Raw genomic sequence first — 57,671 nt, forward strand, 5'->3', positions numbered from 1 at the left:
GAAGGACCTGAACATATAGTAGATCCAAGAAATCCAATAGATTACACAGATGGCTTATTTGTAGAAAAGTATTGGAAAGAAATGTATCAAGAATATGCACATGATACTGTTAAAAGGTATTGGAAAAAGGAAGATTTTCCTAAATATAAATTTATCTTAGAAAAAGGAACAGGTTTAACATTAAAAGAGTCTTTTTTAAGAAAGTACATGAACAGTAGAATAGATGATGTTATAATTATGTCAGAACCAATGTATTACATGGATAAAAAGTATATTATGTTTTATTTTAATATTTCTTATTTTTCAGGAGGTTTAAATCCAGAAGTTGTTATCATGAAAAAAGAAAACGGAAAATGGGTAGTTGTTCGAGAAATTGGAGATTATATTTATTATTAAGTTTTAGAAGAACCTGCTCAATAAAACAAGCAGGTTTTTATTTATATTAAGATAGGGTCTCAATATGTGCTAAATACCCCCATTGGAGCATCTTATAAAAAATAAATATTATGAAAAACTTAAAAAAAATAATCTTAATAATTCCATTTTTCATTTTATCATGTGCAAGTGCTCAATATCTTGAAAGCTATGAGCCAATAAATGCTTTTTTTGAAACTCAGAAAATTGATAAAAATAAAAAGTATATTCTGCAAGCTGATAAAGCAGAAAATATAAATGCTTTACAAATTTTTAATGGAGGAGAAGGTGAAAAATATATTATAGATTCAACAAGACCATCAGATAATACAGATGGCTTGTTTGCAGAGAATATTGGAAAAAAATATATAGCGAATACGCACATGATACCATTAAGAGGTATTGGAAAAAAAAGGATTTTCCTGCTTATAATTTCGTTTTAGAAGATAAAAAAGGGCTATTTAAATTTGATTTTCATAAAAAGTATAACGATAGCAGAATGGATATTGTTATATCGATTTCAGAACCAATGTATTATATGGACAAAAAATATATTATGTTTTATTTTAATATTGATTATTTTTTTGGGGGAGGAAAATCATAACTTGTAGTCATGAAAAAAGAAAATGGTAAATGGATAGTTGTTCGAGAAATTGGAGATTACATCTATAATTAACGATTTAAATTTAGAAGCCTGTGAAGAAAAATTACGGGCTTTTTTTTAATAATCATATTTGTATTATGAAGTGGTTAAAAAAAATACTTATAATAATTACTCTTTTTGCTCTGTCTTGTGCCAGTGCACAATATGTAGAAAGTTATGAGCCTATAAATGTGTTCCTTGAGACACAAAAATTAGAGAAAGGTAGAGAATATATTTTGCAGCGTGATAAAGCAGACAATATTCAGGCTCTAAGAATCTTTAATGGAGGATTGGGTGAAGAACATATAATTGATTCAAAAGATCCTATAGATCCTACAGATGGCTTATTTGTAGAAAAACATTGGAAAAAAATGTACAAACAATATGCTCAGGATACCATATCTAAATATTGGAAAAAAGAGGATTTTCCTGCTTATAATTTCATTCTCGAAAATGGAACAGGTTTAACTTTAAAAGAATCTTTTTTAAGAAAATATATAAACAGTAGGATAAATGAAATGATAATTCTATCTGAACCCATGTATTACATGAATAAAAGATATATTATGTTTTATTATGCAAAAGTATATTTTGATAGTAGCGGATCTTCACAAGTTATTATTATGAAAAAAGAAAATGGAAAATGGGTAGTTGTTCGAGAAATTGGAGATTACATCTATAATTAACGATTTAAATTTAAAAGCCTGTGAAGAAAAATTACGGGCTTTTTTAATATTCATATATTTCTTAAAATTAGTTTCGTAATTTGCTTTCCATAAAACCACCAATTTCCATAATTATGCCCCAAAATCCTTCCCCAGAAGATGTAAAAAAGATTTTTGATTCCTATTATGCTTCAGATACAAATATCTGGGATGCTTTTTCAGAAAAAATTGAAATAAGAACGTTCAAAAAGTCTGAAATTATAAAGGAATATGAGCATATAGAAAAATACCTTAATATTATCATTAAAGGTTCGGCGGGATTATTTGTGTGGGACGGGAGCCGGGATATTTGTATTAATCTGCTTTACGAAAGGTCTTTTATAAGCGATTATTTGTCTTTTCTAAATCAAAAACCTTCTGTTATTAAGGTTGAAGCTTTAGAGGACATTACTTTATGGTCGATTCATCATCTTGACCTTACGGAGCTTTACAGCCGGTCTGAAGCGGGGTTAAGAGTAGGAAAAGCAGTTTCGGAAATGCTGTATATACAAAAACAGCAGCAGCAGATTGATCTTTTAACCCTTACGCCTCAGGATCGTTATTTAAAACTTATAGAATTCAGACCCGAAATATTTCAACGCACTCCTTTAAAAGTAATTGCATCATATCTTGGACTAACTGCAGAAAGTTTGAGCCGTATTCGAAAAAGAATTACCGAAAAATGATTTCTTACCCAAAGTCAATTTTATTCTTATTTGCTATTTATAAGTTTGTCTCAACCTAATCAAATAGATAACTTATGAAAATTAAAATTAATTACGGGGCTATTGCAGTTTTTTATATCATTGCCATTGCCTGCAGATTTATAGCAGTTAAAACAAATTTATTTACCGGAATTGTACATGATTATGTATTTATTTTAATTCGTGGTGTTGGTCCGGCTTTGGGCGCATTTGCAGCGATAAAATTATTTTCTTTAAACAATCCGCTTTCCTTAAAAGGAATATATTCGAATATAATTTTGCCTTTTGTTGTTTTCTGGCTGCTTCCGGCACTTTCTATTACAACATTATACTATTTTATATATGGTAAGTTTCCAATCGTGTTTGCCTTTACAGTTTTAGTGTACGGACTTTTGGAGGAAATTGGCTGGAGAGGTTTTCTGCAGGAACAGTTAAAAGGACTCCCAACATTATATGCAACAGCAATTATTGCGGTTCTTTGGTTTTTATGGCATTTAAATATTGATTTAACCACTTCAAACATGATTTTCCTGGGGATTATTTTCTTCGGAAGCTGGGGAATCGGCAAGATATATTCTAAAACCAGTTCGCTTATTGCGGTTGCCGGCGTGCATTCGCTAAACAATTTCTTTGTAAAAGGCGTTCACGAAAAAGAATTGATGCTAATTTTGGCTCTTTTGGTAATATGGATAGGTTTTGTAATTATTTACGACCGAAAACATAAGGCTGAGCTGGCGTTAGAAAACTAAATATGCTGCCCATTATTATAGAAAAAGCCAATGAAACTAATCATTGGCTTTTTATTTTATTGACCTTTTACTTAGTCTATCTTGTACCCATCATCAGAAAAACTATCAATTTCGCGGTCATTTTCGTCGTAATCTTCTACTAAATCATCATCTAGATCGTCTTCCTCTAAATCGTCATCTTCGTCCCAATCTTCTTCGTTATAATTGGTGTCAAGATTTTCATCCTCATCTCTTTCAAGTGCATTCGTAAACTCGTTATCCAGATAATTCTGATCCTGATTTAGTAATTGTTCCTCTTCAAAGTTTTCGTCGCCCACCTTTTCCTGCTCATATTGATCGACATAACTCTGATTATCATTGTTGAAATTATAATCGTCCTGATTATAATATCTATTAGTATCTGTTGTCATAAAAATCTGTTTTAATTGATTTATCGTAAATAAGTTTCAATTCAAAAGTAATAATATACGGGACTAACAATTTTATAGCATTTTTGCGAATGTTTATTTAATTATAAGAACACTTTTCATGCAGAAGGTTCTAAGTTAAATTACAATTTTATGCAATTTATAAAATATGTTCATAAGGTGTTGATAAATAATGGGTTGTGAGGTGTGTTAAAATATTTTTTTGAATTGGTAATTATTATAAATTTATAATTGAATGACGGTTAATTATTTAAAAATATTTGAATATGGAAAGAGCTATAAAATTACAGGTTCGCAAAGAGCTTGACGGGCAGCAGCAGTTGAATATAATTAAATTAAAAGGCAGCTTAATTTCTAAAGGTTATACTGAAATTATCCATATCAGCGATCAGGATGATGAATTTCATATCAATTCATTTGAGACCGAAGCCGGCCGCGAAGTTAAAGAGTTCATCCAGGATTTTATAAACAGAGAAAATCTCAGTAATACAATAAGCGTATTGGTTAAATAATACTTTCTTATCTACACTAAAAAGGAATTACTTCGATAGAAATGGGGGGTCTGTAATTGTACACAGAACTGCATTTCTGTCGAAGTTTTGCGTTTATAATTTCCTGATTTTATAATACTGGCTTGTCTTAAAATTAAATAAGTGTCTATAAAATAAGCAAAAAAAGGAAACTTTACTAAGTAAAAATACTCGTTTTAGCAGATGTGCTGCAGATGCTTTTCTTTGAACCGGTTTCGAATGTCATTGACGTGTTTTTGAGTGTAACTTCAATGATTTTATTTTGAAGAAAAAAGAGGATAGAAAAATTACAGCCGTTAATTCTTAAATCTTTTTTGGATATTTCAGCTTTTTTCAGGGACTAAATTTTACGGTTGAGTCCTAAAAAATGATTATTGGGTAAGTTTAAAATCAATCGAAAGTATTAATTAGGGATTTTTACAAGAAAAATGTTTAATTGATATATTTATGACTTCTCCACTTACTATAATCGCCGCGACCAATTTTTCTTCAATAGCAAATAATGCAGTTACTTATGCGGCCGGCCTTGCAAAAGCCACAGGTGCTAAACTTGTTTTGTTTAATTCCTTTTCTTTGAGTGTTCACAGTGCCAATTCTCTCATTACTGCCGAAGGAATGCAGAAACAAATTGAAAAAGCAACTTCCAGACTTCATACTTTAGGAGTAGAAATTGCTGATTTGTTTAAAATCGAAGTGAGTTCTATCTGCAGTTATTCTTTTTTAGAAGATGAACTTCCTTTAATCATAAGCAGTACAAATGCAAATCTTGTGGTCATGGGAATGGCAGAACGTTCTCTAGAGCAGGATCTTATGGGGAACTCCACTACTACAATTATCAAAAACTTAAATATTCCGGTTTTAGCTGTTCCGGAGAATGCCCGTTTTTTAAATGCAAAAAAAATCCTTTATGCCTGCGATACTCTGAGTTTATCATCAATAAGAAGGTTTACCTGGATTAGACGTGTAATAGGAAATTTGGGATCTGAAATTGAATTTTTTAGTGTAGACAAAAAACTGGATGAAATTAAAGAGGAGCAAGGTAAAATTTTACTGAATTCTTCGATCGAGAAAGAATTTGAAGACGTGAAATACATTTATAAAAACGTAAGATCAAATGCAGTAATCGACGAAATAAGAAAAGAAATCAAGAGTTTTGATGCTGATATTTTAGTAATGGTACCTCAAAAATATGGTTTTTGGGATTCACTGGTGCATAAAAGTAAAACCAGAATTATGGCAGCAGGATTAGATATTCCGTTATTATCTATTCCGAAGAATTAGACAAACGGCATTTAGAAAACTTTAAGACTAAGTAGTAAGATTTTTTGGAAATTTATGCTTTTTTATATTAATTCTTTGTTAATTATTTAAAATCGAACCTATCAATACGGTGGAAAATGCTAATTTTCTATTGTGTTACAAGAAAAATAAAATAACAAAAAAAACAAAAACAATGAAGGCAGTAATTACAGCTGTAGGCGGTTTTGTACCCACTTCAATCCTTAATAACAAAACAATTTCGGAAACTGTTGAAACTACAGAAGAATGGATTGAAAAAAGAACCGGAATAAAAGAAAGGCGAATCGCTGTAGGCAAAAGCACTTCTGACCTTGCCTGCGGTGCAATAGAAAATTTAATGAGCAATTTTGAAGTTGAACCTTCAGAAATTGAAGCGCTGATACTTGCAACAGCGACACCAGACCATATTTTGGCACCAACTGCCAGTAAAATCTGTGAACTAAGCGGACTAACAAATGCTTTTGGTTTTGATATGAACGGGGCTTGCAGCGGTTTTTTGTATGCGCTTGAAATGGGCGCCACAATGATCGAAAGTGGACGTTATAAAAAGATCATTATTGCCGGTGCCGATAAAATGAGCTCGATTGTAGATTATGAAGACCGCAACACTTGTATACTTTTTGGAGACGGAGCAGGAGCGGTGCTTTTAGAAAGAACAGAAACCGAATACGGATTAATGAAAAGCATACTGAGAACTGACGGAAGCGGAACTGCCTCTTTGGTTGTACCGGCGGGAGGTTCTAAATTCCCGGCCAGCATGCAGAGTATCATACATAAAAAACATTTCATAAAGCAAGACGGGTCGTTTGTATTTAAAAGAGCTGTTGAGGCCATGTCAAGCGTTTCAAGAGATGTTTTAATAAGTAATGGTCTTGATTCTGATGAAATTGACTGGGTAGTTCCACATCAGGCTAATCTTAGAATTATAAAAGCAGTAAGTGAAAATCTTAATATTGATAATGAAAAAGTAAAAGTCAATATTGAAAGATACGGCAATACGACATCAGCCACGATTCCGTTATGTTTATGGGATTATGCCGCTGATTTTGAAGAAGGACAAAATCTTCTGATTACCACTTTTGGAGCTGGATTTTCATGGGGCGCAACCTGTTTAAAATGGGGCGTTATGAGAGAACGAAAATCTCAAAAAACAACCAAAACTGCAAATAAAAGGAGAGTTTTGGTTCCGCAGTTATCGTAAACCTTATACTATCTTTGTTAAGTTGTACGATAGTTGCAGCTAGTTAAAAAGATTTAGCATAGATATATTTGCTGATTTATAAAGTAATCTGCGCATTTTTGTCATTTCGACCGAAAGAAGAAATCGTAATAGAAATTCCGTATAGTAGGTCGGCAATCGTTGCCGGTCAACTTGTGCGATTTCTCCTTTCGGTCGAAATGACAATAATTGTGGCTATTTTAGGTAAAACTATATTTCTATGTGTTTAAAAATCTATCAGAAAAATATATAATTTTATTAATTCACCAATTGTTATAAAAGTAAATGGGTTCAAGTATTCAAAATAAAATCACCGGGAAGAATTTTTTCTACAAATACTATAGAATTATAGTTATTCCGGTAGTTTTTTTGGTTTATTTGTCTTCCTATTATTTACTAAATCCATATCAGGAAGATTCGCTCATATCCCTGGACTGGACATTTGACATTTTTATTATTCTGGTATACTGCGGTGTATTGACAGAATTAAGTCTTTTCGTTGGAAGAAGTTTAAATCGTTTAATACGTTGGGAACACAATCCCATTTTCAGGGCCATTGCACAGTTTATCTGTCTTATAGCGGGGAATATTCTTTTAAATTATCTTTTTTCGCATTTATGGAACTATTTGTATCCCGAAGCCTGTTTAGAAGAAAATGAATTGCTCATTATTTGGCAGTCTAATATTATGGCGGCGATATTATCTCTTTTTATCAGTTCTGTGCATACCGGAATATTTTTGCTTAACCGCTGGCGCGTAACGTCAAATGAAGCCGCAGAATTAAAAATTAAAGCTTCAGAACTTCAGGAAGCCGTAACACGTTCGCAGTTAGAATCGTTAAAACTGCAATTAGATCCGCATTTTATTTTCAATAATTTCAGCACCCTGACTGAGCTGATTCATGAAGATCAGCAGGCTGCAGCTTCATTCCTGGAGAATATTACCCGCGTTTACCGCTACATGATATCCAATTTAGATAAAGACACCATAACGGTAAGAGAAGAAATTGAATTTTTGAATGCCTATTTTTATCTGCTGAAAAAGCGCTTAGGCGAAAAAATCGATTTGCAGTTAGAAGTCGACAGCGATTGTCTGGATCTTCATTTACCGCCTTTAACCTTGCAATTACTGGTTGAAAATGCCGTAAAACACAATATGGCAACATTATCAAGTCCGCTTATTATTTCTATTTATTCTGAAGAGAAAAATATAATCGTTAAAAACAATTTACAGCCTACTTCGGGCAAAAGTTTAGTTTCTACAGGCGTAGGACGTAAAAATATAGAGTTTCGTTATAAAATTTTATTCAACAAGAAACCTGTTTTTTCACAGTCGTTAGAAAGTTTTTCAGTGCGTTTACCATTAATATAGAGAGTATGAGAATTTTGATTATTGAAGATGAGAGTATTAATGCCAGTCGTCTTAAAAGACTGTTAGAAGAATTAGAGCCCAATTGCGATATTCTGGATATTATTGATACGGTCGAAGGTGCCGTAAAATGGCTTAAATCAAATAATAAACCCGATTTGATTACGATGGATATTCGTCTGGCCGACGGTATTAGTTTTTCTATTTTCGAAGAAATAAAAATTACAAGTCCGGTTATTTTTACCACGGCTTATGATGAATACGCTGTAAGAGCTTTTAAGGTCAACAGCATCGATTATTTAATGAAACCTATTGATAAAAGCGAACTGGAATTTGCTTTGCAGAAATTTAAAAGCCTTTCTAAATCCGACAGCTACAGTGATATTGCCGGAATTTTAAAAGGTTTTATAAATAAACCAAGTTTTCGTCTTCGTTTTCTGGTAAACTATCGTGACGGCTATAAAAGCGTTAATGTTACTGATATTGATTTTATTTACTCCGAATTTAAAACCTCAAATTTAGTTCTAAAATCAGGTATGGTAATTCCAATTCCGCAGACGATGGAAGAATTGGAACAAGAACTCGATCCCGATATTTTTTTTCGTGCCAACAGGCAGTTTTTCATCCGTGCCGAAAGCATAAAAGCGATTGGGAATTATTTTAATGCAAAACTTAAAATCCAGCTGAAAGCAGATCCTGAACGCGAAGTGATTATCAGCCGCGAAAAAGCACCGCATTTCAAACAATGGATGGATCGGTGATTTAATCTTTTCCTCTAATCTTTTCCTCCAAAAAAAATAAAAAACAAAGAGCCTTTCTATAGCTTGCAATCCTATAGTGTAAGGCTTTTTTTATATGCCCTTATTTGGGTTGACTCACGTCTTCGTTTCAGTATCGAAAAATTACGTTTGGGTAAATTTATCCTGTTTTAAAGGTGTTTTGAGCTGTTATTTTGCCGTCAAATTAGACGAATTCATTAAAGTGAACTAAAATGACAAAACAATTTTTTCAAAATTATAAAACACTCAGTAAAGCAGCCGTTTTATTGGTTATAATCAGTTTTTCATCCTGTGGTAAAAGTGGTTCTGATGCAGGAGCTCTTGCACCGCCAAAACCGGAAGTTGATTTTCTCGAAACAAAATCAATTACAGGTGAAGTGGAAAAAAAATATCCCGGAACTGTTGAAGGTACTGTTAATGTTGACATCAAAGCACAGGTTTCCGGTTATCTGGAAGCTATTTATGTTAAAGAAGGGGATTATGTAAACAAAGGACAATCTCTTTTTAAAATTAAAGGAGATGTATATGCAGAACAGGTAAATAACAGCCGGGCAGCGTACAAAAGTGCTTTGGCAAATTTAGCCAATGCAAAATTAGAAGTCGAAAAAATCAAACCGCTTGTTGATGGAAAAGTTTTTTCAGACATGCAGTTAAAAACGGCTCAGGCTAATTACGAAGCAGCTGTAGCACAAGTAGCACAGGCAAAAGCAGCTTTGGGATCTTCGCAGTTAAATGCTGATTTTTCTTTGATTAAAGCACCTGTAAGCGGCTATATCAGCCGTATTCCAAATCGTATTGGTAATTTGGTTACACCTGCAGATGCTGTTCCACTAACGGTGCTTTCAGATATTAATACCGTATTTGTTTATTTCTCATTGACAGAAGCCGATTATCTTGCTTTTTCAAAAGAAGCTAAATCGAACCAAACCGTAAGCTTAATTATGGCCGATGACAGCGAATACGATCAAAAAGGAAAACTGGAAGTAGCGAGCGGTAATATCGATCGTACTACAGGAACTATTTCGCTGAAAGCTATTTTTCCAAACCCTAAAAAACTGCTTCGATCAGGAGGTTCTGCAAGAGTAGTTTTAAACAACAATTTATCATCAGTAATTACAGTTCCGATGGCGAGTGTTAAGGATATTCAGGATAAATTCTTCGTTTTTGTTTTAAAACCGGGAAATAAAGTAGCCATGGTTCCAATTGAAATCGCCGGAAACTCAGGAACGAATTACTTCGTAAAATCTGGTTTAAAATCGGGAGATAAAGTCGCTTTAAACTCAATCGACGTTTTGTACGACAGCGGCGAAGTAATTCCTAAATCAACTGCGAAAACTATAAGCAGTAAATAATTTTTGATTTTAATATAAATAACATTTTCCATGTTAAAGAAAATAATAGACAGGCCGGTATTGGCCACAGTTATCTCCATTGTTTTGGTGATACTGGGTATCATTGGTCTTACAAGATTATCGGTTACAAGATTTCCTGATATTTCGCCTCCTACTGTAATGGTTAGTGGTACGTATCCGGGAGGTAACAGTGAAACTGTAATTCGTTCAGTAGTAACGCCGCTCGAAGAACAAATTAATGGTGTTGAAAATATGCAGTACATCAAGTCGACTGCAAGTAACGACGGATCGTTTTCGATCAGCGTAATTTTTAAGCAGGGAATCGACCCGGATCAGGCTGCGGTAAACGTACAGAACAGAGTGCAGCAGGCAACTCCAAAACTGCCTCAGGAAGTTGTTAGAATGGGACTTACAACTTCTAAACCGCAAAATAGTATGATTGTTATTTTCAATCTTTATACAGATGATAACAAAAAATACGACGAGTTGTTTTTGCAGAATTATGCTAATATCAATCTGGTTCCTCAAATAAAACGTGTTCCGGGAGTGGGGCAGGTTCAGATTTTTGGGCAGAAGGATTATTCGATGCGTGTATGGCTTGATCCTAGAAAAATGGCCAATGCAGGTTTAGTCCCTTCAGATGTTACGCAGGCCATTGCAGATCAAAGTTTAGAATCGGCTCCGGGAAAATTGGGTGAAGAATCCAAAGCAGCTTTAGAATATGTAATTCGGTATAAAGGAAAGAAAAACAAACCAGAGCAGTATGAAAATATTGTAGTTAAAAACAACGGCGGCAATATTTTAAGACTTAAAGATGTTGCCAGAGTAGAGTTTGGTTCTATTTCATACAGCGGAGACAATAAATCGAACTCTTTAAATGCCGTAACAATGGCGATTTTACAGACTTCGGGCTCCAATGCAAATGATATAGAAATTGGCGTAAACAAAGAGGTAGAAAGATTATCTAAATCTTTTCCTCCGGGAATTAAATACGTCAATGTAATGAGTACCAAAGAAAGACTTGACGAAGCAACCGGACAGGTAAAATCTACTTTGATCGAAGCTTTTATTTTGGTTTTCATTGTTGTATTTATATTCCTGCAGGACATTCGTTCGACTATTATTCCAGCCATTGCAGTTCCGGTAGCTATTGTAGGTACATTTTTCTTCCTGCTTGTATTTGGTTTTACCATTAATATTCTAACGCTTTTTGCTTTGGTATTAGCCATTGGTATTGTGGTCGATGATGCAATTGTCGTCGTCGAGGCCGTGCATAGTAAAATGGAAGAAGACAGCAATTTAACAGCCAAAGAAGCTACTCATGGTGCGATGGCAGAGATTACAGGAGCTGTTATTTCGATCACCTTAGTAATGTCGGCTGTATTTATTCCAATTGGTTTCATGACAGGATCGTCGGGGATTTTCTATAAGCAGTTTGCTTATACACTGGCTATTGCAATTATTATTTCGGCAGTCAATGCACTTACGTTAACTCCCGCATTGTGTGCGCTTCTTTTAAAGAATGTTCACAGCGGCGAACACGGAGAAAATAAGCATGAAACTACTTTCAAAGAAACGTTCTTTATTGGTTTTAATACCAGTTTTAACAACCTTACAGGAAGCTATATTAAAGCAGTTCGTTTTCTTATTGAAAGAAAATGGCTTGCAGCAGGATTAGTTACGGGAATAACAGCAATTGCAATGTGGATGATGATGTCGACTCCTAAGAGTTTCGTTCCGCTGGAAGATGACGGATTCATGGTGTACAGTTTATCAATGCCTCCGGGAACAGCTCTTGATCGTACGACTGAAGTAGTTCAGAGAATGGAAAAAATATTAGAAACAGAAAAAGCTATCGATGTAAATACAAGTATTACCGGATTTAATATTTTGAGCAACAGTGCCAGTACAGCTTACGGATTAGGGTTTATTAAACTAAAACCGAAAAAAGAAAGAGGTGCTGTTAAAGATATTGACGAAATTTTGAATAGCGTTACAGCTAAATTGTCGACAATTAAAGAAGGTTCGATTATGGTATTCAGAATGCCTCCGGTTGAAGGATTTGGAGTAACAAGTGGTGCCGAAATTGTTTTGCAGGACAGAATGGCAAGAAATCCGGAAACTTTAAAAGCAATGTCTGATAAAGTAATTGGACAGATTATGCAGCAGCCTGGAGTTCAATATGCTTATACAACTTTTAGAGCCGATTATCCGCAGTTAGAATTAGAAGTTGATGAAGATAAAGCGCGTCAAATGGGCGTTAATGTGCGTGAACTTTTAGGAAATATACAGACTTATTTTGCCGGAGATCAATCATCAGATTTTACCAGATTTGGTAAGTTTTACAGAGTGAATGTAAAAGCTGACGGAATTTTTAGAATGGATCAGGATGCGTTTAATGAAATTTTCGTAAGAAATGCTGATATGCAGATGGTTCCGGTAAAATCGATAGTAAAATTCCAGAAAGTGTATGGACCGGAATCTGTAAATCGTTACAACCTTTATAATTCGGTAAATATTACAGCAATGGCTTTGCCAGGGTATAGTAACGGCCAGATTATGGGGAATTTGGAAAAAGTTTTAGATAAACTTCCATCTGATTACAGTTACGAATGGACAGGTTTAAGTTTGGAAGAAAAAGCAGGAGGAAATCAAACGATTGCCATTTTCGGATTATGTCTGCTTTTTGTATTCTTTCTATTGGCGGCTCAATACGAGAGTTATTTATTGCCATTGGCAGTATTGCTTTCTATCCCAACCGGAATTTTAGGAGCATTTGCAGGAGTTAAAGCAGTAGGATTGGATAATAACATTTACGTTCAGGTAGGTTTAATCATGCTGGTCGGACTTTTGGCCAAAAACGCGATTTTAATTGTAGAGTTTGCGCTGCAGAGACGAAAAGCCGGTTTGTCTATTACCAATGCGGCGCTTGAAGGAGCAAAATCGAGATTACGACCTATTATCATGACGTCATTGGCTTTTATTGTAGGTATGATTCCGTTGATGTTTGCCTCGGGAGGAACCGCAGTAGGAAACAGATCTATTAGTGTGAGTGCTTCGATTGGAATGTTAAGCGGTGTTGTTTTGGGAGTTTTTGTAATTCCGCTGCTTTTCATCGTATTCCAATACCTGCAGGAAAAAGTATCTGGTAAGAAGAATGTAGTTCAAACCATAAAAGAATAATAATGAAAATACTATATAAAATCGGAATGACGGTGTTTTCGGCCATGATTTTAACATCATGTGTTGTGGGGAAAAAATATTCCCGAACCGAATTGAATGCGCCTGAAAAATACCGGGAAGAATTAACCGTAACAGGAGATACCATTTTACATTCCTGGAAAAAATATTACAAAGACCCGCTTTTAGTTGATTTGATTGAAAAAGCCCTCGTTAAAAACAACGAGGTGCTTATTGCGGTAAAAAGTATGGAACAGCTTGATTTAAACTATAAACAAGCCAAGTTATCCTTACTGCCAACACTTGATTTTGATGCTGCGGCGAGTCGTTCGTATTTGTCTAAGAATTCCTTAAACGGATCTTTGAGTGCACAATTTACAAGTAAGGATTATATGGACGATTACAGCGCTAATCTACGTATGTCGTGGGAAGTTGATATTTGGGGAAAAGCTGCGATGCAGAAAAGAGACGCTAAAGCGGCTTATTTTGCCCAAAAAGAGAATCTCTCAGCCCTAAAGACCCGAATTATTGTTCAGGTAGCGCAATCCTATTACAATCTCTTAGGTTTGGATGAACAGCTTAAAATAGCACAAAAAAACATAGAATTAAGTGACAGCACACTGCAGATGATGAAGCTTCAGTACAATTCGGGATCTATCAGTTCTTTGGCAGTAAACCAGACCGAAGCGCAGAAAAAAACAGCCGAATTACTGGTTCCTTTGGCAAAAGCCAATATAGCGGTTCAGGAAAATGCGTTACAGATTTTGTGCGGGGAGTATCCCAATACAATAACGCGATCAGGAAATCTGAATGTGGAGGAGTTTGCGTTTGAAATGCCGGCTGGAATTCCAGCTTCGCTTTTAAGTCGAAGACCCGATGTAAAAGCAAGTGAATATGCTGTTATGTCGGCGACAGCCAAAACAGGATTAGCCAAAGCGACTATGTATCCGGCGCTGAGTTTAAGTCCGTCGATTGGAATCAATTCATTTGAATTTGACACCTGGTTTAATTTTCCGGGATCGGTTACCAAAAATATAGCAGCAAATCTGGCACAGCCTATTTTTCAGAAAAAAGCGTTAAGAACGGCTTATGAAGTAGCTGTTTTAGAACAGGAAAAAGCAGTGATACAGTTTAAACAATCTTTTATTACGGCTGTTGGAGAAGTTTCAGATGCCATGTCGCAGTTAAAATACGCCGATGAACGCATAAAACTGGCAGAAGAAAAAGCTTCTTCTCTGGAAAAAGCAACTGCCGATGCTTCGCTTTTATACAAAAGCGGGATGGCCAATTATCTGGAAATTATTGCCGCTCAAAACAGTGCTTTGCAAAATGAACTTGACGTTGTGGCTATAAAATTAGAAAAACTCAATGCTTCAATAAATCTGTACCGGGCTTTAGGAGGCGGTGTAGAGTAGCATCCCACTTTATTTCTCCATCATCTTTATTCTTTTATAAAGGTGATGGATTTTACTTTTTTAAAACTCTTTTGATGGTTAATTGTCTAATTGAATATGGACAGAATAATATTTACACGTCTGGAACTTTATAATTTGGTTTGGAAATTTCCAATCATTCAAATCGCAAAGCATTATGAAATTTCAAGTATGGGAATAAAAAATGCATGCGAAAAAATGGAAATTCCATTGCCGGGAAGCAAGCATTGGGTAAAATTGAATTACAAGCGGCAGATTGCTCCAAAACTTGCAGAGGGTTATACAGGAAATAATTACATTATCATTATGCGAAAAGCTTATGAATCCCAGCTTCGCAAAATAGTAAAAGCAACGCCTTTAAATGAAATGATTAAAACTATAGAATCCGATTCGAAGGCGCCATTACTGGTTTCAGATACTTGGGTAAAACCTAATGTCTTTATTAAGGAAACTCAAATATTTTGGGAGAATAAAAAATCGAAAAAGAAAACAAAAAACGATTTAGAAAAAGTCCTTCATTTGAATGTGGCCGGGAAGAATTTAAATAGAGCCTTATTATTTCTAGATGCCTTGATTAAACTTTTGGAATATAGAGGACATCAGCTTGAACGAATGCCAGAGGGCAGAGGTATTCTATTTACGACAGAGCACATTAAGATTTCAATTCATTTAAGAGAAGCTTTAAAAAGAATTCCGCCAAAATTCGATCAGGAAAATGCCGAATATATTTTTACAGGTGATTTTATCCTGCAGATTAAAACGGGGTCGTACATGAAAGAATGGCGCGAAGGACGAATTTCTTTAGAGAAAATCCTTGTTCCGATTGTTGCGAAGTTAGAGCTTATCGCAGCTGAAGAACAACAATGGAAAGAAACAGCTTGTGAGACTTCTTTAGATGAAAAAGTGAAAACGGAATAGGGGAAAGGAGATAGTAAAAATCGAAGAAGTTTATTGAACAAGCCCCTTTTCAACTGAAATTGAAAAGGGGCTTGTTTTAATTAAATCGTTTTTAAAACACCTCCATCAGCTCTTAACGATGCCCCGTTTGTAGCAATCGAAAGCGGACTTGACAAATAAACAGCCAGAGAAGCAATTTCGGATGGATCAATAAAACGCTGCAATAAAGAATGCGGATTGGTCTGCTGTATAATAGCAGTTTTCATTTGTTCGACTTCTATGTTTTGTAAAGAAGCAATATGTTCAATTGTTGAAGCAACGCCGTCAGAATAAGTTGGGCCGCCTAAAATCGTATTTACCGTTACTTCCGTACCTGCAGTCAGTTTAGACAATCCATTGCTTACCGCCATCATGGCAGCTTTTGTCATTCCATAATGAATCATGTTTCCGGGAATGTTTACGCCCGATTCACTGCTGATAAAAACAATTCTTCCTGATTTCTTCTCCAACATTTGCGGTAAAAGTTTTTTAGAAAGCCTGATACTGCTCATTACATTAACTTCAAAAATTCGATACCAATCTTCGTCTTCCAGATTTTCAAAATCTTTCAATTCGAAAATACCAACGTTATTAATCAAAATATCAATAGCGTTTAGTTGATGTAGTAAAGCGGTAACTTCTTCCTTTTTTTCAAAGTCGCATACAATTCCTGAAACTACGGCATCTGGAAATTCATCCTTTAGTTTTTGTACGGCTGTTTTTGTTTTTTCTTCGTGTCTTCCGTTTATGATGACTTCGGCTTTTTCATTTAGTAGTTGTTTGGCAATTACAAAACCAATTCCTTGTGTCGAACCGCTTATGAAAGCTCTTTTTCCTTCTAATTTTAAATTCATTTTTGTTGTTTTTATTTTTGTAATGATCGATACATAAATAGTCAAAAAAATTAGCTGATAACAGCTAATTGCATTTCGATTTGGTTTTTTAAAACATTTTTGTCCGGGTACATTCGTCTGAGTGTATTGAGTCCGCACCAAAATGTTATTAGATATCTGCCCAGAGTTTCGGGATCTGTTTGTGTTTTTAGGTTTCCTTTTAATTTTTCATCTTTAATTGCCTGAGTAAACATTTGTTCGACCTCTTTTAAAATCTGAACTGCATTGGCTTCCAGATTTTCATCAATAAAAGTCATTTCTACAACCGTATTGGCGATAATACAGCCTTTAAGATGCTCATTTTCTTCCGCGAAAGCGATACTTCTAAAAAAGTCCTTAATTAATTCTAAGGGAGATTCACTTTTGCTTAATTCAGTTTTAAAAGCATCAAAAGCCAATCGTCGTTCTTCAATCGCTTTTTGAAAAACCTCTTTTTTGCCGCCTTTAAAAGTATTGTAAAAACTGCCGGCTCCGGCTCCCGTTGCTTTTTGCAAATCGGTCAATGAGGTCGCACTGTATCCTTTCTGCCAAAAAACTTCCTGGGCTTTTTTTACAATATTAGCGTCTTCGTAGACGGTAGGTCTTCCTCTCATTGTATTTTTATTTTTGTAATGATCGATACAAAATTAAATAAAAATAGGTTTACTCCAAATTTTTAAAGCAATTTTTCTTTTTTAATTAAAAGATTGTCTGAATTGCAGGGGAGTTAAATTGGTTTTCTTTTTGAAGAGTTTGCTAAAGGACTGCGCATACTCGAATCCTAATGAATAAGCGATTTCATTTACGCTTAAACTTGATCCGGCAAGTAATTGTTTTGATTTTTCAATAAGATGATTCTGAATGTATTGCTGAGCACTCATGCCTGTAATACTTCGGAGTAAATCACTCAGATAATTGGAGGAAATGTTGAGTTCCTGCGCTAAGTACTGAACCGTTGGAACGCCTTTTAGAACTCCGTTTTCATGATCAAAATAATCCATTAAAGTTTGATCTATTCTGCTCAATAAATCATGGTTTGACGTTTTTCGGGTAATAAATTGGCGGCCGTAGAATCTATTAATATAATTGAGCAGTAAATCGAGATGCGAAACAATTAAATCCTGGCTGTAATGATCGATATTGTTTTTCAGTTCATCCTGCATTTGTTTTAAAAGACCGGAAATAATTAAATCTTCCTTATCAGAAAGATGTAATGCTTCGGCAGTCGAATAAGAAAAAAATCCGTAATTGTGTATTGTTTTCCCTAACGGATAATTTCGGATTAAATCTGGTTTAAAAACCAGCATAAAACCGGTTACCGGATTATCATTGGTCTGCGTAACCGAAAATACCTGATCGGGTTTGGTCAAGGTCATCATTCCTTCATCAAAATCGTAATCACGCTGGCCGTATTTAAACTTTCCGTTGATGCCTTTTTTTAAGGTAATACAGTAAAAATCATTTGTAAAATGTTTCCAGATATCGCTGTGTTTGTAGCTCAGTAAAGCAAAATCAATTACACTCACCAAGGGATGATCTGGTTTGGGAAGCGCAAATAACTGATGCAGTTCTGAAATGCTTTTGATTTTATGTGGAACCGATTTTTTCATTGCAGCAAATTTACGAATTAATCGAAATTAGTCGAGAACGAAAGTTGTTTCCACGTTTCCATTTCCTGAGCTTCATTTTTTCGGTGTTCTACAATCGAATTATAACTGTCGTTTCCTAACGGAAGGTGTACGGGCGGATTTGGCAATTCAGTAACAGCAAGCAGGACTTTGGCAAGTTTCTTTGGATCTCCGGGCTGGTTTCCGTCAAAACTTTTGAGCATATTTACATGTTGTTCTACATTATAAACGGCTATTTTATTTTTGGCTTCCGCCAAAGTGCTGTCGCTCATAAAGCTGGTACGGAACATTCCCGGAGCGATTACAGTAACTTTGATATGAAAAGGTTTTACTTCCTGAGCCAATGCCTCCGAAAGTCCAATGACAGCAAATTTTGCAGCGTTGTAACTTCCGGTATTGGCGTAACCAATATAGCCCATATTGGATGCGATATTTAAAATATGTCCTGATTTTTGCTGACGCAGAAAAGGCATTGCGTTGCGAATTACGTTTACGGTTCCCAATAAATTGACGTCTATTGTTTTGCGGAATTCTTCATTGCTGATTTCTTCAATACTTCCTACCAGATAATATCCGGCATTGTTTAATACCACATCAATTTTTCCGAAAGTATCAATCGCGGTCTGAATCGCATTTTTTACTTCATCATCATTTGTAATATCAACCTGAAGCGGAAGGAAATTTTCAGTTGGATTCCCAATATTATCAATTAATTCTTTGAGATTTCTGGAAGTGGCAGCAACTTTACCGCCGTTTTTTAAAACTGCATTTACGGTTTCAAGCCCCATTCCTTTTGATGCGCCGGTAATAAACCATACTTTTTGAGTGCTCATAATTTTGTATTTTAATTATAAAAGCAAAATTCAGGAAGTTATGGCTCTAAAAAGTGTTCGAATTCAGGATTTATGTGTTCAGATTTGGGATGTTTTTATAATCCAAATTTGAATAAAAAAGCCTTCAGCTGTATGAGCTAAAGGCTTTTAAGAAACAATTTTTTTTAACTGCTAAATACTATTATTTAACGGTTACGGTATAGGCAGTAAGTGTATTAGCAGTTCCTCTAATAAATCTCACTCTGTTATATGTTCCGGCTGGTGTTCCTGCAGGAACTTTTAATACAATTCTATAAGCAGTTGCACTTACTACTTCTAAAGGATAAATTACAGTTGCGGCAGTACTGTTGTACATTTGAACAGCGGTAACAGTATTCATCATACCGCCTCGTACTTCAAAAGTTTCGCCTTGCTGTTTTTGAACCGGAGATCCCACTAATTCGGCTTTGAATGTATCGGGTTCGATAACATTAACTTTGAATCTGTTTTCTACACTTTGGTTTTGCAGGATGTAAGCTCCATTTTTTATACGCAGGTCATACAGTCCTGCCGGAGTATTTTCTGCTAAGAAATAATAGATACCGTAATCGATGAAAGGGGTGCCGATTGCGCCGCTTCCCAAATAGGCTATTTCTGCTGTATATTCGGTTTTTTGATCCTCAGCAGAAACAAGATATACTCTTGTATTTTCAACACTCATCCATAAATTATTTATAGTAACTGTATTCCCGGAAGTACCAATGTTAATCAATTTCTGCATTGTGCCTTTTCTAAAAGTTTCTCCTGAAGCTACAGTCCATGCTCTTGGTTCTTTTTGTCTGAAATCTATTTTCAGCGTATATTTTTTTGTGGTTCCGGCTTTTGAGGTAACCGTGTATACAGCACCGTCTTTAAAAGGGATTTCTGCACCTGATGCTGGAGAAATAACGGCTTCTGTACCTAAAACAATTTCGGGTTTAACGGTTTGAGGAAGTACGGTATTAACACTCCATGTAATGATGATATTTTCTTCGGTAATAGCAGCACTTACTGCATTGTTTTCGGTATCTTTTACAGTAAAAGACTCAATTTGAGTATATCCCGGAACTTTTATTACATCACCCGGAATGGTATTTACTTTATCAATATATTCCGTATCGCACGAAAAAAATAATACTGATAAAAAAAGTATTCCAATTAAAAATACATTGGTATTGTTTTTTTTATTCATGATTGTATTGGTTATCTAATTCTTAAATGATTTTAATTTATTATTTTTGCCACTTATTGATAAAGCGGGCTTTATATTTTTTAAAATGCCTGTATTTTCAATGCTTACGGTAATTTAAAAAGCCGTTTGATAGTCATGGGGGAATGATATGATAGCAGTATTATGCAGAGATCGCCGGTCAAGCTTTACTGCAGTTACTATTAATTATGTCGTGATCCCATGGTTTTTTATACATTGTTATTACTTATTTTACCTGTGTCCAAGTATAGCTGATAGTACTGCTTGAAGCTCCCGGAGCAATACCAGTTACTTTTACTAAATAAGCTTCTGTAGCTGTTGCAGGGTCTGTAGCCGATTGTGAATTAAGACCAGTACCTGTTACTTTCCAGATAACGATAGCTCTTGTTGGAGTCATAACGTGCGTAGTGATGTTGTAAGAGTAGTATCCAATTCCATAGCTTGAACCAGAAATACTTCCGTTATATCCTACTACATTATATGGGTCAGATGCCGGAGCAGTTCCAACATTTCCGGAAGCATTTTTTACAACAATGCTTCCGCTCCAAAGATCATAGTCTGCACAAGTTTGATTTAAGTCTACAGTACCTACATACCAGTGGTCAGTATTACCTGCAGGACGAACAGATCCTCCATAGATACCTTCCCATTGTACATTAACTCCTCCAATTGCAGCAGCAACCGGAGTCCAGTTAGCATCAACAGATGATGGCGCCTGCCATCTGTTTACCAATACAGATGTTGAAGTTGATGAACATAAAGCAAGAGCATTTTTTTTAGTTTTATTAGAAACTTGTTGCTCTTTGGCTAATGATTGTGAGTCAGCAGTTTGGTCGTCAGAACTACATGATGTAATTGAAATAGCAGCCAATGCTATTAGTGATAAGATTATTTTTTTCATAATGATTTATATTAATAGATTAATTTGGCTTTCTTCATTACCCCGGCAGAAAAGACAGGCATTTTTTATTTTGTGTGTTTTACTTTGTAATTCTAATAGGATACTTCATCGTAACCGATAGATTGTAGCTTTCCATTAAAACCCAATAATCTGTATTAGGTTCCAGTGTTACATTTGTACTAAGACTTTCTATAAACCCATAAGTAATGGTGAAGCTTTGAATATCAAGGCCTTCATTCCATTGTTTCATCTGCCATTTTTTATTTCCCTGTGCATCTACAATAAATACTTTTGTTACTTCATAAGACGGTACGAAGTTTTCTCCTTTTAAAATCAAAGGACTGGTAACCGCTACAGAATAAGTACTTGCCTCAGTAGATAATTCATTTAAAATAAGTTTAGGCTGTTGGATTACTATTTTTAATGTATAAACAGAAGTTGTACCGTCAGCCGCTTTTGTTGTATAGGTGATCGGTGTTTTGCTGAATACCGGAATCAGCTCTGTTGCTGCGGGAGAAATAGTTGTTTTTTCCGGAAGCGTGATGGCTGTTTCAAGATATTGGTATTCATAATAAGACGGCAGGTAAACAGTTATTGTTTTTTCCAGATTATTTACCGCACTGTATATCGCCTGGTTTTCTCCCGGATTTGTTACTTTAAAAGATATAATTCTTCTGGCATCCAGATTAGTAACGATTTCTGTAACAGGATCTTCTTTTACATCTGTCCATCTGTCTTCTTCGTTATCACACGAAGTTAAGAGTCCGATTAATGCAAAAGCGGTAAATAATAAAGGTGTTTTTAATTTGATGATTCTAGTATTCATTATTGTTTGGATTGGTTATTTCGTTTCAAATTTGGTACTTCCTTTTGGAACCATTACATAATCAAAAGTGTAGTACATGTGCGGCGTATCTTTGAACCATTCTGATGAAGTGTAAACATCCTTGTAAACAGAAATCATTTTAATCTTGGCATAATTTCCATTGGCGGTTTTAAGGATAATGGTTCTTGCCGGAATAATAGATCCGTTGGCAATTTTTAAAGGTTCTCCAAGTGCATAGGCTACGTGAGCTTTCTGCGGATTAGTTCCATCTGTTACCACTTCGCCTCCAAAATCATATAAATACCAGCCCGTTCCATTACCAAAAGAACCCGCATCATCTGTTCCAATTAGGTCTGCGCCGGTTTTGAATTCGCTGTCAGCCGGAATGTCGACCACATCATTAAAAGGTTTGGCCACGATTGTAATACCACCCACACCGCCTGCAAGAGAACCATTGTTTTGAGCATTGCTGCCGTTGTTTCCGGATAAAAAACTGGCATAAAGTCCGCCAAAAGCCAAATCCCATTTTTTAGTTTTTTTATAGGATCCGTCTACCGCTTTGTTTTCTTCAAGGCTGTAATACAAAGTGGCCGCCGGAGCAGTAGGGTTGGCATCAGAGGTGCTTCCCTGATAATTTTTTACATGTATTACTTTGTAAAACAAACCATTATCCGGTGTTACAACTTCTGGTTCTTCGCCATTTGCATTTTCAGTATTATCATCAGAAGAGCAGGCTGTTATCGTTACAGCAATCAGAAAAACGGTTAGTATTCCCTGTGGTATTTCTTTTATAAAGGATTTGATTTTTTTCATAGGATTATAATTAGTTGGTATTTAAATTTTTACTGCCGTCATTTTGCACATAATATTTAAAAGTAAAATATGGTGCCGGCCAGTTTAGATCTGTAACAGCGGGCGGATTTCCTTTGTAAGCATTTATGAGCTGTAATTTTGCATATTTCTTGTTTGGAAGTCTTATCACATACGTACGATCCGGAATAGACTGCATGATATGGCTGCTTAAACTGTAATAGAACCATCCGGCAGAACTTTCAGAAGAAGCCCAGCCAATTTTTGTGATTTCACTTTTATCAAAATCAGCATCAGACGGGGCCTGGTTTACATTTTTATAGGCGTCTTTAATTACAATTACCGCCGTATTTGCTGCAGGCCCTTCAAAACCGGGATTGTATTGGTATTTGGCATTATTCACAAAAACTTCGCTGTTGTATGGTCCTGTAAAAGCAAGATCCCAGTCGGTTGTTTTCATATACTGCAGTGAATCAGCTTTTGTCTTAAGCCATATTTGTTTTTGATCGCTGAAGCGGAAAAGAAAAGTATGAAAACTTCTTTGTTCCTTTCCATTTGTACTGCCTCCCATAGAAGCACCGGTATCTCCGGCAAGATCTGATATTACAATACTTTTTCCATCTGCTAAGGAAGCAGTTGTATCCTCTTCATTACTGCTGCAGGCGATAAAAAACATCGATGTACAAAGCAGCATCAGTATGTGGTATTTTTTAATCTTTTTGGTTGTTGTCATAGGAAATTATTAATATTTATTGTTTTTACTTGTCTTTAAAGAAGCGATAGCTTAAACCGCCAAGAAGTATTCTTCCGGGTTGCCCGGGCATCAGCGGATCAGTATAATTGAAAATATTATCTGCAGTGAATCGGATACTTAAATGATCTTTCAGCAGTCGTTTTTCGAGGCTGGCATTTGTCAGCCAGTACTCTTTTACGAAAATGTCGTATTTATCAATAAACTGGTTTCCATTACGGTCTCCAAAGGGATATTTTCCTCTAAAGTTTATTCTTAAACTGGCATTAATTTTCCAGGGTTCATTGCGGTAAAAAAGAGCTGCATTTGCCATGTGCCGGGAGCGGTTTTCAATTCCCCAGTAATCTTTTGGTCTTGGTTTATAAGAGTTTCCGGTTGCGGGGTCATGGATGTTTTGGTTATAAGGCCATTTTCCAGCTCTGATACTGTCTTTTACACTGAGATCCTGCGCGATTAAATATTGATACCCAATACTTAATTCCATGTTTTTTAGAGGACTTACTTTTAGACCCAGTTCGAATCCTTTGTTTACCGCTTCCGGCAGGTTTTGATAGGTATAAATAATTCGGTTATTTGTACCTGTTGCTACTTGTATGCTGTTAATCTGATTGCTTATTTTATGATAAAATACATTTCCTTCAACTTTAAAGTTTTTAGAAGGCTCTACAACTGCACCAGCATTGTAAGATGTGCTTTTTTCGGCCTGCAGATTTCCGGCTGCCTGATTTAGAACATACTGTCTTATTTCGCTTATCTGGCCGTCTTGCTGTAATTGCTGGAGTGTAGGGGAGAGAACGGCGTTTCCAATTACCAGATAGTTACTGCCGGAATTATAAAAAACAAGGTAATTGGTTTTAAAATCCGGAGCTTTGAATCCGGAGCCAATACCTGCTTTAAATGTTATTTTTGAAGTGATAAAATATTGCAGACCAAAGCTTGGATTGAGTCTTCCGCCAAAATTATTGGTATAATCGTATCGCAATCCGCCAACGGCTTTTAGTTTTTGAAAAGGAGTCCATTCACCCTGCACATAAGAGAATAAAGTATTTAATGAATTAACATCATTTAATGCATTGTCGTTCATGTTTTCAATACTTCCTCCAATACCGCCTACGAGCTGATACGAATTAGTATTGCTGTATGAAAACTGCTGTTCAACACGATTTAGAGTTTGCCTAAAAACATCCTGGCTTATGGCATTATCGGTTTGCTGCCATGCTACGCTCATATCAGCCGTATAATTGGTGAGATAATATCTGGTGATGCTTCTTAGATTAGCATTAAAACGATGATCAAAAGAGATAGAAAGATTTAAATCCTGTTCATCCTGATTGTCGCCAGATATATGACCAAGGCCAAAATCTTTCTGCATAAAAGAACGGCGAAGTCCGTAGCGGCCGCTTAACGTCAAATAACTATTTTCGTTTACCTGATAACGGGTTCGTCCCTGAAGGCTGTAATTATCATAAGGCGGAGAAGTGGTGCCTTGTATGTATTTTGAATTGGTATTATAACCGTCTGTTCTGTAATAATTAGCTGCAATATTGGCAGTCGCTTTGTTTTTTAAATAGGGAGTTTCGCCTTCTAAAGTAGCATCAACAATATTCAGGGAACCGTAGTTTACAGAAGCCTGCATCTGCGGATCGACAACACCATGTCTGGTAATAATATTAATAGTTCCTCCAAGAGCTTCGCTGCCGTAAAGACTGGAAGAGGCACCTTTTATGATTTCAATACGCTCAATGTTTGATACGCTTATTCTCGAAAGATCGAAGTTGCCGTTGTTTCTGCCTACCATTGGCTGGCCGTCTATCAGTACCATGATGTATTCACTTCCAAAACCCTGCATTTGAACGCCAACAGATCTTGCACCGCCGCTAATGTTATTGACCACGGCTATTCCGGTTTGTTCTTTCAAAATTTCATCCAGTCTTCGGCTTCCCATCAATTCTATCGTTTTGCGGTCTATAACTGTCACAGGCATGGCACTGTATTGTGCATTGACAAGGGTTTCGGGGTTGTTTTTTACACTTGGGCCTGTTACATTCACTTCCTCTAAGTCAATACCAGCTTCCATGTTAATATGAAGTCGTTCAGAGGCTTGTCCGTTTAAGGAAATCTGTTGTATGTAATCTTTAAAACCCATATTTGAGATTTTGAGAGTGTAACTTCCACTAGATAATCCTGAAAATGAAAAAAAACCATTCTGATCTGATGCAGTAGTTTTACCCGAAGGATGTAATTCAATCAAAGCCTGCGGTACCGCATTGCCCGAATGATGAATTGAACCCTTTATTGAACTGTTGTTTTGTCCTTGTGTTATCGTGTAACACAGTATTGCAAAGCAGGTAAGAACTATTTGTTGTGTGATTCTTGGAATGTTTTTGTTTTTCATTTTTGTAATGCATGTCTGTCAATGAAGGAATAGTAATAAAAACTATTCTTATTTAGACTTGGTAAAAATAATAATTAATAATAAAGTAATAGTACTTTTTTTACAGATTAGGCTAAAAGTATAAAAGTAGGAGAATATTTACTTCACTTAATTAGTGAGGTGTTTTATTTTTATCTGTTTATTACTAGATAGTTATGTGTAATTTTGTATTTTTTAAGGTTGTTAAAATTTAAGATAAATTTAACATAAAATAAAGTTTTTGAAGTGGCAGAATAGAACTCATAATCACCGTAAAAGCAAAATTTTTATTCTGGTTTGAATATAAGAAATAATAAAATTTCAAATTAACATTCACATCTGAACATAAAATATCCAAGAGAATTGGGGTCATTTTTTATAAAATATTTCAACACAAAAAAGGAAAAATAATCTCAGAATAATTTGGGCTATTTTATAAAATAAAGGCACAATTATGTAAATAATTAGTCTGATTATCCTCTTAAATTTGAAAATTATATAAGCGAAAAAAATCATAATTATGAAAACCCTATCGATAATAGCAGCGGTACTTTTACTCTCAGCCCTTTTATTTTCATGCAAAGACAATAAGGATGGTTATAGTGATGAGATACAAACCAGTCAGCTTCCGGCCGATTCTGCAAAAAAAACAATAGACAGTACCAGTATAAATAATGCAGGAGCAAACAGTGCAACTACGCCTCATACAGGACCAGAAAGCAGCACTAGTACAAGTACTACAAGTCCAGATAATACAGATAAAAACAGTTCGACTCCGGCTAATAAAGAGGCAGATGGCACGGTTTCAGGAAACACAGGTTCTGGAAGCGGTCCCGGAGAAAGTGCAAATGATGGATCTACCTATTCAAATTCTTCATCAAAGCAAAAAGAGGCCGATAAATCTCGAAATACAAAGTGAGAGATTTGTAAAATTTGCGATCTGGAAAAATATATCTTACATACGGAATTATAAAGACAAAAAAGAAGCCTGTAATTTTACAGGCTTCTTTTTTGTTATCGGTAAATTTATTTATACTTTATTGGATTTGCTCACATATTTGTTTTCTTTAATAAAAAAACGCCAGGGCAGGAGTGCGTCTTCTTGTGCATACGCAACCCCTATACGGGGCGATGCGACAATTTGATCTTCAGTATATTTAATTCCATGGTCTTCAATCCAGATTTCATCACCTCCCAGATCTTTTTTATTAAAGGTGCGGTCTATTCCTAAAGCTTTTGCGGCAGAGCCGGGGCCTGATGAAATTGTGGCTTTTCCAGCTGACATATTTCGTCTGGTTTCCATAATGTCTTTTCCTGTCAAAGGTTCAACTGCTCTTATCAAAACAGCATGAGGCTCGCCTTCAACAGAGCTTACGATATTAAATAAATGGTGAATGCCGTAGCATAAATAAACATACGAAATACCGCCTTTGCTGTATAAAGTTTCGGTTCTATCTGTTCTGCGGCCTCCGTAAGCGTGAGAAGCTTTGTCTTGTACGCCAAAGTAGGCTTCTGTTTCGACAATGATACCGCTCGTTATTTTGCCATCAATTTGAGTGTAAAGCACTTTTCCTAATAAATCTTTGGCCAAATAAAGAACATCCTGATTTAAGTAATAGGAAAACGGTAATTTATTAGATTGTTTGATAGAAGATGCCATTTGGTTTTTACCTATTTGAAATTAAAATGAAGTCTGTCAATAACAAAAATAGCATTTCCTTTCGGTTTTTTTATTCTATAATTTAAAGAAGATGACGAAGAGAATCTGCAGATTAAAAGTTGAAGAATTCGAGAAAAAAAACACAGAGCGTAATTGTTTTAATTCGTTGTTGGATGTAAGTAAAAGATCTCAAAAAGTTTCTATATTTGAGTGATTGTATTTTTAAAAGCACATTCAGACATTCATTTCTAATTTACCCAATTTATGAAGCTATTTTTTTTAAAAGCGCTCTTGTTTTTAATGTTCCTGACTTTTTTTTCCTGCGATACTAAAAAAACAAAACCAGAATCAAAGCCCTATAAAGCAGGAGTAATTTTGTCTTTTGATGATGCTTATGTAGATGAATGGGCCGAAGCTGATGCCGCGCTGAAAAAATATGGATGGAAAGCTACTTTTAATGTCTGCAGAATAGATTCTATTGGAGCGCCTGAAATAAAAACACTGCTTAAAATGCAGAAGGAGGGACACGAAATTGCAGGACACGGATATCATCATTATAATGCGGTGAAGTTTGTAAAACAATACGGAATTGACGCTTATATGCAACAGGAAATAAATCCTATGATTGTTTCCATGAAAAAGAAATCTTTTAAGGTTACTTCGTTTGCTTATCCTTACGGCGAAAGATCGGATGAATTGGATAAGGCTTTATCTTCTAAATTTAAAATTATCAGAGGAAGAGCTTTTGGAGGTGAAATTCCCGAAAAACAGGACAGCTATTTTAATAACTCCAAAATTGTATTTGCGTTTGATATCGATAACAGCCACATTCACTTTAGTATTCCGTATGTATTAGAATTGCTGGATTATGCTAAAAAAAACAATAAGATATTACTTTTGTGCGGCCATAAACCCGTGAAAAATGTTACCGAAAATTATCAGACCAAAATAGAAACGTTAGAATTTATCTGTAAATACATGAAAGCAAACGATCTTAAATTTTATACTTTATCAGATTTAGATGAACTGCTTCCGCAGAAATAATTCTAAATATATTTTATTTAAAGAGAATAGTTATTAGTTGTAAATATACCCCCCCGCTGGGGGCTATAAATATATCGCCCCGCTGGGGCTTTTTTTTGTTGCGTAGGGTTAATTATGCTATAAATATTTTACTCCTCTGGAGTATTTATCTAAAACTGCACAGCTGTAAAAAAGAAAATCATTTCTTTTAGCTCTGTTTTTTCTTAAACTTTATTTTATCATTATTAACGGATTATTGTTAAAAATGCTCCCGAAGAGCAAAATATCTATAGCAAAAAATGCCGAAAAAGATTTAAAGCTCCATCAAAGCGAAATATTTATTTGCTGTAAATAGGTCGTGCAAGATTAATTATATTCTGTATATTTTATTTGTAATGAGAGTTTTATGTTCTGTTTGAGAATTTAATTACTAATCTATTAGTTAAAAAACTAACGAATTAGTTTGTCTACTAATTAATTAGTAGTATCTTGCATCAAAATATTTCAACTATGATAAAATTAGCCAAACGAGAAGAACAGATCATGCAGGTATTTTGGGACTTAGAAAAAGCCTTTATAAGAGACATAATCCCGTTGCTGCCAGATCCGAAACCGCATTACAATAGTGTGGCCACAATAGTGAAAATACTTGCAGAGAAAGGTTTTTTAAATTATGAAACTGCCGGAAATATGCATTGCTTTTTCCCGATTATAAGCAGGGAAGAGTATCAGCAATTTGCACTGAAGGATATTGTAAGCCAATATTTTGACAACTCATATCCAAGGATGTTAGCCTTTTTTGCAAAAGAACAAAAACTTTCAGAAAAGGAATTGGATGAAATCGTGAGCATCATCAAAAAAGAAAAGATATGATACCTTATATTTTATATACAGCCCTTATTCTTTCAGCATGTTTTATATTTTATAAACTGCTTTTGCAAAAAGAAACTTTTTTCTCTTTAAATCGATATGTACTGTTGTTTTGTATGGTATTGGCCTTTACACTGCCTTTAGTTCCGGTTCCTCAGCAATTATCGTTTAGAAAGAATACTGTAACAGAGCCTGTTGAAATTGCTAAGGTTCCAACTGTAAACGCAGCATCTGAGGCAGTAAAAGAAAAATCAATTCAGCCAGCGGCTGTACAGGAGACAACACAAGTAATCAATGTTGATGTCTTACTGCAGATTGCAATTTATCTGTATTGGTTTGGCGTAGTAATTTTTGGTCTTAATTTTTTAATGCAGGCTGTTATATTACTGTTTAGAGCCTATTCCGGATCTGTAATTCAGGATGGGAAGTTTCGTATTGTTGAAATAACAGGCGATAAGGCTCCGTGTTCTTTTGGCAATAGTATTTTTATCAATCCTGAAAAATACGAATGGGAAACGTATAATCAAATTCTGCTTCATGAAAAAATCCATATTAAGCAGAAACATACCATAGATCTGCTTCTTGCAGAGATAGTTCTGGTATTTCAATGGTTTAATCCTTTTGCATGGCAGTGGCGAAAAGCACTGGAAACGAATCTTGAATTTTTAACCGATGACCAAATGCTTCAGCAAGATGCAGTTGAGAGAGAAAGTTATCAGTTCAGCCTTCTTAAAGTAGCAGCGCCGCAATTTCCTTTGAGTCTTACAACCAATTATAATCAATCATTATTAAAAAAACGAATCATCATGATGAACTCAAAAAAATCAAATGTGCACACCACTTGGAAATATTTTTTCCTTGTGCCTTTAATGGTGCTTTTTGCCTGCCTTTTTAATCAACCGGCAGCGCAAAGTCAAACCCTAAATACTATTGGGGAATCTAAACAGGAAAAAGTCGTTGAAAACGAAATGAAAACAGACGGAAACTGGTTTGCCGTAATCAAAGGCAATACTGTAGAAATTAGTTTTAAAAGTAATGAAGATAACAATTCTTCGCATACTTTTCAATTGAGTGAAATAAGCAGTCTTCCCAGAGATAAACAAGGAGAATTTACATTAACCCGCGATGCCGGAACGATGCAATTTACCGGAAAATTTGAAGGAGACAGAGGAATGGGGACTTATAAATTTATTGGAAACAAAGATTACAGCACCGCAATGAGCAAAGAAGGCCTGGATGTTACAAAAGACAATGATCTTATGGTTTTCTTTATTATTGATATCAAAGTATCGTATGTACAAATGCTAAAGAAAAATGGTTTTAATAATTTAGACAAAGATCAGGTTATTCCGCTTGCGGCTTTAGATGTAAATGAAGCTTATATTACTTCGATTAAAAAAGCCATTCCGGATATTGATTTGGACAACCTTGTTCCTTTTAAATCATTAGATATAAATAGTGCATTTATTGAAGAAATAAGAAATGCAGGTTACAAAGACGTTAGTCCCAGTAAAATTATTGCACTAAAATCTCAGGGAATTGATGCGAAATATATTAGTGATTTCCGCACTTCTGATAAAAACAAAAACAATGCTGAAAATAACGGGAACAACAAAGAGGAAGACAGCGATGACGATATTATTGCTTTTAAAGCATTAAATATTGATAAGGCGTTTGTTGATTCTTTTAAAGGATTAGGATACAACCTTTCTAATAGTGATCTTATTGCATTTAAATCGCTAAATGTAACAGCTGACTATATAAAGAGTTTTCAAAATGCAGGTTATAAAAACATTCAGATTGAGAATTTTATTGCTTTGAAATCTCAAAATATTACTCCGGATTTAGTGAAGGAATATAAAAGTCTGGGTTTTGATGATATTGATCTGGATGAAATTGTGGGAGCAAAAGCAACCGGAACGACACCGTCTTATATTAAATCGATGAGAGCAAAAGGGCATAATTTTAAAAATCTCGATAAATACATAGCTTTAAAATCTCTTGCCAATAATTAAAATAACGAGCTGATTCTTTGAATCAGCTTAAAAAATAAAGTGAGTTGTAAGACTAAAAAGCCCAAACCTGAAAAGGAATGGGCTTTTTTAATTTAATATCTTTTAAACAATTTTACGCTATTGGCTATTCGTCTTTTTCTTTAAGCATCTTCCTCGAGGTTCATCACCTTCGTAAAGTACAATTTCAGAATGTAAAAACTGTGCGGCATCTGCAGAACCTTTTACCTTTACGGCGCTTCGTTCTATCATTTCGGCTTCAAATTCGGTTAAGACACTTTTTCTGATTCCGTTTTTTCTCCATTCAGATGAAGGCCGGCATCCTTTTAAAATACCGCGGGCCAATGTAAGAGCGTCCAATAATGCCTGATTGGCGCCTTGTCCTTTAAACGGGCTCATTGGGTGAGCAGCATCTCCAATTAACGTGATTGGGCCTGCGTTTTCTAACCATTCAGCTTTTAAAAATTCCCGATCGTAAACGGGATAACCCGAGATCTGGGTTTCTTGTGTTGCGGCCATAATTTGCGGAATAGGATCGTGCCATTGTGTTCTGCGGCAGGCTTCTTCTTTAAGCGCTTTTGTTCCCTTAGCACTTAATGTTTTTGCTTCGTTTTCAGACATAGGAAAACTAAGCTGCCACATAATTGAGTCTGCAGTATAAGGCATGATATAAATGCGTTCATTGCCGTTGGCAGTTTGAAATACCGTGGCCGAATCCAGTAAAGGACTGCTAACACCTTCGAGTGCACTTAAAGGGCATATTCCTAATATTACAATACAATCAAGGTAACGCAGGGGGGTAACATCTTCGCCAATAATCAGCTTTCGTACCGAACTGCGGATACCATCGGCTCCCACTATTAAATCGGCTTTAGCGCTTTTCATTTCTCCGTTAACCTGAAAGTTTAGCTTTATGCTTTTATCATCATTTTGTTTAAAATCAATTAATTGGTGTCCCCATTGTACTGCTTCATCTCCGCCAAGCTGTTTTAAAAGTGCCAGACGCAGAGATTGACGTGCAATATGCATATTGGTGCGTCGGGCAGTTATTTTCGATTCAGACTGAAGCCATTTTCTAATTCCCCATTCGCCAATTACTTTTCCTTCTGTAGTATGAACCAAATGTCTTGTTGAAATGACTTTTTCTTCCAGCGAAAAAATACCCAACCCTTCGATTGCTTTGCTCGCTTGCTGTAAAGTAAGTCCATAGCCCTGGGATCTTGCAGCGAAGTTGGTATCACGTTCGTATAAAGTAAAAGGAATTCCGCGGTGTAAACAAGCTGCTGCCAATGCCGCTCCGCCAATACCGGCACCAATAATAGCAACGTGCGGATAGTTTTCTTTATCTGCAGCAGGAGGAATGACTGAAGGAACTAATCCGGATCCGTTACATTTCAAACAAGTATGTAAGTGTGCTTTCGGACGAACAGGTGCTGTGCCCTGACCATTTGTTTTTTCAAATTGATCGAGTGCTGTTTGGTAATCCCGTCTTGCTTTATTAGTTAGACCCCGGCTTTTTTTACCGCGTCCCTGACACTCTTTACAAATAGACCAGCTTGTTTGTTCATTTTCTACTTTTACCACTTCCTCTTTATTTAGCTTTATGCCGGACGCTTTAACTTGAAATTTTTTCAGCGTTTTGCAGGTCTGCAAATTTAAGACAAAAGAAGGGCAGTACAAAACACCATATAAATTTACCATCGTAGAGAATTTGAATTGCATAATCTCAATAGCGGTTGAGAGCTGAAAAAAGATTTTTATTTAATAATTCGAGAACCTGCAACTGAAATTATTCTCAATATTTAGAGACTTTACGGTTGTAAAAATCCAAAAAAGAACCATGAAATCAGGTATTGTTTTCCGAAGTATCTGTGAGTAGTTTTGTTAGGAATCAAAATTATTTATAATGAAAAATAAAAATATTACCCATTCTTTAGTAGTAAAATCAACAAAAGTAGTAAAACAGCTTTTTTTTGCATCAGCTTTTATACTGCTGTTTTCTGCGTGTTCAAGTGATGATGGAGGAGGATCAGATAATAAATCTGATTATTATTTTAGGGCAAGTGTTGATGGTCGTAAAATAGATTTCCGTACTGCAAAATTTCAAGGCGGCGGTAATGACAACCGTTTGGAAATGATAATACTTGGAGGATTTGACGGACCGCATCCAACTAAAGCTGGAGAGGTAATGCCGCCCTCATTAGATTTTGAAATATGGAGGCTTGGCGGCAATATTACGGCAGGGACTTATTCGACACCTGCAGAGCAGGAAATGATTGCCCGATATGCCATTCAGACAGACAATGGAACCATACTTTATAACACTGCTATAGGCGACGATCTTTTTACTGTAAAAATTGAATCTATAAGTGAAGCAGGTATTAAAGGTACGTTTTCGGGAACAGTTCGTAATGTATCTACAGGACATACAATAAGTATCACGGAAGGTGCTTTTAATCTTCCGCATGATGAAATAGTTAATCCTTAAATTACATTTTGTTTCAGGTATAATTTGCTATACCTGAAAGCATTCGTTGTTCATAGTAACGGCTATTCTGGCACTTTTTATAAATTCGATTAATTCAAAATCTTTTAATTCAACAACCAGATTATGGATTTCATTTTCTTGCCCTGTCGCTTCAAGTATTGTGAAATCTTTTTCGATTGTTAAATACTTAACATTGTATTTTCTCAGAAGATGATCTGTCCTTTCATTATTGATTACAGCAGAAGTTCTAACTTTAAATAGGGCTATTTGCTTCCATATGATTTCTTCGTTTGTACTGCAGTAACAGGTAAAGACCTCGATAATTTTTTCAATTTGAAGCACTATGTTCCTAACCACTTCAAAAGTCTCATTTATAACGAGCGTGCAGCGGTACATTTTATCTATTTCGCAAGCAGAGACATTAAGGCTTTCTAAGCTTATTTTGCGGCGGGATAATATAATGGTTATTTTATTGAGTAATCCCATTTGGTCTTCGGTGTAAGCGGTTAACGTGTATTCTTTTTTCATTTGAAAGTTGTAGTGAATTATTTGAATGAATTAGTTTAAGATTTTAGTTTCGGTGTGTTTTAGAAATAAAAAAACCTTTCTCGTTTTGACTGAGAAAGGTTTTTTTGGTATTACACAATAGAATCCTGCCTCGTCAAAATAGTCGAATAATGATAATTGTGCTAATAATATTTTGTACTGAATTTTTCATGTATCTTTTAAATAAAAAAACCTCCCAAAGAGGGAGGTTTTAAATGGTATCTGTGTACTTATTTATATAACATCCCTGATCATTATCGAATGATAATAATGCTGATAATAGAAATGTTAATTAAGTTTTTCATTTTCTGTTCTGAATGAGCGACAAATGTATTGATTTTTATAAGACTACAAAAAGTTTTTTCTCCAGCGAAGCTGTTTATTTTAAAAATGGAACGGATCTTTTTTTATTATGAATTGGAAATGGGGTTTCATTTAGAATAAATGCGGCTGAATTAAGGTGTTATTTCAATAGTTTTTTTACCATTTCAATTTGATCTGTCGTGACATTATTTTTGTTATAGGCCAGATAAATTGTATTTTGAGCAGGATGATGGCCTTTCCAGATTTCTTTAATATGGTTTTGGGCTATATCGTCCTGTACCAAATAATCTGAGGCAATTGTAATACCTGAACCAAAACGAATTCCTTTTAGAATAGAATTATAATCCGGAATAACAAAACGTGGTTTTATAGTAGGACGCTTTTTAAAATTCTCCAGCCAAAATCGTCTAATAATAGCCAAATCACTGCTATACGCATACCAATCCTGATCGCAAAGCCATTTTTCGGTCTTATCCAATTCATTATTTTTTATAAACTGATCAAATTCAGCTGTATCAAATTCAGTATTGCCCACAAGAAGAAGATTGGCAGTACGGACTGGTTCATAAACAATGTCTTTCTCATCATTACGATTTGAAGTGATGACAAAATACAGTTTTCCTGCATTTAATTTTTGCATTAATTCTTTGGTAGGGCAAAATTCAAAAACAAGATTTGCCGGTGCTTTACTGATTTTAGAAGCTAATACAGTATAGAAAAATTCTTTGGAAGTCCCAATACAAGTCAGCGGTATATTCGAAGAACGTGTATATCTAAATTCAGCTTCGATATATTCCAATTTCTCAATAGCATCAATTACCTGAGTATAAAATAATTTGCCATAATCTGTCGGCACCATTCGGCGTGGTTTACGTTCAAATAACTGTTTGCCCACATGCGCTTCGAGAGCCGATAAATGCTGACTCACATTGGGCTGCGAAATAAGCAGTTCCTGTGCAGCACCAGTCAGCGTACCCACCTGATATATAGTCTTAAACGTTCTGTACCATTCCATGTCTACCATACTGCAAAGTTATTTATTTTTTACCTTTTAGATTATATTATCTATAATTTGATTTATGGATAACTATAAATTATGCTATTTCCTTTATAAGTAATTCCGACACACCTTTGCATGCAGTTTTAGAAACTTCAATTCAAAATACCAGCATTGAAAATTCTTTCCAATTCATTATTAATCCATTAAAAATTATTTATTGTCATGCAGCAACATTTAAAAGCATTGCTTAGTACTATATTCCGAACGTCCATGGTCGGTTATTGCTTATTGGTTTTACAGGGATGTTCCTCCAAAGAAGAAAAAGAAAAAACAGTTACGCCTTTAGTTTCAACCATTACGGTAGATACGACTTCGGTCACTACCGAATTAGAATTCTCGGGTATGCTCGAAGGAATCAGCAATATTGAAATAAGGTCTCAGGCAGAAGGTTACCTTGAAAAAATATTTGTAGACGAAGGTGCTTATGTAAAAAAAGGACAGCCATTATTTCTTATTAATGATACTCCTTATAGCGAACGTTTGAATCAATCCTCGGCATCATTGCAAACCGCATTAGCGAACAGAGAAAAAGCCCGAATTGAAACCACAAGAATTCAAAAACTGGTAGAAGGAAAAGTAGTTTCAGATGTACAGCTCAAAAATGCACAGGCGGAATTGAGTGCGGCAAATTCTGCTGTTCGACAAGCAGAAGCAACAAAGAAAAGCGCGGTTATAAGCAAAGGATTTACGCTGATAAAAGCTCCTGTAAACGGTTATGTAGGCAAACTGCCTTACAGGGTAGGGAGCCTTGTGGGGCATAACGAACCGGAACCTTTATCTGTGGTTTCAGACATTAACACCATGTATGCCTATTTTTCGATGAGTGAAGAAGCTTTTCTGCAATTCAAACAGCACTATGCAGGAAAGACAATAGAGCAGAAGATAAAAAATATCCCTTCTGTTCGCTTAATGCTTCCTGATAATACTTTTTACGATCAGGAAGGAAAGGTTGACCTTGTTCAGGGACAGTTTGAGAAATCTACAGCTTCTATTATGTTCAGGGCTTCTTTTCCTAATAACGGAGGACTTTTGCGCTCAGGAAATACCGGAAAAATCATCATGGCGCAGTACAACAAAAATATAATTCAGATTCCGCAGTCAGCTACTTATGAATTGCAGAACAAAGTCATGGCGTATGTTGTCGAAAAAAACAATAAGCTGAAAAGCGTATCCGTAAAAGTTGCACAAAAAACAGCTTTGAATTATATCATTTCCGAAGGTTTAAAACCCGGAGACATATTGGTATCAAAAGGACTTGAGCGCTTGCATGAAGGCATACAGGTAAAAGTATCCAATAAATAATCTATCCTTTTTAAATTATGTTAAAGAAAATAATCGACAGGCCGGTTACGGCAACTGTCATCTCATTGATATTGGTAATACTCGGTTTTCTGGCCTTGGAAAAATTACCTATGGAAACTTTCCCCGAAATAGCACCGCCTTCGGTTGTGGTGACAGCACGTTATCCCGGAGCCAGTGCAGAAGCGGTTGCCCGTTCTGTAGCCACGCCATTAGAACAGGTCATCAATGGTGTAGAAAATATGATCTATATGACATCATCGTCTTCAAACGATGGTACATTAACGATTACCGTTTATTTTAAACTCGGGACCAATCCTGATCAGGCAGCAATCAATGTCCAGAACAGGGTTTCGCAAGCCACGAATCAATTGCCTCAGGAAGTAGTTAAAACGGGAATTAATACCTCGAAACAAAACAATAGTATGATTATGATTATTGATTTAGAAAGTACGAATCCCAATTACGATTCGGCTTTTTTAAATAATTATGACCTGATCAATATTGTTCCGGGAATTCAGCGTATTCAGGGCGTTGGAAAAGCGCAGGTATTTGGAAGTAAAGATTATGCCATGCGTGTCTGGCTGAATCCGGGAAAACTCGCCAGTTATCAAATGACAGCGCAGGAAGTGATGAAAGCAATCGATCATCAGAATATTGAAGCGGCTCCCGGTAAATTTGGAGAAGGAAGCCCAACGGCTTTTGAATACACAATCAAATACAAAGGGAAACTGAACAAGGAACCCGATTATGAAGATATTGTAATCAGGGCAAATCCGGACGGTTCTGTATTGCGATTAAAGGATGTTGCCAAAATAGAATTGGGATCGTTGGATCATGTTTATGCTTCGGCCCAAACACTGGCGGGGCATCCGGGAATTGGTGTTGCAATTTTCCAGACGCCGGGTTCTAATGCCAATGATATTCAGATTGAAATACTGAAGTTTATGGAAGAGGCTAAAAAAAGTTTTCCAAAAGGAATCAGTTACAGAGCAACTTATAGTACAAAACGCTTTCTGGACGCTTCTATCAGTCAGGTAGAGCATACTTTGGTCGAAGCATTTATATTGGTTTTTCTTGTTGTTTTTATTTTTCTGCAGGATTTCCGTTCTACACTTATTCCGGCGATATCCGTTCCGGTAGCGATTATTGGAACCTTTTTTTTTATGGGCGTTTTTGGCATCACCATCAATTTGCTGACGCTTTTTGCCTTAGTGCTCGCGATTGGAGTTGTGGTCGATGATGCTATTGTCGTCGTCGAGGCCGTTCATCATAAATTAGAACACCATTCTACCGATGCTAAAAAAGCGACAATCAGCGCAATGGGAGAAATTACAGGTGCTATTTTATCTATTACTTTGGTAATGTCGGCGGTATTTTTACCTATTGGTTTAATCGAAGGTCCGGTTGGTGTATTCTACAGACAATTTGCTTTTACCCTGGCAATTGCTATTGTTATTTCGGCGGTAAACGCTTTAACCCTAAGCCCGGCTTTATGTGCTGTTTTACTTAAAAACAAGCATGCGGAATTGTATCAGGACAAACACAAAAAAGGACTTCAACGATTTTATGAACTTTTTAATACTGGTTTTCATGCCGCAACAAAAAGATATACCAATGCCGTTCTTTTTCTAATTAAAAGAAAATGGCTTGCTTTAGGCGGATTAGCAGTAGTTTCTATTGTAACCGTATTACTGGCACGCAGTACACCGCAGGCATTTATTCCAACAGAAGATCAGAGTTTTGTCATGACTGCTTTAAGTATGCCTCCGGGAACTTCTCTGGAACGTACTAAAGCCGTAACAACAGAAGCAAGTAAAAAGTTAAGCAAATTTGAAGGTGTATATTTTAATGCTATGGTAAACGGAAGTAATCTATTGGCTAATACGGTTTCTCCATCTTATGCGGCTTCTTACACCATTTTAAAACAGCCCGAAGAACGAGGAAAAGTAAAGGATATCAATAAAATTATGGATTCTATCAAAACCGTATTTGATGGTTTACCTGAAGGATCTTCGTTTACCTATTCGATGCCAACTGTTCCGGGATTTGGAAATGTAGATGCTTTAGACGTTGTACTAAAAGATAATGCAGGAGGCACTATTGATAAATTAGCTCAGGTGAACGACCAATTTATAAAATCACTAAAGGATAGAAAAGAAATTGCGGCGGCTTTTACCTCTTTTAATGCAAAATTCCCTCAATATATGCTTGATGTCGATGCGGTTAAAGCAAAACAATTAGGACTTGATGTGAGTACAATTTTAGAAACCATGCAGGCGTATTTTGGAAGTATTTATTCTTCTGATTTTAATCGATTTGGGAAATATTATCGTGTAGTGGTTCAGGCCGAAGCGCCTTTCAGGATAGATGAAAATTCACTTAACGAAGTATATTCTAAAAACGATCAGGGAAAAATGGTACCGCTTAAATCAGTGGTACAATTAAAACGTGTTTTTGGTCCCGAAGTCGTTACGCACTTAAATCAGTCGACTTCTATTAATTTGAATGTTCAGGCTAAAAAAGGCTATTCAACAGGAGACGCCATGAAAGCTATAAATGAAGTTGCTGAGACGCTTCCGTTAGGATATTCTCACGAATATACAGGAATGGCGAGAGAAGAACAGCAGGCAGGAAATCAAACTATATTTATCTTCGGAATCTGTATACTATTTGTGTATTTTCTATTATCAGCCCAATATGAAAGTTATCTTTTGCCATTGGCTGTAATCTTGTCTTTGCCAACCGGAATTTTTGGAGTATTTGTGTTTATCAATTTAATTGGAGTTACAAACAATATTTATGTGCAGATTGGTATGATTATGCTTATCGGACTTTTGGCTAAAAATGCTATTTTGATCGTAGAGTTTGCAGTACAAATGAGACACAAAGGAAAATCGTTGGTTGAATCGGCACTGCAGGCTTCGGCTTTGAGATTGCGTCCCATATTAATGACTTCTTTCGCCTTTATTGCGGGATTACTGCCGCTGCTTTTTGCAGGTGGTGCCACAGAACAGGGAAACCGTTCTATTGCATCGGGAACAATAGGAGGAATGTTCTTTGGTGTAATACTGGGAATTTTTATAATACCGGTTTTATTTATTGTATTCCAATCTTTACACGAACGTTTTTTCGGTTTAAAGAAAATTCCCGTTGAAATTGATCCTGTACTTATCACCAATCACTAACAAAAATGAAAAAAATAATATACTACATACTGATTTTGATAGTGTTTTCGGCCTGTCAAATCGGTAAAGAATATACCCGTCCGGAGATAGTGATGCCCAAAGAATATCGGGGAACCGGAACTATTATGCAGCAAAATAATGACAGTACGTTACTGCCCTGGAGAAGTTTTTTTACAGATCCTGCTTTGCAGAATATTATTGACAATATTTTGCAACGTAACTATGATATGGTCATTGCACTAAAGAACATTGAGATTAATGATGAATACCTGAAAGAATCAAAAGTTTCGTGGCTGCCATCGGTTTCTGCCGGAATTGGTACTTCAAGAAATTATTATTCAGATAATAGCCTTAACGGCGCTAATGGTTTTAATTTAGGAAATACGCTGGGAACAAATAATAGGATAGAAGATTATACTTTGAATACAGGTATTAGTTGGGAAATTGATATTTGGGGAAAAGTGAAAAATCAAAAAAAAGCAGCACTAAATGAATGGCTGCAAAGTCTTGAAGCCAGAAAAGCATTGCAGACCAGATTAATTGCCTCTGCGGCAACATCCTATTACACTTTATTGATGTTAGATGAGCAATTGGCGATAACTCGTAAAAATTTAGCTTTGAGTGCTAATACAGTTAAACTAATCAAAGTGCAGTTTGAAAACGGAGCAGCAACTGCATTAGCGTTACAACAAGCCGAAGTTCAGTACAAATCGACACAAGCTATTATTCCGGATTTAGAACAGGAACAATTTATTCAGGAAAATGCTTTGAATGTTTTAATGGGAAATGAGCCGGATAAAATTGCATTACCAGAAAGTAAAGCCAATTTTACAGCTCCACAGCAATTGAATTCAAGTGTTCCGGCTTCGTTAATGTCGAATCGTCCGGATGTGCGTCAGAAGGAATTTGAACTACGTGCCGCTTCAGCCCGAATAGGTGTGGCTCAGGCAGGTTTATATCCGGCTTTGAATATAACAGCGGCCGGAGGTCTTAATTCTTTTCAATCATCAAATTGGTTAAACATTCCGGGTTCGTTATTTGGCATTTTAGCAGGCGGACTTACAGAACCTGTTTTCAATAAGCGAAAGTTAAGAACTGCTTTTAATGTGAGTAAAATAACCTACGAGCAAAAGGCCGAGGAATTTAGAAAAACAGTTTTGCAAGCCACAAAAGAAGTTTCAGACGCAATGTTTAAAACCGAAAAGCTAAAAGAGAAAATTGCCATTGAAACATCCAAAAATGAATTGTTGCAAACCGCTGTAAATAATGCAGATCTTTTATTTACGAATGGTCAGGCCAATTATTTAGAAGTTATACTGATCGAACAAAATCTTATAGAAAATGAATTAAAATTATCTGATTTAAAAAGACAGCAGGCTTTAGCTTACATAGAGTTTTACAGAGCGCTGGGAGGAGGACAATAATTGGTTTTTCAAAACTCACACTAATGAGGTGTGAGTTTTGTTTTATCATCGGTAAAAGTTTTTTGTTACTTTCGTAAGGGATTAGATCAGGTAGTTCTAAAAAGAATTTGCATTTTATGGAAAATCATTATTTATTATTAAGAAAACATATCGAAGAAATAAGCCCGTTAACTGATGAGGAATGGAATATTGTTGCCGATTGTTTTACTTATAAGAAATTGAGAAAACACCAGTTTTTAGTGCAGAAAGATGAGCTTGTTCCTTCTGAATACTGGATCATAAGCGGCTTATTGAAAACATACGCTATTGACAACGAAGGTAAAGAACATATCCTGCAGTTTGCAATGGAACAATACTGGACAAGTGATTTTCATGCTTTTCAGAATCAGGTTCCGGCTACTTTATTTATTGATTGTATTGAAGATTCTGAGTTTTTTTGTCTTCGGTTAGAAAACAGGGAAAAATTGTGCAGTGAAATTCCAAAAATGACCAATTTTTTCAGAATTAAATCACATTACGGCTATATCGCTTTGCAGCAACGCATAATGTCTTTATTAACGCAGACAGCAGAAGAACGTTACAATAATCTAATCAAAAAACTTCCTTTACTAATTCAGCGTGTTCCTAAAAAGCTTCTGGCTTCTTATTTAGGAGTTACGCGTGAAACCCTCAGCCGATTTAAGGGATAAAAGTGTGATCTATATCACTTCAAAAGTGTGATGTTCATCCTCGCATATCTTGTGTCATCGTTAGAACTTTGTACTGTTAATTTTAAACAATATAATGATGAAAACGATCCACTATTTTATGCAGGCTGTAACTGCTTTTTTAGGCACTGGCAATTATGCACAAAATAAATTAGAAAGAATACCAATAGTTCTTGAAGTAATTCCGGGCAACATTCCCTATCTATAGCTGGCATTGAAATTCATAATCTAACCTTATTAAATAATAACATGGTCTTTGGCAGTATTTCTTACCAGATCACAGACATTAAGAGTAATTAAATTGGTTGTTGGATAGGAGGATGTTCTTCGGAGCATTCTCTTATTTCTCTTCACTGGTTTTTAAAGCTTTTATCCACAACCTAAAATTTTACAGCGATTTATTTCTCCCAAAAAAGTACGGGAATAATCTCCCTTTTGATTAATAATTTTATTTGAAACAACAATATGAAAACAAATGAAACAACAGTTATTGGCAAAACAGCCAGTACACGAAAAAGACTGCCTGCAGCGTTGTGGGCATTAACTATCAGCGCATTCGGAATTGGTACCACAGAATTTGTTATTGTAGGTTTACTGCCCACGGTTGCCACAGATTTAAACATTAGTATCCCATCAGCAGGATTACTGGTGAGTTTATATGCAATTGGTGTTGCTATTGGTGCACCAATATTAACTGCCTTAACAGGAAGTATTCCAAGAAAGAAATTGTTAATCTGGCTTATGATTGTATTTATTGTAGGAAATGGCCTTGCTTCGATTGCACCTGGTTTTGCCACATTGGTGATGGCAAGAATTATTACCGGACTGGCTCATGGTGTTTTCTTTTCGATAGGTTCTACTATTGCGGCTTCATTAGTACCGCCTGACAAAAGAGCCTCGGCAATTTCTATTATGTTTACTGGTTTAACTGTTGCGATTGTTACCGGAGTACCTTTTGGAACTTTTATAGGTCAGGAATTTGGATGGCGTGCTACTTTTATAGGAGTGGCTGTTTTGGGATTAATCGGCTTAATTTCAGGTTGGATTTTATTACCTAATAACATCGAAAATGAAAAAACAATAGCCATAAAGGATCAGTTTAAAGTAGTAGCAAACGGCAGATTACTTTTAGCTTTTTTAATGACTACTTTGGGCTACGGTGGAACTTTTGTTGCCTTTACTTATTTGTCTCCCATTCTTCAAAAAATCATGGGGCTTTCTGAATCAATGGTGAATGTAGTTCTTGTATTGTACGGAATAGCGATCGCTTTCGGGAATCTTATTGGAGGAAAAGCGGCAAATAAAAATCCACTGAAAGCATTATTATGGATGTTTGTTTTACAAGCAATTGCTTTATTGGTTTTTACGTTTACTGCCAGTGATTCTGTTTTTGGAATCATCACTTTATTTATTATGGGAGCCTTATCATTCTCTAATGTTCCGGGCTTACAATTGTACGTAGTTCAATTAGCAGAACGTTACCTGCCGGGAACCGAAGATGTGGCATCTGCTTTTAACATTGCTGCTTTTAATGTTGGAATTGCCATTGGGGCTTATGCAGGCGGATTAGTGGTAGAATCTACTTTAGGACTTGAATCTACTCCTTGGGTTGGTGCCTTGTTTGTGGTACTTGCAATAGGTGCGACTTTATTAAGCTCCAAAATATCAAGTAAAAAGAACAGCAAATAATTAAATAACTAGTAATCTGTTAACCGTTAATTTAATTTTTAAAATGAAAACAATTTGCAAAATACATATACCCGGCCGAATGACTCTTGGACTCGAATTTCCATTAGACAACGACTGGTCTCTTGAAGGAGAGAAGAAAAGAAAAAAACAAGGACGTCCTTTTGGAATTCCTGATATAAGCAGACATACGGAACTTATTCAATTAGCTGATAAACTTGGATTTGCTGCTTTATGGATGCGGGAAGTTCCGGTGTACGATCCAAATTTTGGCGATGGAGCCCAGGTTTTTGATACTTTATCATACTTGGGTTATGTTGCCGCAATTACCAAGTCGATAGCTATTGGAACGGCCGCCGTTGTACTGCCTCTGCATGATCCGCTGCAGCTGGCCAAAGCAATTGCCACGATCGAAAACTTATCCGAAAGCCGATATCTTTTTGGTGTTGGTTTGGGAGATCGTCCTGTAGAATTTCCGCTATTTGGATTTGATTTTGAAAACAGAGCAGATCGATTTGTATTGAATCATGAAATTATTAAGGAAGCCTGGAAAGATGAGAGTGAACTGCATCACTTTTTTGGAAAGACTTCTAATGGGATAGAAATTTATCCAAAACCTAAAAATGAAATTCCATGGATTTTAGCCGGAAGAGCCAAACAAAGTATGGATTGGATTGCTCAAAATATGCAGGGCTGGTTCAATTATCCTAGGGATGTAAAAGATACGGAAATTTTGGTAAGAGAATGGAAAAATGCGCTTTACGACAACAATCAGGCCTCAAAACCTTATATCTCAGCTTTTCATTTAAATCTTTTAAAAGATCCTGATGCACCTTTTACGCCGCATCGTTTTGGTGGTGCTGTCGGAATCAATGGATTGGCAAGTTTGATGAGGTTGTATGAACTGGCAGGAGTAAACCACATGGCGCTTCATTTAAGAAAATCTGAAATTCCTGTCGATGAGGCTTTAAAATTGATTGCAGAGAAAGTACTGCCTCATTTTGATGCAGCTGACTTTAAAAATCAATCCACTTACCAAGAGGAATAAAATTTTAAACAGTTTGTGTTCAATAAAATCATCCGGGATTGAACACAAACTGTAAAAAAAAGTTTAGGAACTAGTTTAAGGGTTCACTGCTTTTTATTCTTAAACAATGTTCTGTGCCGAGATAAAGCGGGTTGCCATGTTTTTCGGACCAAAAACCTTCTAAGACATCTTTGGTTAGGCAGCGGTAAACAGCTACTCCTTTATAGGTTTTATGGTCTTCTCCTTTATATCTAAAATTGATTACCAGAATATTATCTTTAAAGAAACCATTTCCCTTTTGCTCCTGAGCATTATTAATAAGCCAGTTGGCAGCAATTCGATTGTTTTTATCTAAGGTTAAACTCAAAACACCTTTATAACTTACTTCTGGGTTCTCATCTTGATTACTTCCCGAAATGGCGTAATTACCAACTAAATCTTTTATTGTCATTTTTTTCAATACGGAAATTTACAGCTTCTTGTTTTTATTGGATTTTTAGAGATGTTGAGGTGTAAATAGGAGGCAAAGCTAAGCAAATTAAAAAAAGAGTTTATACTATTCGCATAAACTCTTACTATATTAAAATTTTAAAAAGATCTTAATTTGTACTGGCGGCACTTTTATCTACAAGAAATAATAAATCTCCGGAAACAGGTTTAATTAACTGCATTGGGTAAACTGCAGGATTGTAAACTCCGCTGGTTACTTCTTTTAATGCGGGTGCTTTCTTCTCTCCAAAAGCTACTACGATAATCTTTTCGGCTTTGTTTATCAGCGGTGCCGTAAGTGTAATGCGGTACATTTTTTGAGGTTCAAGGTAATAGGCATCTACCCATTTGTTTTGTTCTTCTAAGACAGCTTGTCCCGGAAAAAGAGAAGCCGTGTGGCCGTCGTCTCCCATACCTAATAAGATAAGATCAAATTTTCCTTCATCGCCCAGAACTTTTCTAATAGATTGTTCGTAGATAACGGCATATTCCTCTGGCGTAACACCATCCTTATACATTTCAAAAATATTTTCTGACGGAATAGGAACGTGGCTTAATAGGGTATTATAGGACATTTTTGCATTACTAAGGTCATCATTAAGAGGCACCCAGCGTTCGTCGCCCCAGTATATAAACACTTTACTCCAGTCTACCTGATTTTTATATTCTTCAGACGCTAATAGTTTATAAATTCCGGCAGGAGATGAACCGCCGGTCAGTACAGCTGTAAATCGGTTTTTTTTAGCAATTGCTTTTTGTGCCGATTCTATAAAGATAGTCGCGGCCGCAATGTTAATTTCTTCGGTATTATTATATATCTGTATCATCGGCTAATTCTTCTTTAGTTTGTGTATTTGGAATCCAGGCGTGTCCTTGTCTTGCTAATAATTCGTCAGCTTCTTCAGGTCCCCAGCTTCCTGCTTTGTAATTTGGGAAATTTGTTGGCGCTGTAGTTTTCCAAACCTGCTGAATGGTATCAATAGCATCCCAGGCTTGTTCTACCTGATCCCAGCGCATGAATAGGGTAGGATCTCCTGCCAGCGCATCGGCAATTAGTGTTTCATAAGCTTCCGGCGACATAGTAGAACAGGCAAAATAATCAAAGATCATTTCTGCAGGTCTTAACGAAAGTGACAGACCCGGTTTTTTGGTCATAAACTGAAGTTTAATATCCATTGCAGGCTGAATATTGATAATCAATCTGTTTGGTGTCATGCCTTCTTTTCCATAAGAGAAAGAGGAATGCGGCACAGGTTTAAATTGTATAATAATAGAAGATTGTTTTTCTTCCATGCGTTTTCCTGTACGCAGATAAAACGGAATTCCCTGCCATCTCCAGTTATCCAGATATATTTTCATTGCCACATAGGTTTCTGTATTAGAATCCGGAGCAATTCCTTTGTCCTGACGATATCCCGGAACCGGTTTTCCTTTTATAGTTCCGGCATCGTATTGACCTCTTACAATATAATGATCCACTTCGTCCGGTTTAATGCGTCGAATAGATTTTAAAACATCTGCTTTACGGTTTCGGATGTCGTCTGCAGCTAACGAAGCCGGAGCTTCCATGGCAGTCATACATAAAATTTGAAGAAGATGATTCTGAATCATATCTTTTAAAGCGCCGACACCTTCATAAAATCCGCCTCGTTCTTCAACGCCCACTTCTTCGGCTACTGTAATTTGGACAAAATCAATAAAATTTCGGCTCCATAAAGGTTCGAACATCGAATTTCCAAAACGGAACGCAAGGATGTTTTGAACGGTTTCTTTACCCAGATAATGATCGATTCTATAAATCTGTTCTTCTTTAAAAGTCTGCGAAAGCATAACATTAAGTTCGATCGCAGAAGTTTTATCGTAACCAAAAGGTTTTTCAATAATAATGCGATCCTGCGTTGGATTAGCAGCAAGGCCTATTTTCTTAATATTATTAGAAATTGTCGTAATAAAAGAAGGCGTAATCGATAGATAAAAAAGACGATTGGCACGTTCTCCAAAAGCTTTATCAATATTATTTATTTTTGTATTTAAGCTTTGATACGACTTTTCTTTGTCGATATCAAGACTGTGATAGCTTATGTGGGAAAGAAATTTTTGAGTTTCCGGATCAGAAAGTCCTTTCTTTCTCGAAAAGGTGTTTAGGTTTTCTAAGACATAACTGCGAAAATCTTCGTTTGTTTTTTCAGCTCTTCCAAGTGCAATGATTTCAAATTTCTCTGACATACGTCCATCCAGATACAAATTTTGAAATGCAGGAAAGAGTTTTCTTTTTGCCAAGTCTCCGGTTCCTCCAAAAATCACAATGATTGTTGGATTTATATTTTTGAACTTACTCATTTGTGTGTTGTGTTGCTTTTAGTTCTTTATTCAGACCATTGTGTGTGAAAAACACCGGTTTTATCAATACGTTCGTAGGTATGAGCCCCAAAATAATCACGTTGTGCCTGAATTAGATTTGTTGGCAGGTTTTCAGATCTGTATGCATCAAAATAAGCTAATGAATTCATAAGCCCAGCTGCAGGTAATCCTTGTTGAACTGCAAATTGAATAACAGCTCTTGTTCCAGCTTGGTTTTGAGTTAATTTTGAAGCGATTCCGGCATCTAAAAGTAAGTTTGGTAAATCTTTTTTGGCAGCAAATGCTTTTCTGAAATCTTCCAGGGCATTCGCACGAATAATACAGCCTCCACGCCATATTTTGGCAACAGTTTCCAGATTTAATCCGTAATTGTATTCTTTAGAAGCGGTATGAAGCTGTGCTAATCCCTGAGCATAAGTCACTATAATAGAAAAGTACAAGGCAGATTTTAATGCTTCAATTGCTTCGGTTGTATTTGTATTTTTTTCAGCAACGTTCCAGACTAATTTGGTTGCAGCTTCAATTCTTTCCGGTTTTGTTTTAGACATATCGCGCATTACCACTGCTGCGTCTATAGTTGGAACCGGTACTTGTAAATCCATAGCGTTTTGAGAAGTCCATTTTCCTGTTCCTTTAGATTTAGCCCAGTCTGAAATTTTATTGATCAGTCTGCTTCCGTCTTCATCTTTTTCTTTCAGGATTTTTCCGGTAATTTCAATCAGATATGATTTAAGGTCATTTGTCTGGTTCCATTCTTCAAAAGTTTTCTGAATCGTATCTTCATCCAGATTATACCCTCTTTTCATCAGGTCGTAAATCTCAGAGATCAATTGCATGATTCCGTATTCGATTCCGTTGTGAACCATTTTTACGTAGTTTCCGGCAGATCCGTTTCCTAAATATTCTACACAAGGTTCTCCATCTACTTTTGCTGCAATAGCTTCAAAAATAGGACGAAGTCTCTCATACGCCTTCTGATCGCCGCCCGGCATCATGGCAGGACCAAATCTGGCGCCTTTTTCTCCTCCTGAAATTCCCATTCCAAAGAAGTGAATTCCTTTAGCAGATAATTCCAGAAATCTTCTGTCGGTATCCGTAAAATAGGTATTACCGCCATCAATTATAATATCTCCCTTGTCTAAATGAGGAAGTAAGCTTGCTATCGCACTGTCTACAGGTTTTCCGGCAGGAACCAGCAGCATAATAGCTCTTGGCTGCTGAATAAGTTCTACAAAATGTTTAACATCTGTAGTCGCTTCAATTGTATGATCAGGACCTGCTTCTTGTTGAAGAGAGTTGACTTTTTCGGTATCCAAATCTAAACCTGCAGCCGCAAAGTTATGGCTTGCAATATTCAAAAGCAGGTTGCGGCCCATTACACCGAGCCCTACAATTCCAAAATCAAATTTGTTCATAGTTTTCAATTAACTAATAATTATTATAAAAGTGTTTTTCTGAGAAAAAATGTAAGAGAAAAAACAGTAACGCTTTTTCATTCAGTTCGTTGCAGAAAAACAGTGTTTGTTTTAATCTTATAATTTAAGATTTACTGTGCTAAGTTAGAGAAAAATGATGAAATAGTATAGGATTATAAGTGCACTTTAAGGCTTTGTTGTGATACTTTTTTAAGTGTAAAAAATATACTTAAAATAACAGGATTGTTTAATGTGCTCTTTTTAATTTTATTGATTTGAATGTTCCTTAATCGTAGTATAATTAACTAAATTCAGTAAAATCTGGTACTAAACTCAAGATCCTTTACAATTTTTGATAAAAGTTAAGAACTGAAAAAAAATATGAGTTGATTTTTATAGATTTGTAAAATTAGTATGTTCCCCAAAAAATCTAAGACAATGAAATCGTTTACTTCTATTTTTTTATTTTTAATGTTTGTCTATTCAAATTCTTATGCGCAATTAAGTTCAGATAAAATATTCGAAAGCTTTAAACAGGGAGAACGTACAAATTGTTCATCTATCGCTTTTATCAAGGCTTCTTTGAATGTTTACGGATTAGACAATCTTTTTGCGGCAGAACAAATAAACGACAGTCTGTATAAAATAAAATTAAAAAATGATGCTGAGTTTAATCTAAAAAGCGAGGAAATAGATAAAGCTAAAGTATCTGCCGGATTTATCTATATTAAAGATAATTGCGAGAGCGAAAAAATAACAGATTATGCCGTCTTGACATACGCAGTAATGGCAAAGTACAAGCAGATTATTGACAAAGAGTCGACTTTTGACAGAGCCTTAGAAGATTTAGAAGATGGTGCGGTATACACCCCAACGATTTATAAATACCTCGGATTTAAATTAGGAAAGCAGATACAAAGGCTGAAACGACAATCCGGAAGCGAATATTGCGGTGTTGTAGCCTGGTCAAAAGCGCACGCGGTTTTTGTATGCGAAGAATTTATGGACTATTACGGCAACAAAAAAAGTATATGGATAAAGTATCCGGGGCGCTTTAGAATAATAAAGTCATAAGAAGACAGAAAAACTAAGTGTTAAAATTCTCTAAAAAAAGAAATTAAATAAAGTTGTAATTTAAGTTAATTTGTATATTTTTGCTCTAACCAAGAACCAATTACATCCTACGAAAATGAAGAGTAAAATTATTCTATTAAGTATCCTTTTCTTCTTGACGACTGCTGCAGTATCAGCACAAGCAAAAAATGCTCCAAGAAGTATTATCAGTACAACAGCCCTTATCCGTAAATACCATGATCAAAAAGAATTGAGCGGTATGCAGAAAGGCGAACTTTTGGAGTTGTACATTGAACGTATTAAAGTTTTAGTAAAGACTCTTCCTTACATCGCTTTGGTTACTAAACCAGGTGTTACAATGGCAGACCTAGGTATTCCAGACGATGGTGACCACAAAAAGATATTAGACAATCAGGCAGTTGGTACAACAACTTTCTTAGATACTACAGTAGAGTTTCAAAGAAAAATGATGCCATACTCAGATAAAGGAAACCTTATCGCTGCGATTTTGTTTTATGAAAACACATTAAAATCTTTACACGAGTTTAATGAATTAAACGAAATGTAATCATCACTTAAGTATACATATAGAAACCTCCAAAGTCATTTGATTTTGGAGGTTTTTTATTTTTATTAGAAATAATAATTAGGTAAAAGTTTTAGCATAAAATTTATTTTGGCAGCATTTATTTTCGATATATTTGAAATATGAATGAAAATATAAAAGACATAGTGATCAGACCAGCTGTTAATGCTGATTTACCGAGACTTGCAGAATTTCTGCAATTTCTAGTAAATGCCGAAAGACCTTTTGATCCAACATTAAAAGAAGGGGAGATATTTTATTACAGTATACAGGAACTTATTCTGGACAATAAGACCGAAGTTTTGGTTATTGAATGCAAAGGGCAGCTTGTAGGTTGCGGTTATGCTCAAATTCGAGAAGCTAAACCTTATCAAAAACACGAACTTTTCGGATATCTTGGATTTATGTATGTTGATCCTGAATTTAGAGGAAAAGGCCTCAATGGTTTATTGATTAATGAACTGAATAAATGGGTTTTATCTCAGGGAATAAGTGAGGTGAGACTAGATGTATATTACGATAATGAAGCGGCGGTAAACGCTTATAAAAAAGCAGGATTTAAAGCCATACTCACCACAATGAGATGTGATATAAGCGAGACAGATAATGAATAAAAACTAGTTCCGATTAGAAAAAAAGGCTCCGGCGGAGCATCATATTTATAGCAGTTATGTAGGCCGTGATTTCAAGCTCCAGAGGGGCGAAACAGGTGTTGTTTAAAGATATACCACTCCTATGGAGCTTTATGTGTGTGTCGAAATAAATTATTGCTATAAATATTATGCTCCTCAGGAGCTTTAACGGCAAGTAGTAAATTCAGTAATAGCTATTATCGTATGTAAAGAAAAATCTATGTATTAAAAACTCTTTTAGGTTTGTAATTTGCAATTTTCAGGGTTCTAAATAAATAATTTTTCATTTTAAAGTTTAAAAAAAGTGAATGTCTTTATAAATGACGTTAATTTTTTTTAAATCCACATTGTTTTTATCTTAAAATGTAAGTTTATTATCTATATTTATTCTTGATTTTTTATTTGGGTTAAAATTTTAATAATCTGATTTTAAATGTGTTATGTGTTTTTGTTCGATGAGTAAATCTTGATTTTTATTCCATCTTTTTTAAAACATCTTTTTTCGGTTTAGTTTCGATATGTCCTTTTTCTAGGAATATCTAACTTAAAAACCGAAAATTATGAGAAAACAATTACATGCTATTTTTTTTAAAAGAGGCCGATGCTGCACTCTTATATTATGGATCTTTTTTGTCCTCTTAACTTCAAGTATATATGCACAACGCGGCTATTATGATGCGCCGTATAAAAGATATGAAGCAAATTTGGGTCAATTGTCTAATGGAAGCACCACTACTGCAAAATCATACAATCAGGCGGATCTTCAATCTGAGGCCTCAGACCAACAGTGTGTTAATATGTCGGCAGCCAATGCTGCAGTTCAATGGACACTTACAGAAGCGGCAGATGGTCTTGTAATTCGATACAGTGTTCCCGATGGACAAACAGGGACTTTGGGAGTGTATAATGGAAATACCAAAATTACAACTCTTACTTTGACTTCTACCTGGTCATGGGAATATTTATGGAGCAACGGAAATCCAAATAACAACGGAATTACCAATCAAAATCCAAGAATGCGATTTGACGAAGTCCGCTATAAACTTCCAAGTAAAATTCCTGCTTCAGGAACATTAAGATTGGTACGAGAAACAGGGAATATTCATTTGGATTTTGCTGAAATGGAACCGGTTCCAACGGCTGTTACGGCCCCGGCTGGCGCAGTTACTTATACAGGAAACGGAAGCGATCTTCAAACTTTTATTGATGCCAACGGCGGTAAAAAAATATTTATTCCAAGTGGTGTTTATAATGTTAATCGTGAATTGTATTTTGGGTCGGCTAATACTTCATTAATTGGCGCGGGAATGTGGTATACGCAGATTAATTTTACCAATACCAGCAGTTTAAATGGAGGATTGCGCGCAAATGCCAGCAATATTTCATTTTCAGATCTTTATTTAACCACAAATTCAGCTTCCAGAAGTAATTCTTATAAAGCCATAAACGGCGTTTTTACGAGTGGTTCTGTAATAAAAAATATTTGGGCAGAACATTTTGAATGTGGTGCCTGGATTGCACAATACAATTCTGGAGGTCCTGCAATTGCCGATGGCTTTACGCTTTCTCACTGTCGTTTTAGAAATAATTATGCTGACGGAATTAATCTTTGCAAAGGAACTGCAAACGCGATTGTAGAGCATTGTAATTTTAGAAACAATGGAGATGACGATCAGGCTATTTGGTCTGCTGACGGACTGGAATGTATTAATAATACGTTTCGATATAATACTTCGGAAAACTGCTGGCGTGCTTGTGGTCTGGCGATTTACGGCGGTAAAAATAACAAAGCTTACAATTTAATTATAAAAGACAATTTAGAAGCAGGAATCAGAGTTAGTAATAATTTTCCAGGAGCGCCATTTAACAATGACGGAATGCATGAAATACACGATATCACCGTAACAGCCTGCGGTACTTTTAACGATACCTACAACAATCCTGTAGCGGCAATAGATATTTTTAGCGCCGCTATTGCAGGATCTCAGGTTAAAAATGTACAGCTTTACAATATCGATATCTTAGATTCAAGAAATGACGCTATTTCGATAAGCAAAAGATCGGGAGACGGAATTTATAATCTTTCTTTTAAAGACATAACAATCAACGGAACAGGTAAGGAGTTTCCGGGAAATAATGTACTTAACAGAAACTGGGGCCGAGGCTTTTTTGTACTTATAGCAGGTTCTCCAGCCGGAAATGGCACTTATTGCAATATGAATTATTCTAATAGAAGCGGAAATGCCACAGTTAATGAAGAAACGAATGCAATTGGAACATTTTCCTGGACAGCTGCAACAAATTGTTCCAGCACACCAGTTGGGGTAACGGGGGTAACGATAACACCTGCGGCAGTTACTTTAGGGGTTGGCGCAACGCAGCAGTTAACGCCAACAGTTGCTCCGGCTAATGCAACAAACAAAACGGTAAGCTATAGTTCTAACAATACAGGCGTGGCAACTGTAAATTCGGCTGGTTTGGTAACGGCGATTGCTCAGGGATCTGCAGTAATTACGGTAACCACTCAGGATGGAGCTAAAACGGCAACGGCTGCTATCACAGTAAATTCATCAAATGTTGCAGTAACTAGTGTAAGTCTTAGTCCAACAACAGTAACATTGGCTGTAGTAGCAACGCAGCAATTAACAGCAACGGTTCTTCCGTCTAATGCCACGAATAAATCGGTTAGCTATGCTTCAAACAATACTGGTGTAGCAACTGTAAATAGTTCAGGTTTGGTAACCGCGGTTGCTAACGGAACAGCCACAATTACGGTAACCACTGCAGATGGAAATAAAACCAGCACAGCTGCAATTACAGTAAACACGGCCACAGGAACTTATTTTACGATTAAAAACAAATGGACTGGTAATTATTTATATGATGCCGGTGCTAATGTAGGATATGGCCCAACTGTAGCAAACAATAATTATAAATGGGAAAAAGTAGCGGTAGATGCAACTTATTTTATATTAAAAAATGTAGGTACGGGAGATATCATGCATATTGAAAATTTAACAGGAGCGGTACAATGTACTGCAGGATCAACTGGCTGGTGGAGTGCACAATGGTCAAACGAAAATGTTGACGGTACGTGGGTAAGAATTAAAAACAGATGGCAGACAGGAAGCATGATTCATATCGAAAACCTAAATGGATCTGCGCAATATGCAGGAGCTCAAAACAATTGGGAAAGTGCTCAATGGCAATTTCAAAGTACTACATCAAAAAAAGTTGAGTTTACTGAAGCGGTAACAGTGACTGAAAATTCGCTGGTAAGCATTTATCCAAATCCTGCTGTTAATAATGAGTTTAATGTTGTGCTGCCAGAATTAAATGCAGGCGATATTGCAACTGTAACAGTTACGGATATAAACGGAAGAAAGGTTTTAGCAGAAAAAATTACTTCATCTGCAAAAATCAATCATAATTTAGCCGAAGGAATATATGTAGTTACAATCAGTTCAAATGATTTTAAGGTTTCTAAAAAAGTGATTGTAAAATAATAGTTGTTTAACAGTAGTTTCAGAATAAAAAATAATCCCTATGCATAAAAACATAGGGATTATCATTTTTTTTAAAGGATCTTTATTGAATGATTGTGGTCCAGCTTTCGCCGCTAATATCTATTAATTCCAGTGTATATACTGCTTTTTCATGTTCGGGAATTTGAAATTTCAACCGGGCTTTTGCGCCTAATGGCAGGATCAAACTGTGTTTTCCGGGTTTTACTTTAGCAACGTAATCATTTTTGATCTGTTCTTTGGTTAATTTTGACAGCTGTACCTGATTCTGTTCAAAAAGAATTTTTCCTTGTTTGTCTTTTAATTTAATTTCAATAAGAAAAGAACCATAAACATCTGCGCCTTCATCCCTAAAAACAGTAAAACTTAAAGTATTATTTATAATTGAAGCATCGCTGATCGTAACATGCGGTCGTACAGAAAGATTATGCAGTTTGCCATAAACACCTCCATGAAAATATTGATTGGTAAATAAGGTAAGTGCTAAAATAAAAACAGAACCTATTAATATTGTTTTACTGATAGTTGGATCTTTTAATGGCAAATTTCCGGAACCTAGAAAACGGAACCATTTTTTAGTGGTAAAAGATATGTTTTTTCGGGTAAGATATTCGTCAAGCGAATATTTTCCTCCGCCGGACATAAAAATGGTAAATCCAGAGGCTGCTCCCAAAACACCTATCTGCCATTCATCCAGACAGGTTGTTCCCAGCCATCCGGAACCTAATAAAATACCAAATGCAAGACTAAAAACGCCAATACTCATTAATCGGGTAAAAAGACCAAGCATAAATAAAAGTCCCACAATTCCTTCAATAATAGTAAAAGAAGCCATTGCCCACCAAAGACTCTCAGGATTAGAAACAAGATTTTCTATGATGGGTTTGATGCCCAGTGCGTGCGGAAGAAAATGGTTGAACTTTTCTCCAATATATCCTGCCTCCTCGGGATTTAATTTGTTTTCTAAGATTAGTCTTCGCCAAAAAGCAGAAAAATAAGTCCAGCCTGCCACCCAGCGCAGCGCTGTAGTAAACATACCGCTATATAAATAGGTTTGATTGTTCATTGTAATTTGAATTTAATTATAAGAAATAGATAAAGCTTCAATAACCGAAACCTGCAGCATATAATTGATTTTAACACATAGAAGCATAGAATTAAATAATCTCAAAAAGGCGTTTCACTTGTATTAATAAACATAGCTATGTGTTAAATGATTTTATAATCAATGCAAAGTGCAGCTAATTATGCTCAACGGTTTAACAGAAGTATTGAAGTATAGGGGTATTACAATTAAAAAATCAAATCAGATATTGTTCGTGTAATAAATAGATAGGAATGATTTTGAACACTTTTTTCTTTGGAAAAGAAATGCTTTGAACTTTAGAAGCATTAAGTACTTTTTGAAAATCAGAGAAATCAGATAAAAAATGTTTCTTTAAATCTTTATCCTTAACAGAATCTAAAGCCTTTTTTACGGTTTTATCTATGTAGATAAAACAAGTAGCAGACAGATTACTGTTTTGGTTGTTTTTAAGTTCGTTTACAGGAACATCCAAAACTAGTTTAATTTCTCTTTTAGCAGAACACGGAAGGCATACAAAGAACAGCACCAAAAGGATGATAGTTCTGTAGAGTATATTTTTTGTATGATAATGCATTAACCTGTTTTCTAAATTTCAAATGTAACAAGATTTTTTTTAGAATGTTGTAAGCGAGTTGTTAATATACTTATTTTAAATGAAGCCTCTTTTTTGGCTTAAAAGAAAAGGTTTTCTTATGACATTGAATTATCATTATTTATGCATTACATATTTTTTATTTAGTTTTTTTTGAATAATGTCATTTTTTTAAGACAAAACGAAGGTGAAATGTATTGCCAAGATTTTTTTATCCCCTAAAACGTATTTTATTACTCCTTCTGAGAATCATTATTATTCAAATTTGCAGGCAAATCACGAATCGATATTTCACCTATCTCATTGTGGTTTTTTCAAACTAACTATTTAATTAACCAAATTACCAACCAAAAATGACAAATTTTATTAGGATTCAAAAAAGTCCTGATTGTGTGTCTGTATTTGATTTGAAAAAGAAAATAATGATGCTTTGTGTATTGTTTTCTTTATTTCAAGTTGATGGATACGCTATTAGTTCTAAGGGTACAAAAGAAAAGCAAAATGTACAACAGCAAAAAAACATTACCGGACAGGTTAATGACGAAAATGGTTTGCCGCTTCCTGGTGTAACCATATTAGAAAAAGGAAGCAAGAATG

Annotated in this window: 52 protein-coding genes (1 of these 52 running past the window's edge); 31 read left to right on the plus strand and 21 right to left on the minus strand. The window is 35.6% G+C overall.

The annotated features are described in order from the left end of the window. The 5 genes from BKM63_RS23655 to BKM63_RS15960 form a co-directional block, all read left to right on the plus strand. Positions 1 to 396: hypothetical protein (locus tag BKM63_RS23655; protein ID WP_071637581.1), on the plus strand; the 396-nt coding region annotated here is incomplete at its 5' end. 110 nt (positions 397 to 506) lie between these two features. Beyond that, positions 507 to 857 carry a hypothetical protein gene (locus BKM63_RS23945; protein WP_242661163.1) on the plus strand — a complete coding sequence of 117 codons (351 nt, stop codon included), beginning with the start codon at positions 507 to 509 and terminating at the stop codon, positions 855 to 857. Between the two features lie 298 nt (positions 858 to 1,155). After that, on the plus strand, positions 1,156 to 1,743 hold the full coding sequence (locus BKM63_RS15950; RefSeq protein WP_071637582.1) for a hypothetical protein: 588 nt from the start codon (positions 1,156 to 1,158) through the stop codon (positions 1,741 to 1,743). 113 nt (positions 1,744 to 1,856) lie between these two features. Then, a complete protein-coding gene (locus BKM63_RS15955; RefSeq protein ID WP_083572254.1) occupies positions 1,857 to 2,447 on the plus strand; it encodes a Crp/Fnr family transcriptional regulator in 591 nt (196 codons plus the stop codon). A 74-nt stretch (positions 2,448 to 2,521) separates the two neighbouring features. After that, positions 2,522 to 3,214 carry a CPBP family intramembrane glutamic endopeptidase gene (locus BKM63_RS15960; RefSeq protein WP_071637583.1) on the plus strand — a complete coding sequence of 231 codons (693 nt, stop codon included), beginning with the start codon at positions 2,522 to 2,524 and terminating at the stop codon, positions 3,212 to 3,214. Between the two features lie 71 nt (positions 3,215 to 3,285). On the opposite strand, the gene BKM63_RS15965 is transcribed toward BKM63_RS15960, so the two are convergent. Continuing rightward, on the minus strand, positions 3,286 to 3,624 hold the full coding sequence (locus BKM63_RS15965) for a hypothetical protein (RefSeq protein WP_071637584.1): 339 nt from the start codon (positions 3,622 to 3,624) through the stop codon (positions 3,286 to 3,288). Between the two features lie 284 nt (positions 3,625 to 3,908). Between BKM63_RS15965 and BKM63_RS15970 the strand changes: the two genes are divergently transcribed. The 9 genes from BKM63_RS15970 (at position 3,909) to BKM63_RS16010 (ending at position 15,720) form a co-directional block, all read left to right on the plus strand. Beyond that, positions 3,909 to 4,154, plus strand: a complete 246-nt coding sequence (locus BKM63_RS15970) for a hypothetical protein (RefSeq protein WP_071637585.1) — start codon at positions 3,909 to 3,911, stop codon at positions 4,152 to 4,154. Between the two features lie 465 nt (positions 4,155 to 4,619). Continuing rightward, entirely contained in the window at positions 4,620 to 5,453 is an 834-nt protein-coding gene (locus BKM63_RS15975; RefSeq protein WP_071637586.1) for a universal stress protein, read from the plus strand. A 172-nt stretch (positions 5,454 to 5,625) separates the two neighbouring features. After that, positions 5,626 to 6,672: a beta-ketoacyl-ACP synthase III gene (locus BKM63_RS15980; protein WP_071638131.1), complete on the plus strand. Its 1,047-nt coding sequence runs from the start codon at positions 5,626 to 5,628 to the stop codon at positions 6,670 to 6,672. A gap of 303 nt (positions 6,673 to 6,975) precedes the next feature. Beyond that, a complete protein-coding gene (locus BKM63_RS15985) occupies positions 6,976 to 8,061 on the plus strand; it encodes a sensor histidine kinase (protein WP_071637587.1) in 1,086 nt (361 codons plus the stop codon). A 5-nt stretch (positions 8,062 to 8,066) separates the two neighbouring features. Next, on the plus strand, positions 8,067 to 8,819 hold the full coding sequence (locus BKM63_RS15990; protein ID WP_071637588.1) for a LytR/AlgR family response regulator transcription factor: 753 nt from the start codon (positions 8,067 to 8,069) through the stop codon (positions 8,817 to 8,819). 230 nt (positions 8,820 to 9,049) lie between these two features. After that, positions 9,050 to 10,189 carry an efflux RND transporter periplasmic adaptor subunit gene (locus BKM63_RS15995; protein ID WP_071637589.1) on the plus strand — a complete coding sequence of 380 codons (1,140 nt, stop codon included), beginning with the start codon at positions 9,050 to 9,052 and terminating at the stop codon, positions 10,187 to 10,189. 30 nt (positions 10,190 to 10,219) lie between these two features. Continuing rightward, positions 10,220 to 13,372: an efflux RND transporter permease subunit gene (locus BKM63_RS16000; protein WP_071637590.1), complete on the plus strand. Its 3,153-nt coding sequence runs from the start codon at positions 10,220 to 10,222 to the stop codon at positions 13,370 to 13,372. A gap of 2 nt (positions 13,373 to 13,374) precedes the next feature. Beyond that, a complete protein-coding gene (locus BKM63_RS16005) occupies positions 13,375 to 14,784 on the plus strand; it encodes an efflux transporter outer membrane subunit (RefSeq protein WP_071637591.1) in 1,410 nt (469 codons plus the stop codon). 96 nt (positions 14,785 to 14,880) lie between these two features. Then, entirely contained in the window at positions 14,881 to 15,720 is an 840-nt protein-coding gene (locus BKM63_RS16010; protein WP_071637592.1) for a hypothetical protein, read from the plus strand. A gap of 80 nt (positions 15,721 to 15,800) precedes the next feature. On the opposite strand, the gene BKM63_RS16015 is transcribed toward BKM63_RS16010, so the two are convergent. The 10 genes from BKM63_RS16015 to BKM63_RS16060 form a co-directional block, all read right to left on the minus strand. Next, positions 15,801 to 16,592, minus strand: coding sequence for an SDR family NAD(P)-dependent oxidoreductase (locus tag BKM63_RS16015; RefSeq protein WP_071637593.1), 792 nt, complete (start codon positions 16,590 to 16,592; stop codon positions 15,801 to 15,803). Positions 16,593 to 16,642: 50 nt separating this feature from the next. Continuing rightward, a complete protein-coding gene (locus BKM63_RS16020; protein ID WP_071637594.1) occupies positions 16,643 to 17,224 on the minus strand; it encodes a TetR/AcrR family transcriptional regulator in 582 nt (193 codons plus the stop codon). An 81-nt stretch (positions 17,225 to 17,305) separates the two neighbouring features. Further along, positions 17,306 to 18,220, minus strand: a complete 915-nt coding sequence (locus tag BKM63_RS16025) for a helix-turn-helix domain-containing protein (RefSeq protein WP_071637595.1) — start codon at positions 18,218 to 18,220, stop codon at positions 17,306 to 17,308. Positions 18,221 to 18,237: 17 nt separating this feature from the next. Next, positions 18,238 to 19,071 carry an SDR family NAD(P)-dependent oxidoreductase gene (locus BKM63_RS16030; protein WP_071637596.1) on the minus strand — a complete coding sequence of 278 codons (834 nt, stop codon included), beginning with the start codon at positions 19,069 to 19,071 and terminating at the stop codon, positions 18,238 to 18,240. A gap of 181 nt (positions 19,072 to 19,252) precedes the next feature. Beyond that, on the minus strand, positions 19,253 to 20,281 hold the full coding sequence (locus BKM63_RS16035; protein WP_071637597.1) for a hypothetical protein: 1,029 nt from the start codon (positions 20,279 to 20,281) through the stop codon (positions 19,253 to 19,255). A gap of 244 nt (positions 20,282 to 20,525) precedes the next feature. Next, the gene (locus tag BKM63_RS16040; RefSeq protein WP_071637598.1) at positions 20,526 to 21,200 is read right to left on the minus strand and encodes a hypothetical protein; all 675 of its coding nucleotides are present in this window, start codon (positions 21,198 to 21,200) and stop codon (positions 20,526 to 20,528) included. 79 nt (positions 21,201 to 21,279) lie between these two features. Further along, positions 21,280 to 22,026 (minus strand): hypothetical protein, encoded by a 747-nt coding sequence (locus BKM63_RS16045; RefSeq protein ID WP_071637599.1) that lies wholly within the window; start codon positions 22,024 to 22,026, stop codon positions 21,280 to 21,282. A 15-nt stretch (positions 22,027 to 22,041) separates the two neighbouring features. Next, the gene (locus BKM63_RS16050; RefSeq protein WP_071637600.1) at positions 22,042 to 22,839 is read right to left on the minus strand and encodes an HmuY family protein; all 798 of its coding nucleotides are present in this window, start codon (positions 22,837 to 22,839) and stop codon (positions 22,042 to 22,044) included. A 10-nt stretch (positions 22,840 to 22,849) separates the two neighbouring features. Continuing rightward, positions 22,850 to 23,569, minus strand: a complete 720-nt coding sequence (locus BKM63_RS16055; protein ID WP_071637601.1) for an HmuY family protein — start codon at positions 23,567 to 23,569, stop codon at positions 22,850 to 22,852. A gap of 25 nt (positions 23,570 to 23,594) precedes the next feature. Continuing rightward, a complete protein-coding gene (locus BKM63_RS16060; protein WP_083572256.1) occupies positions 23,595 to 25,982 on the minus strand; it encodes a TonB-dependent receptor in 2,388 nt (795 codons plus the stop codon). Between the two features lie 538 nt (positions 25,983 to 26,520). Here BKM63_RS16060 and BKM63_RS16065 point away from each other — a divergent pair. Further along, positions 26,521 to 26,919, plus strand: coding sequence for a hypothetical protein (locus tag BKM63_RS16065; protein ID WP_071637602.1), 399 nt, complete (start codon positions 26,521 to 26,523; stop codon positions 26,917 to 26,919). Positions 26,920 to 27,030: 111 nt separating this feature from the next. On the opposite strand, the gene BKM63_RS16070 is transcribed toward BKM63_RS16065, so the two are convergent. Further along, complete coding sequence (locus tag BKM63_RS16070; RefSeq protein ID WP_071637603.1) at positions 27,031 to 27,660, minus strand: DNA-3-methyladenine glycosylase; 630 nt, start codon at positions 27,658 to 27,660, stop codon at positions 27,031 to 27,033. Between the two features lie 264 nt (positions 27,661 to 27,924). On the opposite strand from BKM63_RS16070, the gene BKM63_RS16075 reads away from it, so the two are divergent. The 3 genes from BKM63_RS16075 to BKM63_RS16085 all read left to right on the plus strand — a co-directional run bounded on the left by BKM63_RS16075 (position 27,925) and on the right by BKM63_RS16085 (position 31,568). Continuing rightward, positions 27,925 to 28,704, plus strand: coding sequence for a polysaccharide deacetylase family protein (locus BKM63_RS16075; RefSeq protein ID WP_071637604.1), 780 nt, complete (start codon positions 27,925 to 27,927; stop codon positions 28,702 to 28,704). A 489-nt stretch (positions 28,705 to 29,193) separates the two neighbouring features. Continuing rightward, the gene (locus BKM63_RS16080; RefSeq protein WP_071637605.1) at positions 29,194 to 29,556 is read left to right on the plus strand and encodes a BlaI/MecI/CopY family transcriptional regulator; all 363 of its coding nucleotides are present in this window, start codon (positions 29,194 to 29,196) and stop codon (positions 29,554 to 29,556) included. Then, positions 29,553 to 31,568: a M56 family metallopeptidase gene (locus BKM63_RS16085; protein ID WP_071637606.1), complete on the plus strand. Its 2,016-nt coding sequence runs from the start codon at positions 29,553 to 29,555 to the stop codon at positions 31,566 to 31,568. Before BKM63_RS16080 ends, BKM63_RS16085 begins: the two co-directional genes overlap by 4 nt. Before the next feature lie 117 nt (positions 31,569 to 31,685). Here the strand turns inward: BKM63_RS16085 and BKM63_RS16090 are convergent, their stop codons facing one another. Continuing rightward, positions 31,686 to 33,266, minus strand: coding sequence for an FAD-dependent oxidoreductase (locus BKM63_RS16090; RefSeq protein WP_083572285.1), 1,581 nt, complete (start codon positions 33,264 to 33,266; stop codon positions 31,686 to 31,688). Between the two features lie 205 nt (positions 33,267 to 33,471). Here BKM63_RS16090 and BKM63_RS16095 point away from each other — a divergent pair, with 205 nt between their 5' ends. Beyond that, positions 33,472 to 34,053, plus strand: coding sequence for a hypothetical protein (locus BKM63_RS16095; RefSeq protein ID WP_071637607.1), 582 nt, complete (start codon positions 33,472 to 33,474; stop codon positions 34,051 to 34,053). Between the two features lie 27 nt (positions 34,054 to 34,080). Here the strand turns inward: BKM63_RS16095 and ilvN are convergent, their stop codons facing one another. Both ilvN and BKM63_RS16105 read right to left on the minus strand, forming a co-directional pair. After that, positions 34,081 to 34,581 (minus strand): acetolactate synthase small subunit, encoded by a 501-nt coding sequence (gene ilvN / locus BKM63_RS16100; RefSeq protein WP_071637608.1) that lies wholly within the window; start codon positions 34,579 to 34,581, stop codon positions 34,081 to 34,083. Positions 34,582 to 35,062: 481 nt separating this feature from the next. Continuing rightward, positions 35,063 to 35,947 (minus strand): LysR family transcriptional regulator, encoded by an 885-nt coding sequence (locus tag BKM63_RS16105; protein ID WP_071637609.1) that lies wholly within the window; start codon positions 35,945 to 35,947, stop codon positions 35,063 to 35,065. A 198-nt stretch (positions 35,948 to 36,145) separates the two neighbouring features. Between BKM63_RS16105 and BKM63_RS16110 the strand changes: the two genes are divergently transcribed. From BKM63_RS16110 to BKM63_RS16135, 7 genes are all read left to right on the plus strand, one after another. Continuing rightward, positions 36,146 to 37,285, plus strand: coding sequence for an efflux RND transporter periplasmic adaptor subunit (locus BKM63_RS16110; RefSeq protein ID WP_071637610.1), 1,140 nt, complete (start codon positions 36,146 to 36,148; stop codon positions 37,283 to 37,285). Between the two features lie 17 nt (positions 37,286 to 37,302). After that, on the plus strand, positions 37,303 to 40,470 hold the full coding sequence (locus tag BKM63_RS16115; RefSeq protein WP_071637611.1) for an efflux RND transporter permease subunit: 3,168 nt from the start codon (positions 37,303 to 37,305) through the stop codon (positions 40,468 to 40,470). Between the two features lie 5 nt (positions 40,471 to 40,475). Next, positions 40,476 to 41,894: an efflux transporter outer membrane subunit gene (locus tag BKM63_RS16120; protein WP_071637612.1), complete on the plus strand. Its 1,419-nt coding sequence runs from the start codon at positions 40,476 to 40,478 to the stop codon at positions 41,892 to 41,894. A gap of 116 nt (positions 41,895 to 42,010) precedes the next feature. Next, on the plus strand, positions 42,011 to 42,583 hold the full coding sequence (locus BKM63_RS16125; RefSeq protein WP_071637613.1) for a Crp/Fnr family transcriptional regulator: 573 nt from the start codon (positions 42,011 to 42,013) through the stop codon (positions 42,581 to 42,583). 97 nt (positions 42,584 to 42,680) lie between these two features. Next, positions 42,681 to 42,809: a hypothetical protein gene (locus BKM63_RS24045; RefSeq protein WP_278248023.1), complete on the plus strand. Its 129-nt coding sequence runs from the start codon at positions 42,681 to 42,683 to the stop codon at positions 42,807 to 42,809. A gap of 257 nt (positions 42,810 to 43,066) precedes the next feature. Continuing rightward, complete coding sequence (locus BKM63_RS16130) at positions 43,067 to 44,290, plus strand: MFS transporter (protein ID WP_071637614.1); 1,224 nt, start codon at positions 43,067 to 43,069, stop codon at positions 44,288 to 44,290. A 43-nt stretch (positions 44,291 to 44,333) separates the two neighbouring features. Next, positions 44,334 to 45,335: a TIGR03571 family LLM class oxidoreductase gene (locus BKM63_RS16135; protein ID WP_071637615.1), complete on the plus strand. Its 1,002-nt coding sequence runs from the start codon at positions 44,334 to 44,336 to the stop codon at positions 45,333 to 45,335. Between the two features lie 70 nt (positions 45,336 to 45,405). Here the strand turns inward: BKM63_RS16135 and BKM63_RS16140 are convergent, their stop codons facing one another. The 4 genes from BKM63_RS16140 to gndA form a co-directional block, all read right to left on the minus strand. Continuing rightward, entirely contained in the window at positions 45,406 to 45,765 is a 360-nt protein-coding gene (locus BKM63_RS16140; RefSeq protein ID WP_071637616.1) for a hypothetical protein, read from the minus strand. 148 nt (positions 45,766 to 45,913) lie between these two features. Further along, positions 45,914 to 46,630 carry a 6-phosphogluconolactonase gene (pgl, locus tag BKM63_RS16145; RefSeq protein ID WP_071637617.1) on the minus strand — a complete coding sequence of 239 codons (717 nt, stop codon included), beginning with the start codon at positions 46,628 to 46,630 and terminating at the stop codon, positions 45,914 to 45,916. Beyond that, positions 46,614 to 48,143: a glucose-6-phosphate dehydrogenase gene (zwf, locus tag BKM63_RS16150; protein WP_071637618.1), complete on the minus strand. Its 1,530-nt coding sequence runs from the start codon at positions 48,141 to 48,143 to the stop codon at positions 46,614 to 46,616. The genes pgl and zwf overlap by 17 nt, the downstream gene beginning before the upstream one ends. A 26-nt stretch (positions 48,144 to 48,169) precedes the next feature. Further along, entirely contained in the window at positions 48,170 to 49,579 is a 1,410-nt protein-coding gene (gene gndA, locus BKM63_RS16155; RefSeq protein WP_071637619.1) for an NADP-dependent phosphogluconate dehydrogenase, read from the minus strand. Between the two features lie 438 nt (positions 49,580 to 50,017). On the opposite strand from gndA, the gene BKM63_RS16160 reads away from it, so the two are divergent. From BKM63_RS16160 to BKM63_RS16175, 4 genes are all read left to right on the plus strand, one after another. After that, complete coding sequence (locus tag BKM63_RS16160; protein ID WP_071637620.1) at positions 50,018 to 50,653, plus strand: hypothetical protein; 636 nt, start codon at positions 50,018 to 50,020, stop codon at positions 50,651 to 50,653. A 115-nt stretch (positions 50,654 to 50,768) separates the two neighbouring features. Then, the gene (locus BKM63_RS16165; protein ID WP_071637621.1) at positions 50,769 to 51,221 is read left to right on the plus strand and encodes a hypothetical protein; all 453 of its coding nucleotides are present in this window, start codon (positions 50,769 to 50,771) and stop codon (positions 51,219 to 51,221) included. Between the two features lie 140 nt (positions 51,222 to 51,361). Further along, the gene (locus tag BKM63_RS16170; protein WP_071637622.1) at positions 51,362 to 51,853 is read left to right on the plus strand and encodes a GNAT family N-acetyltransferase; all 492 of its coding nucleotides are present in this window, start codon (positions 51,362 to 51,364) and stop codon (positions 51,851 to 51,853) included. A 578-nt stretch (positions 51,854 to 52,431) separates the two neighbouring features. Beyond that, positions 52,432 to 55,377 carry an Ig-like domain-containing protein gene (locus tag BKM63_RS16175; RefSeq protein ID WP_071637623.1) on the plus strand — a complete coding sequence of 982 codons (2,946 nt, stop codon included), beginning with the start codon at positions 52,432 to 52,434 and terminating at the stop codon, positions 55,375 to 55,377. An 82-nt stretch (positions 55,378 to 55,459) separates the two neighbouring features. Here the strand turns inward: BKM63_RS16175 and BKM63_RS16180 are convergent, their stop codons facing one another. Then, positions 55,460 to 56,461: a TQO small subunit DoxD gene (locus BKM63_RS16180; RefSeq protein ID WP_242661164.1), complete on the minus strand. Its 1,002-nt coding sequence runs from the start codon at positions 56,459 to 56,461 to the stop codon at positions 55,460 to 55,462. A 235-nt stretch (positions 56,462 to 56,696) separates the two neighbouring features. After that, positions 56,697 to 57,056, minus strand: coding sequence for a hypothetical protein (locus tag BKM63_RS16185; RefSeq protein WP_071637625.1), 360 nt, complete (start codon positions 57,054 to 57,056; stop codon positions 56,697 to 56,699). A 371-nt stretch (positions 57,057 to 57,427) separates the two neighbouring features. On the opposite strand from BKM63_RS16185, the gene BKM63_RS16190 reads away from it, so the two are divergent. Next, a protein-coding gene (locus BKM63_RS16190; RefSeq protein ID WP_071637626.1) for a SusC/RagA family TonB-linked outer membrane protein crosses the window boundary here: on the plus strand, positions 57,428 to 57,671 show its start. 3,143 nt of this gene lie beyond the right edge of the window; the window shows 244 of its 3,387 coding nt (coding positions 1–244); the start codon lies at positions 57,428 to 57,430; the stop codon falls past the right edge of the window.

Origin of the sequence: Flavobacterium johnsoniae (assembly GCF_001879205.1) — a bacterium.
Taxonomy (GTDB): Bacteria; Bacteroidota; Bacteroidia; order Flavobacteriales; family Flavobacteriaceae; genus Flavobacterium; species Flavobacterium johnsoniae_A.

Coding starts and splice junctions, on each gene's coding strand:
- BKM63_RS23945 (WP_242661163.1), top strand. CDS start 507: ATGAAAAACTTAAAAAAAATAATCTTAATAATTCCATTTTTCATTTTA.
- BKM63_RS15950 (WP_071637582.1), top strand. CDS start 1,156: ATGAAGTGGTTAAAAAAAATACTTATAATAATTACTCTTTTTGCTCTG.
- BKM63_RS15955 (WP_083572254.1), top strand. CDS start 1,857: ATGCCCCAAAATCCTTCCCCAGAAGATGTAAAAAAGATTTTTGATTCC.
- BKM63_RS15960 (WP_071637583.1), top strand. CDS start 2,522: ATGAAAATTAAAATTAATTACGGGGCTATTGCAGTTTTTTATATCATT.
- BKM63_RS15965 (WP_071637584.1), bottom strand. CDS start 3,624: ATGACAACAGATACTAATAGATATTATAATCAGGACGATTATAATTTC.
- BKM63_RS15970 (WP_071637585.1), top strand. CDS start 3,909: ATGGAAAGAGCTATAAAATTACAGGTTCGCAAAGAGCTTGACGGGCAG.
- BKM63_RS15975 (WP_071637586.1), top strand. CDS start 4,620: ATGACTTCTCCACTTACTATAATCGCCGCGACCAATTTTTCTTCAATA.
- BKM63_RS15980 (WP_071638131.1), top strand. CDS start 5,626: ATGAAGGCAGTAATTACAGCTGTAGGCGGTTTTGTACCCACTTCAATC.
- BKM63_RS15985 (WP_071637587.1), top strand. CDS start 6,976: ATGGGTTCAAGTATTCAAAATAAAATCACCGGGAAGAATTTTTTCTAC.
- BKM63_RS15990 (WP_071637588.1), top strand. CDS start 8,067: ATGAGAATTTTGATTATTGAAGATGAGAGTATTAATGCCAGTCGTCTT.
- BKM63_RS15995 (WP_071637589.1), top strand. CDS start 9,050: ATGACAAAACAATTTTTTCAAAATTATAAAACACTCAGTAAAGCAGCC.
- BKM63_RS16000 (WP_071637590.1), top strand. CDS start 10,220: ATGTTAAAGAAAATAATAGACAGGCCGGTATTGGCCACAGTTATCTCC.
- BKM63_RS16005 (WP_071637591.1), top strand. CDS start 13,375: ATGAAAATACTATATAAAATCGGAATGACGGTGTTTTCGGCCATGATT.
- BKM63_RS16010 (WP_071637592.1), top strand. CDS start 14,881: ATGGACAGAATAATATTTACACGTCTGGAACTTTATAATTTGGTTTGG.
- BKM63_RS16015 (WP_071637593.1), bottom strand. CDS start 16,592: ATGAATTTAAAATTAGAAGGAAAAAGAGCTTTCATAAGCGGTTCGACA.
- BKM63_RS16020 (WP_071637594.1), bottom strand. CDS start 17,224: ATGAGAGGAAGACCTACCGTCTACGAAGACGCTAATATTGTAAAAAAA.
- BKM63_RS16025 (WP_071637595.1), bottom strand. CDS start 18,220: ATGAAAAAATCGGTTCCACATAAAATCAAAAGCATTTCAGAACTGCAT.
- BKM63_RS16030 (WP_071637596.1), bottom strand. CDS start 19,071: ATGAGCACTCAAAAAGTATGGTTTATTACCGGCGCATCAAAAGGAATG.
- BKM63_RS16035 (WP_071637597.1), bottom strand. CDS start 20,281: ATGAATAAAAAAAACAATACCAATGTATTTTTAATTGGAATACTTTTT.
- BKM63_RS16040 (WP_071637598.1), bottom strand. CDS start 21,200: ATGAAAAAAATAATCTTATCACTAATAGCATTGGCTGCTATTTCAATT.
- BKM63_RS16045 (WP_071637599.1), bottom strand. CDS start 22,026: ATGAATACTAGAATCATCAAATTAAAAACACCTTTATTATTTACCGCT.
- BKM63_RS16050 (WP_071637600.1), bottom strand. CDS start 22,839: ATGAAAAAAATCAAATCCTTTATAAAAGAAATACCACAGGGAATACTA.
- BKM63_RS16055 (WP_071637601.1), bottom strand. CDS start 23,569: ATGACAACAACCAAAAAGATTAAAAAATACCACATACTGATGCTGCTT.
- BKM63_RS16060 (WP_083572256.1), bottom strand. CDS start 25,982: ATGAAAAACAAAAACATTCCAAGAATCACACAACAAATAGTTCTTACC.
- BKM63_RS16065 (WP_071637602.1), top strand. CDS start 26,521: ATGAAAACCCTATCGATAATAGCAGCGGTACTTTTACTCTCAGCCCTT.
- BKM63_RS16070 (WP_071637603.1), bottom strand. CDS start 27,660: ATGGCATCTTCTATCAAACAATCTAATAAATTACCGTTTTCCTATTAC.
- BKM63_RS16075 (WP_071637604.1), top strand. CDS start 27,925: ATGAAGCTATTTTTTTTAAAAGCGCTCTTGTTTTTAATGTTCCTGACT.
- BKM63_RS16080 (WP_071637605.1), top strand. CDS start 29,194: ATGATAAAATTAGCCAAACGAGAAGAACAGATCATGCAGGTATTTTGG.
- BKM63_RS16085 (WP_071637606.1), top strand. CDS start 29,553: ATGATACCTTATATTTTATATACAGCCCTTATTCTTTCAGCATGTTTT.
- BKM63_RS16090 (WP_083572285.1), bottom strand. CDS start 33,266: ATGGTAAATTTATATGGTGTTTTGTACTGCCCTTCTTTTGTCTTAAAT.
- BKM63_RS16095 (WP_071637607.1), top strand. CDS start 33,472: ATGAAAAATAAAAATATTACCCATTCTTTAGTAGTAAAATCAACAAAA.
- ilvN (WP_071637608.1), bottom strand. CDS start 34,581: ATGAAAAAAGAATACACGTTAACCGCTTACACCGAAGACCAAATGGGA.
- BKM63_RS16105 (WP_071637609.1), bottom strand. CDS start 35,947: ATGGTAGACATGGAATGGTACAGAACGTTTAAGACTATATATCAGGTG.
- BKM63_RS16110 (WP_071637610.1), top strand. CDS start 36,146: ATGCAGCAACATTTAAAAGCATTGCTTAGTACTATATTCCGAACGTCC.
- BKM63_RS16115 (WP_071637611.1), top strand. CDS start 37,303: ATGTTAAAGAAAATAATCGACAGGCCGGTTACGGCAACTGTCATCTCA.
- BKM63_RS16120 (WP_071637612.1), top strand. CDS start 40,476: ATGAAAAAAATAATATACTACATACTGATTTTGATAGTGTTTTCGGCC.
- BKM63_RS16125 (WP_071637613.1), top strand. CDS start 42,011: ATGGAAAATCATTATTTATTATTAAGAAAACATATCGAAGAAATAAGC.
- BKM63_RS24045 (WP_278248023.1), top strand. CDS start 42,681: ATGAAAACGATCCACTATTTTATGCAGGCTGTAACTGCTTTTTTAGGC.
- BKM63_RS16130 (WP_071637614.1), top strand. CDS start 43,067: ATGAAAACAAATGAAACAACAGTTATTGGCAAAACAGCCAGTACACGA.
- BKM63_RS16135 (WP_071637615.1), top strand. CDS start 44,334: ATGAAAACAATTTGCAAAATACATATACCCGGCCGAATGACTCTTGGA.
- BKM63_RS16140 (WP_071637616.1), bottom strand. CDS start 45,765: ATGACAATAAAAGATTTAGTTGGTAATTACGCCATTTCGGGAAGTAAT.
- pgl (WP_071637617.1), bottom strand. CDS start 46,630: ATGATACAGATATATAATAATACCGAAGAAATTAACATTGCGGCCGCG.
- zwf (WP_071637618.1), bottom strand. CDS start 48,143: ATGAGTAAGTTCAAAAATATAAATCCAACAATCATTGTGATTTTTGGA.
- gndA (WP_071637619.1), bottom strand. CDS start 49,579: ATGAACAAATTTGATTTTGGAATTGTAGGGCTCGGTGTAATGGGCCGC.
- BKM63_RS16160 (WP_071637620.1), top strand. CDS start 50,018: ATGAAATCGTTTACTTCTATTTTTTTATTTTTAATGTTTGTCTATTCA.
- BKM63_RS16165 (WP_071637621.1), top strand. CDS start 50,769: ATGAAGAGTAAAATTATTCTATTAAGTATCCTTTTCTTCTTGACGACT.
- BKM63_RS16170 (WP_071637622.1), top strand. CDS start 51,362: ATGAATGAAAATATAAAAGACATAGTGATCAGACCAGCTGTTAATGCT.
- BKM63_RS16175 (WP_071637623.1), top strand. CDS start 52,432: ATGAGAAAACAATTACATGCTATTTTTTTTAAAAGAGGCCGATGCTGC.
- BKM63_RS16180 (WP_242661164.1), bottom strand. CDS start 56,461: ATGAACAATCAAACCTATTTATATAGCGGTATGTTTACTACAGCGCTG.
- BKM63_RS16185 (WP_071637625.1), bottom strand. CDS start 57,056: ATGCATTATCATACAAAAAATATACTCTACAGAACTATCATCCTTTTG.